This window comes from Verrucomicrobiota bacterium (genome assembly GCA_039192515.1).
Lineage (GTDB): Bacteria > Verrucomicrobiota > Verrucomicrobiia > Methylacidiphilales > JBCCWR01 > JBCCWR01.
In genome coordinates this window covers 1-57,671 of sequence record JBCCXA010000020.1, presented here as the reverse complement: position 1 = coordinate 57,671, position 57,671 = coordinate 1, and the positions used below count along the sequence as shown (strand labels likewise).

Sequence of the window (57,671 nt, the reverse complement as noted above, 5' to 3'; positions counted from 1 at the left end):
GGCAAAGTTTGTTAAAGTAGCAATCTCGGCGCAGCTTGGAGCATCCTGTGGATGATGGTGATATGCAATAGCTTCTCTTAAACGATCTGGTAGTGACCACTCTTTTGCAAGCATCGCGCCTACAATTGCATGAAACTCTACCATGACAGATTTTACTTCTTCACTAGAAAAATTCATTCCCTCTTTTTCTTCAAGGTCTGACATGAATTGATAGAGGACCGGACAACCCACATCATGCATCAACCCACAAAGGAAAGCTTCCTCAACATTACGGCGACTTTGTCTAGCCACCTCTTGAGCATATGCGCCAGCAGCTAAGCAATGCTTAAATAATCCTCTCACTTCCTTTTCATAATTCTTCACCTTAAACACTTTCCCTTCGCAAGAAATGATCATGGTAACTTCTCTAACCTTTTTGAAACCCAAACGGGTAATTGCCTGCTCCAGTGTTTTAATTTCGAAACCAGGCGAATACATGGCAGAATTAACGATACGGAGAAGATTGCCAGCTAATGATTGGTCACGGCGTATTAGATCATTGAGCTGATCAAAACTAGTATCAGGATCACTACAAAGGCGCATCACTTGCGTCGCCACTTCAGGTAGTACTGGCAAATCTAACTTACCTTCGTCTAAATATTCCTGAAGGCGCGAGTATATGGTAGTGGTTGAAGACATAACTTATTGGGCCTTTTCTACTACCTGATGATATCGGCACACTATTCATAAATGTTTAATTAAGAAGCACTTTCATCAGTAATTATGTTCCGCCAGCAAACACGGAAAGAGGTTTTTACCTCGATTGCAAGACTCTGACTATAAAGGAGTTATAAACTTCACGGGGCGACGGGAACCGCTCTGGGAGCATTCAACGACTCAGTATCTGTATCCTCATCCACAGGTAAAGCTACCTCGATTTCCTCTTCATCTATGCTAAGTAACATATCCTGATTCTCACTTACCTCATTTTCGAAATAGTCGTACTGAGGCTCTGTCACTTTAAAAGACTTGCCCATAGCCTCTTGCTGCAACTGCACTTCGTCACTCATTGCCAGCATAGCAGGACTTTGTACAAAATTATCCAAGCGCGCCAGTGCTCTGTAAGCTTGATCCTCTCGTATATATTCCTGTTGCCCATCATCAGGACTATCCATAATTTTCTCTACAACACGGGTACTTTTTTCTCTCCATCCTAGGTTAAAAAATAGAAATCTTGCATTACCCGCAGGCTTTACAATTTTCTCTCTAATCACACGCATGCCACGACTTGCTTTACGAACTCCCCTAGGTGGCTCAAAATCATTCACACCATACATCTCTGTAGCTGCTTTCATGATTCGCCCCCATATCGGGACAGCTATACGGCTAGAGTATCCGCGGCTAATGATCTCCTTAGGCTCATCCATTCCAACCCAAACGCCTGCTGTAATGCTTGAAGAAAATCCCACAAACCAACAGTCCCTGTAGTCATTAGTCGTTCCAGTCTTTCCGCCAAGCTGCCCTTCTACTTTAAACTTGCTTTTTATGGCTGCACCCGTTCCCCTATTGACCACTTCTTGCATCAAATGATTGACTTGAAAACTGACTTGAGGAGAAAGCACTTGTTTCCTCTGGTCTTGGTGCTCATAAATAACACGCCCATTAGCATCCTCAATCCGCTCAATGATATAGGGCTCAATAAGACGTCCATAGTTAGGAAATACAGTGTAAGCACTTACCATATTGAAGGGTGTAATCTCACACGCTCCTAAAAAGCTTGATTGAAATGGTGGCACCTCAGTTTCAGTAAGCTGATTCATCAGAAAAGCAAAGTCCTCTTTACCTGCAGCAAGCCCCGCACGCATCGCACAATAATTATTACTCAACCGCAACGCCTCACGAACGCTTATGTAATTGCCTTGACCCTGCAATTCAGGAGGTAAAGGCCAGTCTGTTTCAATGGTGAGATCAAAGGGCGTCTGATCGATCTCGGTAAAAGCCGTCATGTTTAACATATTGAAAGCATGGGTATAAACGAATGGCTTAATAGACGAACCAACTTGACGACGCGCCAACAATGCTCGGTTAAAGTGAGATTCGTCATAGCTCCTACCGCCTACTACCGATAACACTCCCCCATCATCGTTCTTAATAGCTACAAAGGCCCCTTGCAAATAATTCGTCTGACTCGCACCGCCCTGTTTGGGCATCTTAAAATCAGCACGCTTAGGATGATTGTAATAGTTTAATTTTTCTATATTTAAGCAGCCACGCTCCACCTCTTTCTCTGCAATCTTCTGAAGCCTCAAATCAATAGTTGTGTAGATTTTCAAACCTCCTTGAAAAACTTCCTTATCTGAAAGAAAATCAGGCATTTCCTCACGTATTGCAGATATAACATAGGAACCGGGCAATTTCTTTGAGGGCTGAACAGATATTGGTGAATCGCTTGCTTGCTGGTATTCCTTATGTGTAATGTAACCTTGTTCCAGCATCCTGCTTAGTGCTGTTTGCCGAGCACTTCTTGCTCGCTCCGGATAAAACCATGGCGACGCGCTGTTCGGTGCTGATATTATCCCTGCTAAAAGTGCTGATTCAGCTAAAGTTAAGTCCTTGGGATGTTTTGAAAAGTAGCCATCTGCCGCCGCTCCTATCCCATACATGTTACGACCAAAGTAAATTCTATTAAGATAAAGATTGAGTATCTCTTCTTTCTCATACACTTGTTCTATACGCACAGCAATAACCATCTCTTTCAACTTCCGGTCATACGTCCGTTCAAACATGCTAACTGTATTTCTTGCAAGTTGCTGAGTAATAGTGCTTGCTCCGGACTGGATCCTCGACTTTTGTAAGTTGCCTATTAATGCTCTTGCTATGGCTATCAAATCTACTCCACCATGGGCATAAAATCGTTGATCCTCAGTTGCAATCACAGCATCCCTCATATGTCGCGGTATATCTGAGTCATCAATAGAAAGCCTGTACTCATCAAAAAGCCGCTGTATTAGTTCGCCATTTCGATCATAGACAAGAGTCGTGTATGCCATATCCTTTACTTCATCTAGATGAAACGAACTTGTTTCATCCCAATAATGCTGAATCACAGAATATGCTATAATCAAAAGGCCTGCAGGAATAACTATTAAAACGATCGCGGCTAACTTTAAAAAAAACGGCCCCCTAAATATTCCAAAAACAAGAGAATAGATAATGCTAGTTGTATGGTGCGCCCCATCAACAATCCAATAGGAGATTCTGGTAGCTAGCTCACCCAAAAGAGCCCATGCAGAAATGATGCATTTAACAAAAATTGCAACTACCAGGATTAGCTTAAGCTGATTAGCAATCTCCTTTTTAGGCACCAAAGACTCTAACTGAACCTTAGTGAGGTTTCGTTTTTTATTGACTGACTGACTGGGGCGTTTTGATGGCGAGCTAGACTGCTTTCTAGTGATTACTCTTTTTTCTACAGCTACAGACTTGGGCTGCTTCTTCTTTGAAGCAGTCTTTTTGGCTGGCTGACTTGGTTTCCGCTTTCTTGCCATAAATCTAAAAGGATAAGTATCAAATCTTTAGTAATAGCGTTAAACAATCGCTAACTAACACTTTAACTAATACCATGTTGTCGCTTTACTGTAAGCTAAAATCCTCACAATTAGCCTTTTCAGTCATCGGCAGGAAATAGGAAAGCTGTATAAAAGTGTTTTTATCCTCGTTAGCGCATCCTCTCGTGAAAAGTGTAGCACGAAGTGAAACTTAGTGATAGCATCATAATTCTATGATACACGTGACTCGTTCCATAAATACTGGACTTCTTTCCCTAACTATTCTTGGCTCTCTTACATTTGTAGGATGCAGCTCCAATTCTAACTCTGGCGATCAATCGTCCGACATTTTTGATCCATCTGTAACTGGATATGAATCAACTTATGGCGCAGAAGTGATTGAGCCAACTACTCCTCAAACAACTTTCGAATACACTATCAAACCAGGCGACTCTCTCTGGAAATTATCTCGCGAGTATGGGACTCAAGTTATGACCATCAAGAAACTCAACAATTTAGAAAGCGATATGATCCGAGTAGGAGATAAGCTTCTGATACCCGGCACAGATCCTTCTCTGACAGAATCTGCCGAGTAGACCTCATTTTCGAAGCGAAGACAAAATCAAGGTTCAAATTACAAGTCCCGCCACCCTATGACATGACCACCTTGTAAGATCACCTCAAATTCATCTTCGCTACGAGTAATAAAATGAGGTGAGTAAACACGACTAAGAATCACATCGTTCCTACATCCTAAATGCGCATAGTGATGACTCGGTATCGTATAGGTCACGAGCCGAGAATAGACCCAGTATAATTCCTCACTACCCTTACGGACACCTTTGTTGACTTTGGATGGCTTGCCGAGAGCTATGAGCACGCCATCTGCAGGTAAGCCCTCACGTATTTTACCTTCTAATACTAAAGCCTTATCTCCCTCGCTTAGCCCTGTAAAGGCTTCGGCATATTTTTCGGACCTGCTCAGCGGTGTGGCACAGGCACTCAACAGAAATAGGGCGATTACTGAAACAAAAAGCCCACGCATCATTCCATAAAATTAACACAAATAACCATCAAAGTAAGCTACCAAGATATAAATTTCATTTGCGCCATAGTGACACAATGATTCACGGTCCATTCAATTGCGCCATATTGGCACAATTGAAAATTCTTAAGAATTCATAAGTCATTCATTATCAACACTTTAATTTTGAAAAGTGTTGGCATCCATCCTGCCATATAAAGACCTGATAATTCAACGAAAGGAAATAAAATAATGTATTTAACAAGATGTAACACAAACCCTGTTCAGAAAGATCATGCGAATATTGATGGCTTTTTGGATGCCTTCTTTAATGTAAAATCCACTTGGGATTTGAACCAAAACACCCGCACTAGGCAAAATGACGATGCTTACTCTGTTGAAATAGACTTACCTGGAGTAAGCAAAGAAACCCTAGCTATTCGGGTGGATAACGACCTTATCCATATTAAAGCTACCCGAAGTGGTCTCGGTTCAGCAAAAGATCATAAAGGTCCTGAAGTTAATAAAAGCTTCTATCTTCCTGATGATGTAGATGTGGATAAGATCAATGCGGTGATTCAGCATGGAGTGCTTACGCTAAATTTGCCAAAACGCGAAGAAGCCAAGCCCAAGAGCATCGAAATCAAAGTCAATTGAATATATTGAATATAATTAATATTATTAAAAACGGCTCTCATAATGAGCCGTTTTTTTGTGATGCAATCAACATGTATATAATACCGAATGACCCTGCATAATAATCCATTCGCTAAACTCTATCCAGCAACCGCCGATCTTGAAAGATGAACAAGTTTATTTACTTTGGATGCTCAACAATCACTAGAAAGCAGAAAGGCTATGCCAAGTCAGACAATAGAAGATCCTATTGATCTAAAACAAATCATCAATCCAATCAACGAATATTCCGAAGGGCTTGCAGTCCTTAGCGACATTCTACGATCACGGGAATGGTTTTGTGCTTATTACTGCGGGTATAATAAAAAAAGCCTTATCAGACTTTTAACTGAAGCTCCGCTAACCCACCTCAATGTTTTATCAAAAGTTGAAACATCCACTAATTTTGAGGATGAAATTCCTAGCCGAGACAAGGAATGGAACCAGAAAATTCACTATTGGCGTGCAGGGGGGCTAGTAGATTCTGAAATTTTTATTGCAGATTACCCCTGGTCACGAGACGGTCAGCTCAAAGACATCCTAAGAGAATCTGTACCACGAGTTGTTTTCCTCTTGGGTGAAGCAGCAACTCAAACAGAGCAGAGGCGTTATAGCTGGCGCAGAGGAAAAGATTTTAATGTCGGCTTACTCAAACCTATCTACGAAGCTTCCGTAAATACCGGAGACAGATTCCGCTTACTGTTAAGTTAAAAGCTGCAAATCATTCTCAGCTTGCTAATACTATTAAACTCAGATTAAAGTCTATAGCTGGATAGAACGGATGAGACCAACAATCTGCTTCGCAGTAGCGACAATTTTCTGTTACGCCACAAGTATTGCCTCAAGTTATGCCCGTCTGGGCGAATCTTCTGAAGAAATCAAAAAGCGTTTTGGAGCTCCTATCAAAGAGCAAAAAATTGAAGCGACAAACCTCGAACTCAAAACCTATACAAATAATGACCTTGTGATTGATATCTTTTTTGCCAATAACAAAAGCTTATCTGAGCAATATTTGCGTATTGTCCCCGGAATAGAGAAGACTATTCGACCTTTTCCAAAATCACTTCACAAAGCCATTCTAGAGGCTAATGCCCAAGGGTCAGAATGGAAGCTTGTTAGTAATGCTAGCTCCAACCCAAAACGCTATGTTCGGATAGACCAGAAAGCTATCGCCTCACTTAAGCTTGAAAAAGATCAAGTCATCGAAGTAAGGATTAGTTCTCAAGCCTTTGCTAAGCAATTCCAGAATTTAAAAAAGCCCTAATCATGTAATAACACAATAGTATTTTTCTTGTCCCACCGTACCGAGTCTGCAACCATTTGTGTAGGAAGAAATTAGACCCAGATCATGTCATAGAATTTGAACGAGATGTGTAAAAGCTTGAGTCACAAGAAAAAGAAAGTCCACGAAGATATATCTACAGGTGATACCCCTAGGAGACTGTATGCTTTTCGGGGTCAAAATCTTGGGCAAATCTTTAAGTCTCTATTTCATAGTCAAGGTTAAATTATAAAGAGCAAGCTATATGCAAGAAACTGTTTTATTTGAAGAGATCCAGGCAATCTATGACTTGCCTTTCTTCGACCTTATCCAACGTAGCAGAAACACCTATTTGGAACATTGGACCAACAACGAAATCCAACTATGCAAGCTCCTTAGTATCAAAACAGGAGGCTGCAGTGAAGACTGCTCCTACTGTGCCCAAAGCGCTCATTACAAAACAGCGATCGAAAAGGAAAAATTGATGTGCGCAGAGGAGATTCTCCCTATTGCTGAAGATGCAAAAAAGAATGGAGCCACTCGCTTTTGTATGGGTGCAGCCTGGAAAGGCGTGAAAGAGGACGAAGAGAAATTTGCTAAGGTTATCGAAACAGTTGAAAAGGTAAGTCAGCTAGGATTAGAAGTTTGCGTGACATTGGGTAGCCTGACACAAGGAGCGGCTAATCGCCTAAAAGAAGCTGGATTAACAGCCTATAATCATAACATCGACACCAGCCCCGAATACTACCCTAATGTCGTTTCCACTCACACGTTTCAGGACCGTCTAGACACCATACAACACGCCCAAGATGCAGGTATTTCCGTATGCTGTGGAGGTATTCTAGGCTTAGGTGAGACTATTCATGATCGACTCCGCATGTTAGAAATCCTGGCCAATATGACCCCACAACCTGAAAGTGTTCCTATCAATGCCCTCATGTCAATGCCTGGAACTCCACTGGAAGAGCAACAAACAGTAGACATCTTTGAGGTGGTTCGTATGATCGCTACAACTCGTATTTTTATTCCTCAGGCAAAAGTCAGACTCTCCGCTGGTCGCAGCCGCATGAGCAAAGAAGGACAAGCGCTTTGCTTCTTTGCTGGAGCCAATGCCATTTTCTACGGAGATAAGTTACTTACAGCTGGCAATCCTGAAGAGCACCAAGACATGCAACTACTAAAAAGTTTGGGCCTAGAAGCTCAACCGCCTAGACCCGCTGTAAGTCCCGTAACCTGCCAAACTGCTGCTTAAATCAAGCTACCACGAGCATCGGATATCAAAACGCTTTGCCTTTCTCTACTTTTAAAGAAGGAGACTTCTTTGAAACCTGCTTTCTCTAGGGTATCCAGAGCCACTTCGAAAAGATCTCCTACCCTCTCAGGCACATGAGCATCAGCACCTATGACCATCGGTATGCCCCGAATACGTATCTCATGTAGAATCTCAGGTGCGGGGTTCATTTGCGGAATTGATTTTTTGACGCCCGAGGTATTCAACTCCATAGCCAATCCAGTTTTGGCAATACGGTCTAAGGCAGGTCTTACAAAATCAAGAGCAGATGCCACATTCCAATTCTCAGGGTTTTCGTTCTTAATCAAGTCAGGATGCGCCAAGCAATCATACATGCCTGTTTCAGCTGTCTCAGCAAGTTGGTCAAAATAGTTTTTTACAGTTTCCTGCCAAGTCCCTGAAGAGAAACGTTCTCTGTAATAGTTAATCTGAGGATGCACGGACCCTAAGATATAATTTAAGGGGTATTCCGCATGTAATTCTTCTAAATACTTCTCCAATCCGGGAAAATAATCGCTCTCTAGACCAACTTGAACATCTACTTTGCCTCTCCATTTATCACGAGCCTCTGCCACAAGATCTTGATAGAGCGCGTATTGACTTCTATCCATACGAACATGCTGTGACATACCATCTGGCAAAGGGCAGTGGCAAGTGATTGTCAAGCCTTTCAAGCCGCGTGCATAGGCTTTTTGAGCATAATCACCCACTGTGCCTTGTGCATGCTTACATAGAAATGTGTGACTATGTGTTTCGTACAAAATAGATTCCACACCAAACCCTTAGACTACCAATTTTATACAAACAAAAGCTTTTAAACTTTGTCACGAAATGCCCTAAACACCCAATTTTTAGAAACCCTCTCGATTCTTTCAAAACCAACACGCTTTAATATATCATGACAAGCTCCTATGTCATATTTTTTAGGATGCATGACAAAGACAATTTCTCTCACTTTTGCCAACTGCTCATGATAGGTTTCAAAAAAGACTAATTCAGAACCCTCAGCATTAACTTTTAAGAGATCAACTGTCTCAAGCTCATCAAAGACTGCTCGCAAATCAAGAAACTCTCGCTCTTCTACTTTTCTCTCTTCTGCTATGGCTGTTCCACTTCTCTCATAGAGAGTATTCCACCCAGAGAAATCATAGTCTGTGAAGCGAGCGGTACCTTGTAATTTCCCAACGATGCCAAGGTGTAGTGCAAGTTTGTCCCCTACTTCTAGCTGAGATTCAATTCGATCGCACAGGTCTTTATAGGTTTTAGAGCACCCTTCGACTGCATGCATGCATAGACGTGTGGATGGCTTGATCGCGTCGCGCAACACCATTGCGCGAAGTAAAAAGTACCCTACATTTGCTCCTATATCTAGAAGCTTAATATTGTCTCCAGAGTTTAGCACATCTTTAAGAGCATGGTCATACTCTTGTTCCACAAAAATATCATGATAGCTAATCCAATCTGAGATACTTTTAACATAGGCCCGATGCTTCTCATTAAAATCCCAGTGGAGTTTTAAAGCCTCCAGTGCCTGGTTAGCCGAACGAATGTATTGCAATTGTAAATCTGTAACCTCTGAAGAATCCATTGCCTGTACAATCGGCCTTATTTATTAAAAATGTAGAGGCGCTTTTTCCTTGCCATCTGAGGCACTAGGTCGGAAGCTGCATGTATACATGAATCAAAAGCAATGCATTGGTCTTATTGCGGGGATCTTAGCTTTGTTAATCATTTGCTTTTTCCCTATTCCTGGTCTGCTGATACCTGCACGTATAACGCTAGGAGTCCTGGTAATGGCAGCCATTTTCTGGATTACAGAACCGATCCCAATCTTTGCTACCTCCATGGTGATTATTTTGCTGCAAGTGTTTCTTTTAAGTGACAATGGCCTTCTATCCAAAAAAATCTTTCTCGAGGACTCCATTCACAATCTAGAATCATATGGGACTAAAAAAGGTTTTTATTGGATCCCTTTAGATTCACTTAGCATCCAGGATGATAAAACCGTGGTTTACAAACAAACCGAAACTGGAGGATTTCAGGCTATAGAAATTGGCGCGGTAGATAGTCTTACCTCTAAGAAGAAAAATTATATCATAGGACGCTCAAATGAATTATTCCCGGGTGACATACTTGCCAAGGATATGGAAGGTTGGATTACCAGTTATAATCCAACCTCCTACAAAAAATTCTACAGCACACTAGCAAACCCTATAATTATTCTTTTTCTGGCAGGCTTTGCCCTAGCAGCTGCTGTAGTTAAGTACAACATTGACCAGTCCATCACCAAAGTTCTTCTCTTACCTTTTGGCGACAAGCCCGCCAATATCGCTCTAGGTCTGATGTTAGTGACGGCCCTGCTTTCGGCCTTCATGAGTAACACTGCGACCACTGCCATGATGATGGCTATTGTCTTGCCTATTGCGACTCAACAGGAAAAAGATAACCCCTTCCGTCAGCTTGTGGCATTATGCATTCCAGTTGGAGCTAATATTGGAGGTATTATGACGCCTATAGGAACACCACCCAATGCCATTGTCCTAGCTGCCTTGAGCAATGATGGAGTTAATATCTCTTTTTCGTCGTGGATGCTGATGACAGTCCCTTTAGCCCTTATCATGCTATTTATCTCCTGGCGTATTTTACTTCTACTATTTCCACCAAAGCCTGAGCCTTTCAAATTAAAACTCACAGGAGAATTTAAACGCACCTTTTATTCTACCGGAACCGTTATCATCTTCAGTGTCACGATATTTCTCTGGCTTACCGAGAAGTTACACGGACTCTCCTCAAAAATCATCGCCTTTTTGCCCATTGCCCTTTTACCCGCGATTGGAGCTATCGATGTAAAAGATATTAGAAACTTTTCGTGGGAAGTCTTATGGTTAGTAGCCGGAGGAATTTCCCTGGGCATTTCTATCCAAGAAACTCAACTCGCTTATTGGATCATGTCTTTAGCTGATTTGACTACATTAGGGAGCGTAGGCCTCATTTTAATCTTTGCTTTTTCCAGCTACCTATTCTCTAACTTTGTCTCGAATACTGTTACGGCAACAATTATTGTTCCACTTGCTATAGGGCTTGGCCCTTCTCTAATTGATCGTATCGATTTTAGTATGCCAGCCATTGTCATCACTATTGCACTGGCTACCAGCTTTGCCATGATTCTTCCCATTTCAACACCACCCAATGCCATAGCTATGAGTACGGGGCTTATTAAAAGTCAGGAAATGATCAAGACAGGCATAATTATTGGAATCATAGGATCTAGTTTAGTTATCATAACAGGCTTAGTTTACCTACCCTTATTTTTTTAACCCAAATGATGTAATAGAAATTGAACCAAACACTTAAAAGCTTGAGCCACAGGCCAAAGAAAATCGAGGGAGTACATCCAAAGGTAATACTTCCTGGAGAATCTATCTTTTTTGGACCCAAGGTCTTGTGGAGACCTTTAAGTCTCTACCGCAGCATACGGGTTTCAGTCTGAAAAAGTTATGATTCATAAAAATAAAGTTCATATTCTATGTGTTGAAGATGAAGCCGAAGTGCTGGAAGCCATTCTACGTGATCTGGCACAACTCGAAGATTACTTCCCCATTGAATGCGCTAAGACAGCCAACGAAGCGAAAGAGGTTATTCAAGTACTTTTGCAAAAGCGCCAACATATTGGGCTTATTCTCTGCGACCATATTATGCCAGGTCAAAATGGTGTCGACTTTCTTATAGAAATACATGAACAAGACTCACTCCGCGAGAGCAGAAAAGTTCTTTTGACTGGGCAGGCAGGACAAGAGGCAACCATAGAAGCAGTCAACCAGGCAGAGTTAAATCATTACATTGCCAAACCTTGGCAAAAAGAAAATTTGGTCCAAGTCGCAAAAAGTCAGCTTTCCGAATACATCATTGACAACCACATCAACCCAACTCCTTACATGGCAATGCTAGACCAAGCCCTTATTAGCGAAGCTGTTCGGAAAGGTAATCTTTTATCGGATAATTAAAATCTGCTTTACCATTATGAGATGACTCCATCTGCTAACCAAAGTCCAGTTGAGGCCATACGCTTACTCATGGAGCGTTCACCAGAGCTTCGTTCTACAATCCTTCACTTCTCTCCAGGAGATATTATATTACAAGAGAATCAATCCAACCAAAGATTATACATATTACTTGAAGGCCAGATAGACCTGATTAAAAGGAGTGATTCCGGTAAAGATAATATTATAGATCAATTTCAACCTGGAGCCTTATTAGGCCTCTTATCTTTCTGGAGCCAAGACCCAACTTTTACCTCTAGTCAGGCTCTGACCAAAGTTGAGTGCCTCTGCCTCGAACAAGAAATTTATCAACACCTTTTGGAAACAGACTCCGAATTCAAGAATGTTCTCAATAGCTTAATCATTTCTAACTTAGTCGATCGATACCGCCGCGTGGTTAATCTTAATGTAGAAGTACAGAGCCTTACCCAAGAGCTGCAAGAAGAACGAAACCGCCTTCAGAAAACTGTAGAAGATTTGCACAGAACCCGTGACAAACTCATCAATCAAGAAAAACTCGCCACATTAGGGCAGCTCTTCGCTGGCATCGCCCACGAGATGAATAACCCTTGCGCGGCTCTTAGCCGTTCATCGGGCAACTTAAATTGCGAGCTAACGGCTTTATTTAAAAATGAGGGTCCATTCTACGCATTTCAAGTCGAAGGCCGACTACTCGAGCTAGGCATGGAGAGCCCGTTTTTAGATAGCGAAAAAAATCGTGAACGCATGACTTTACTCTCAGAACGCTACCCTAACCTCAAACGATCACTTATCAGAAAACTTGCCCAGCTTCCTATTGAAGGCATTGAGCTTTTAGAACAAAAGCTTGATCCAAATAAAAATGAAGATGGATCGAAAATTCAACAACTCCTCATCTTTTTTGACATAGGACTCTTCTTGAGAAGTATTTGTTCCTCTACAGAAAGAATACACAAACTCATTACAAGTTTAAAAAATTACAGTAGGCCTCCTACTAACTCTCCTGAGTACGCCGATATCCATAAGGGAATATACGATACTCTTCTCCTCTTAAACAATCGCCTTAAACATTATTCAGTTAAACTAGAGCTTTCTGAATTACCTCAAATCGAGTGCTATCTAGGTGAAATCAATCAAGTATGGACAAATATTCTTACGAACGCCTGCGATGCCATGCCTCCAGAAAAGTCTTCAGAAATCATCATTCTATCCGGATTATGCGAAGACAACTGCTCGGTATGGATAGAGTTTAGAGATAATGGACCTGGTATACCTAGTGAAATACTTTCACGGATCTTTGATCCGAATTTCACCACAAAAAGTAGAGGTCAATCCTTTGGCTTGGGGCTCGGCCTTTCCATTTCTAAAAGTATCATCAAAAAACATCACGGGAAAATGACTGTTAGCAACTTACCTCATGGCGGAGCTGTATTCCAGATCAAAATCCCCATACATTCGAATAAACTAAACTCCTAGGACGACAAATACTTTGAATAGTTCAGATATTTTGCAAAATGCTGGCGAGCACGCCCTAAGGCCATCATCGGGAAATAATGACGATACATGTTGTAATTGATCATAAAAGCCCGCTGTAGTTCTGTTCCTTGGTGAAGATCTCCCGCCTTCTTCAAATCAATTCTTTCTCCCACAGCATACCCAGGGAAACCAGTACCGGTAAATTCTGGTTCCTCCCAAGTGCCATGTATCTGATGTTTCAAAAGATAAGACAAGCCCCGTAGTATGATTTCATCATACTGGTTTCCCTGAACAGCTAGCAAAGCCATAAGAGCCCACCCTGTCTGAGAGGCAGTACTGTTTCCTATACCTCTTAAGGAGTCATCCATATAGGAACCCGGCGTCTCTCCCCATCCTCCATCCTTATTCTGATGGTCTACTATCCAGTCCGCGGCTTTCAAGACATAGTCCTTCGTCATGTCTTCTCCAATAGCCTCCAATGCGGGTAATACTGCAGCCGTTCCATAGATATGGTTCACTCCCCAACGACCAAACCAACTGCCATCATCTTCCTGCTCATCTAGAAGATACTCATAAGCTTTTGCAACGATTGGATCTTCTAAACCTCTACCTAATAGTCCCAAAGCCTCCAGAACATGCGCTGTGACATCAACGCTTGGTGGATCCAATAGTTCACCGAAATCAGCGAAAGGTATTTTTGTTAAAACTTTGTGCGTATTGTCTTTATCAAAAGCTGCCCAGCCACCACATTTGCTTTGCATGCATTCCATCCATCTTACCGCAACATCTATTGCTTGATCTAGTTCTTCGGGAGCCTTAGCTGTATGTTTCCTTAATCTGGTTAGCACAATTACAGCAACGGCCGTGTCATCTACATCCGGATAAAAATCATTGGCTCGTTCAAATGCCCACCCTCCTGCAGGTGCTTCCGGAACGTACACGTCCCAATCTCCTCGCATCCGAACTTGTTCACCCAATACCCAATCCATAGCTTGAGACAGCATGTGGTTATTATCTAAATTTTGCCCGCAATCTAGCATTGCTAACATGGATAGTGTGGTGTCCCACACCACTGACTCACTGGCTTGTAAATGAATACCTCCATTACGTTCATAGGACCAATGTTGATTGAAAGCATCTAAACCCGCTTTGATCACAGGATGTATAAGAGGGTAGCCTTCTGTCTTTAACGCCATGAGCGAATATATCCAAGGAGGCTGGATGCCGCTCCATGCACCATCTTCTTCTTGATGCTTAATCACCCATTCCAAACAAAGCCTGATAGCAGTTTCTCGACCGGGTTTAATTGGAAAATTGACATATCTATTCAAAAACCAATCGGCTCCATGAAAAAGAGAGGCCCAACTAAAAATCTTTTCCGTATCAGGTAGTGAGAAGTCAAATTCGTCACGCCCGTTGGGAAACAGTTCATCTAATTTTTTATCCTTAGGTAAAGGGACAACTGCTCGCCGAGCAGAAAGAATGGCTAAGGGAATGATAGTCCCTCTAGCCCATGATGCGAATTGATAAATATTAAACGGCATAGAGGGCGGTAAATAAATCAATTCTGGAGGTAGTGTCGGTGTATGCTCCCATGGCCATTCTCCTATAAGTGCCAACCAGTACTTGGTAAAATTACGAACCTCTTTTAGGCCTCCATGTCGCAAAATCCACGCTCTAGCCTTCTTGAGAGCATCACAGTCTTTATCATAACCTGCTACTCTCAAAGCAACATAGCATTCAACCGTAGTATTAATGTCTCCCCCTGACGCCCCATAATACACTTCCCAAGAACCGTCGCTACGCTGTTTATTTAGAATACACTTCAGAACTTTTTGATATTTAGGGTCATCCTCAACACCTAGAAAGTGCATGGCCAGCACCCACTCTGCTTCCATACAACAATTCGATTCCAGCATACCCACCCAATAACCTTCGGCGTGTTGATTCTCGGACAGCCATAAAACTGCACTATCAATTGAGGCATCTAATCTCGTTTGACGTCTTTCTAGAGTTTGCAACGGATAGGCTCCCTGGACATCAGCATGTGATAGCTCACTCACCCTAACTTCGCTCTTTGTTTCCGATTCACCCAAGATTTCTTCCGACATATTCAAGTCCTTTTGTATTTTCACTTTCAGTTTGGTTGGAGATACCACTCATAAAAACTTTCAACATCTGTTCAAGGTAATGCTCATTTACTACTGCACGGCCACCGAAATGACGAACGGCGTAGTTATGATCTTCCCACCAAAATAAAACTAGCGCTTGAGCCATGACCGAAATAACCATTGGGTCTATGTCGTCACGGAACAGACCTTCTTCCTGCCCCCCTTTAATGTGCCTATGTAGCGCTCTAACTAGCCTTTCTTCACCCGGCCAAAAATCATCTTTATCTTCTAATCTCGACCATTCAACCAGCCGAATAAAAGTGGGATGTTTTCCAATAAATCGCCAGACCGTTCTAATTCGAGTCTCGAAGGAATCAATACCGTTTTCACCCTCAGAAGCATATTCCCACGCCTCAAATATCCGCTTCATGACATCACTCTTAACTGCCCGATAAAGACTTTCTTTATTGCCAAAATGATGATGAATCAGTGGCTGAGATACACCAGAGGCCTCTGCTATCTGGCTCATGGAGGTGCCCGCAAAGCCTTTCCTGGCAAAAAGGCGTTCAGCAGATCTCAAGATCGAGCTATAGGTCTTTTCGGGATTACGCTCCCTCTGCTGCTTTTTTACAATTTCCATGACATTTACCTAGTCATATGCGCTAGACTCGAGATTTCGAACCCGAAATCTTGCATTGTCGGACCTCACAGGCCGCCTAGCACTATCAACCTTTATTTACTGATCGATCAGTAAATAATCCACCTCGCCTCGGAAGTCAACCCGTTTTTAGGCTTTTCGAAGGAACAGAGACCTTCTTCGACATCAAAAGAAGACAGAGAATATACCATAATGTAAGCAGTGGAGCCACAATAGAGGCGCCGATGAACCTACAAAACAAAGCTAAAAAGCCACTCGTCCAGAAGAGGCCATGCAAAGTATCTACCTTTAGAGCCTCATCCTTTTTGTAGAACGAAGATTGAAGGCTAAGCATTAAAAACCAACAGGGTAAAGCGAGACTCAGCTCATAGACTTTAACATGAGGAGAAAACAATGCCCAAAAAGCAACTCCCCAATACAAGCTATACCATTCCTTCCAAGCACCTTCTTTTCTTTGATGCCAAATCATCCACTGTGACCAAATGAATACCGCAAACATAATTACTTGCCCGCCTATTAAGCCAGCTTGATGCCAAGCCTCAGGGAATACCGTAAGCACAAATCCTTTCCAAGGAATGTTAGTTTGCATCTCGTCGCCTTGAATACCTCTCATTACTTCTGACAAACTTTGAAACCAATAAAGATGGGCATCCAGTCCACATACTGCCAATGATATCAGCATAAATAGTGTTGAGCTTAACCCTGCTCCCAACACAAAGCGAATGTTCCCTGTAAATAAAACGAATGCCGTCACGTAAACCAGTATCTGGGGTTTATAAAAAATCACCCCAAATAGTAGCCCCGCAAGAAAGCTCTTTTTTTTGCACACGAGATACCCAGCGCTACACACAATCGCAAGTGAGACAAAGCTATTCTGGTAAAGTGAGATAAGATAAACGGATGATGGATAGCCCAATACGACCAACAGCCCTGAGATAGGATTTATGCGAAGATCTAAACTTTTATCTAAGAAAAAATAACTTACCCCTGCTAGAAGAATAGATAAACCAAACCATAGCGCAGGCCAATATTTGTATGGCAGGATCAAGGCCCATTCTGATATCTTGGCGACGATGGGCCCATATCTATAATTATGGTCACGCTGATAATTTTTCGCCTCATACATGTCATAATGAAATAAGCGGATTAACCAGTCCATATAGATATAGTCTCTATAGATCAATTGATAACCATTTTCTGGGTTCTCCTTCAGCATGACCCCACAACATAATGTTGCTTGACATCACCACCTGCTTCTTGGCCCCGTTGCCAAACCGTTAGTATTCTATGAATATCACTCAAAGTTAGCACAAGCCACAGACCCAGCCAGATTGACAAAAAGGACAGTAGTAGAAATTTTAGTATGTTGGCCTTACTCACAAGTCACTTAGTCTCAACCCACAACATTTCTCAGATGGAGGGCTAAGGTCTCACACCGACCGAAGCGCAATCTCGCAAAACTTATAATGCCGCAAATTAAACACTTCTCCTTAGACATTTAAGCCTAATTCACGAACTTGAACGCTCCAAATTACCTTGGATTCCACAAATAGCTCAGAAAGAACAACTACTTTACTACCCTCAGGCAGGATTTTGCGCTCCAATAAGAGCTTCTCAGCTTCTGGCAAATTCTTTTGCGGAATCTCATCGAACTGCAAGAACAAGGGTATGACACCATAATACAAAGAGAGACGCCGAGTGAGTTGCTCGTCAGGAGTAAAGGCAAAAATAGAAGTTACCTCAGGTCGTAACCCAGCACAAACACGCGCCATTCTGCCGGAGCGGGTAAATACCACTAGGCCCTCTGCTTTCATCTCATTTGCTAAATGCACAGCAGAAGCTCCTACATTTTCTCTTGTGTCCCGCAAAACAACTTTTTCATGGTACCTAATATTGCCAGTCCTCTCAATACGCTGGGCAACTCGATCCAGCACTTGAATACATTTTACTGGGTATTTACCCACTGCCGTCTCACCTGAAAGCATAATAGCGTCTGCCTCCTCATATACAGCATTCGCCACGTCTGTAATCTCAGCACGCGTCGGCAAAGGTTTCTCAATCATACTCTCCAACATGTGGGTTGCGACAATGACGGGTTTCACACTTGCCACACATTTTTTGATAATCCTACGCTGGATAATAGGTAATTCCTCATATGGGCACTCCACACCTAAATCTCCTCTGGCCACCATTATCCCATCAGCTGCTTCCACAATCTGCTCTATCTCTTTAACCGCAGACTGATCTTCTATCTTTGCAATGACACTTATATGGGCTGCCCCTTTAGATTTGAGCAATTCTTTTAGCTGTAATACATCCTTTGATTCCCTGGCGAAAGACAACGCTATAAGATCAACATCACACTCTATTCCTACTTGAATATCCGCTAGATCTTTTTCTGTGAGTGCTGGCAGATTTACCCGAGCTCCAGGCAAATTAATATGCCTACGGCTCCCTAAAGCTCCCGGAGTCAAAACTTCACACTTCAATTCGTTTTCATTCTTGTCTCTAACCACCATCTGGATGACACCATTGTCAACCATTACGACATCGCCCACCTTAATATCACTTACAAGGTCATCATAATTAGTATCTACCGAATAAGCCTCTTCAGAAACATGACCGCGGACTGTAAATGTAAAAGTATCGCCCTCTTTTAGGTCTAGATTGGTGGGCAAATCGCCCGTCCGAATTGCCGGTCCTTGAGTATCTAGTAATATACCTACTGTTTGATTAAGCCCTGCCGCCTGAGCTCGAATCTGTTTAACAATATCTTTAACCCACTCATGCTTTGCATGAGACATATTTAGCCGAAATATACTTACCCCTGCTTGAATCAACTGTTTTAATTCCTCACCTGACTCAATTGCAGGTCCCAGAGTTGCAATAATTTTTGTCTTACGCACGAGCTGTGTTTGACAAAGAAATTGCTATTTTGCAATACACAAATGACCACTAATAACTTTTATTTTCCATTTACAGGCTTGGCAAAGGCTATTGAGGCCTAAATGAGGAGAATACTAGTCTAAAGAATTAAAGATTGTATTAACACCAACCTCTAAGAGGAGGCGAGCTGCCGATGACGGATATCTTCCGCCATGTACAAATAATAAACTTCTTGGGCAATATGTTTAGCATAATCCCCGACACGCTCAAGCGCCCTTGAAATGAGCATGTAATGGATGCATTGCTGCACATAATCGGGATGCTCACTCATAATTTCACAAAGAACTCTTTCATTTTCTCTATTTTTGCTATCTACCTTTTTATCGAGTGCTACAATATCTAGAACCTTATCCGGGGCTACATCTACAAAACAATCAATGCCTTCCCTCATCATACGCAGACTTAGTTGCGCCATAGGCATAATTTCAAGATCCAATGGAAGTTCAGGCAGTTCACACAACTTTTGAGATCGGCGGGCAATGGTCACAGCTTGGTCAGCGATACTTTCTAACGCTTCAGAAATTTTTGAGGTAGCTAGAACAAGTCTACAAGCGGTTGCCGCAGCACCGTGGGTAGACAAATAAACCACCACCATGGCATCAATATCCACTTCTAGCTTATCGACAATGGTATCTTCTGCCTCAACTAGTGTTCCTTTGCTAGCATCTCTCTCTGTCAGACTATTCATGGCTACCGTAAAATTGCGGTCTGTAAGACTTGCCATCATCAAGAGCGTCTCCCTAAGCTTAAGAAGAGGTCCTTTAAAGATACCTCGCATGTGTTCTTTGTCTTTTTCCGTCATTACTGAAGATTGACCATAAGCTAAAAATGCATGGGAAGCAATTCTGCATTACATTCGCACTCATTTCCTTGCACTGCTGCAGCCATCATCTCTACTTATCCAAATCTACCTGTGATATAGTCCTCCGTTTGTTTTTTACTGGGATTAGTGAAGATCTTCGCTGTCTCGTCCACCTCGATTAGCTTACCAAGATAAAAAAAGGCTGTGCGATCGGAGCATCTTCCAGCCTGTTGCATGTTATGAGTCACTATCACAATCGTAAACTTACCCTTCAAGCCAGTAATGAGCTCCTCCACTTTTGCCGTAGCAATGGGATCGAGAGCAGAACAAGGTTCGTCCATAAGAATGATTTCGGGTTCAACTGCAATAGCTCTGGCAATGCAAAGGCGCTGCATCTGGCCTCCGGAAAGGCCCGTTGCGATATCATCTAAACGATCCTTCACTTCCTCCCATAGAGCAGCCCCCATCAGACTCTTTTCTACCGCTTCATCTAAGAGTTTCTTATCGTGAACGCCTTGTATTCGCAGTCCATAAACAACATTCTCATATATAGACTTGGGAAAAGGATTAGACTTCTGGAAGACCATGCCCACTCGCTTACGAAGTTCAATAACATCCACGCTAGGATCGTTAATATTTATCCCATCGATACGAATTTCTCCTCCGCCGATCTTCGCTACATCCACCAGATCATTCATACGATTGAGACATCTGAGCAAGGTAGATTTTCCACAACCAGAAGGCCCAATAAATGCGGTGACTTCACCCTTAGGAATTTCAAGGCTGATATCATGGAGGGCTTTAAATGCTCCATAATAAAAGTCTAGCCGATCAATCTCAATAATGACCTCAGGCTTCTTAGCCCGCTCCTTAACAAGATTAACAGTTGCTTGTTCCACCATATCGTTCTTTTCCTTTACCCTATTCATCGTATACACCTTTAGTTTATTACCCCATTATTAAGTCGCTATCGACTAACTTTCACTCCTAAAATGACCCTAACGAGCACCTAGCTTACAAGGTAAGATTCATTTTTTCTAAAAGACAGCTCATCTCACCATTTTAAGTTTTTCCGAATATGTGCCCTCAACAATATTGAGGCCAGCGATATTGTTAACACAACTACCAAAAAGACAAAGCACGTTCCATATTGAGTTCCACTTGTATACTCACTCTGAGGAATTTTAGCAGCTAAAACATATATGTGATAAGGTAACGCCATGACCCCTTGAAAGAAAAAATCACTTAATCTTTCTACCTGCCACGGCAATTCATCCCTCACCACATAGGCTGCGGTAAACATAATAGGGGCCGTTTCCCCCGCTATGCGAGTAATCCCTAAAATAGAAGATGTCAAAATACCCGGTGTAGCGTAGGGTAAAACCACCGAGCGAATACTTTGCCATTTTGTGGCACCTAAAGCCAATGAAGCTTCCCGGAATCCCATAGGAACCGCACGAAGAGACTCCTCACTGGCTGTAATGACAATAGGCAAAACCATAAAAGCCAACGTAAACCAGCCAGCCATTAATGATACATTCCAACCAAAGAATTGAACAAATAGTGCATAGCCAAACAATCCAAAAACAATAGAGGGAACGCCGGATAAATTAACAATTCCCAACCTAATAGAATCAATAAATGCTCCTTGCTTGCTATATTCACTCAAATAAATAGCCGACATAATCCCCAGAAATAAAGCAATCACTATGGCCCCGACCACTAACAGAATAGTGCCTACAATGCATGGGAAAATCCCACCTGCGGAATAGACGTAAGTGCTATGATTGCTTATTGGATTCGACTTATCCGACTGAATAAAAACTTGATACTCTGAATTCCCTAAACGATGTTCCTCTCCTTCATGCTCGAAGACGTGCAGGGTTTCAGGTGCTTCGATTAAAAAATCTACCTCAACAAAAGGGGGAGTTGTTTTAAATACCTGCTTACCACCTTTTATAAAAATTTCCCCAAAAATAAGCACTGCAAATAGAATGATGAGATAGGTAGTGAGACGGAATGCCCAGCCAAGACATTTCTCCCATTGACCGGCCTTCGTCGTCCGCTTTAAAAAAATATTCTCTATCCGATTCATATGAACGACTCGACTGTGTTTATATTCTGACTCTGAATCTTCTTACTATTTGCTGAGCTGCTATATTCAACATTAATGAGATAAAAAATAAGACCAGGCCAACCATAAATAAGGCCCGGTAGTGCAAACTTCCGTTGGCAACTTCACCCATCTCTTGAGCAATAATCCCAGTCATGGTATGCACAGGCTGCAGGTAAGCTCCAAGGCCAAGAGAAAACTCAGGAATTTGTATTCTATTTCCCGCGCAAAGCAAGACCACCATTGTTTCTCCAATAACGCGCCCTAGCCCTAATAAAATCGCTGCGATAATACCAGAAAGAGCAGATGGAATCAGAATTTTAAATACAGTCTGAATTTTGTTAGCCCCTAATGCATAAGAAGCTTCCACAAATTGATTTGGAACATTGTTAATAGCATCCTCCACCAAGGTGAAAATGGTTGGTATGGCCATAAAAGCTAAAAGCAAACCAGCTGTTAGTATGGTTAACCTTTCAGACATTGGAAACCCAGGGACCCAGGAAAGCAACTCTATTTGTGACACTGATCTCAATGCTTCCCCCAATACCACTACCCCGAAAAAACCCAACACAACCGAAGGTATCGCACCAATAAACTCTATAAATGGCTTTATAAAATTTAGCTCGGACTGTGAGGCTAGCTGGTTGACATAAATCGCCGCTGCCACGGAGAATGGTACAGCTACTATCAAAGCCAATGAAGAAATCATCATAGAACCTGTAAAAAGTGGTATCACCCCAAACCAATCCTGCCAAAAACTTTGCGTCACCCAACTAGATCCAAAAACAAATCCCAAAATAGATGAAATCAAGGTTACTGGCTCTCCAAAGTTGTAATTCTCTATCTTTTTATTGGTTTCAATAATATTTTCTTTGATCTCACCAATTCCAGAGGCGATTGCTTTGACCTTTTTCCTGCCCACGGGGGATTGCACTCGAGGTAGACCAGCAGATAAGTTTCTCAAATCATACTCGAGGGCACTGTTACATTCCAAAATGTCGCTTTCTTGACTGCGCAATGCCTCAGTCTCTTCGTCAAAATCAATTATTTCAACCTCAAGTGACTCTCCAAAGGCACGCCCCTCTGGGTCACTAGATTGCAAAAAACGTTTTTTGGCCACCGCTGTATCTCTTGCCACAATCGCTCGGTCTTTTACATCCGTTACTCTTGCTGACAGTGAGCTCACTAGCCCAGATAGCTTGATACGGCTACCATCGTACTTTTTTAAAAATTCGTCAAACGCTATCAGTTCTTCGTTAGCCTGAGAAATAGACAATCCTTTTTCACTAGTTAGGTATTTGAATTCCTGAAGTCTCACTTGATTTAAAGCACGAGTCACAGCCTTATGCTCATCCTCAACTTGTCGTATTAAATCAACGTATTCTAAGCCAGCCTTGCGGTAAAGAGCAATATGACTTCTATAATCAGGCACAAACCCTGCCCCCTCCCTGAATAGAAATGTAATGATCAAGAGTAAAATCACGATTGCAATGGATGCGGCAATCATGAAAAACTTCTCTATATATCCATCTAATGTAAAGCCCAGAAATTTGCGCCGAGATTTACTTGAAAGAGCCTGACCAAAGCTCATAGGCTCCTTCTTTTTCTCTATGGTATGTGCCCCCATTTTTTAGCAGTTTTAATGCAAATGTTATATTCCCAGTGACCGCAAGTATACGGGTGAGAAGCAGATTCTCACCCCGCACAAGATAATAAATTTCAGAAAAGTTAAAAGCCTATATCTAGTAAAGTCCCTATTTATTTTGACGGGACAAAGCCCACTTGCTTAACAATCTCGCTACCCTTGGAAGAAAAGAGGAAATCGACAAACTTCTGAGCCTTAGCCGAAGGCGCTCCATTTGAATAGAAGAATGTAGGACGGGCAATAGGATACTGCTGTTCACGCACGGTCTCCATACTAGGCAAAACGCCATCAATTTTAACCACTTTGATTCCTGGCGTCTTCAAATAAGCCATACCCACATAGCCTATACCTAAAGGATTTTTTGCCACTTCAGAAGCGATCTGCTCATTACCGGCCATTTTTTGGGCCGCACCAGCATAATCTCGCTTACTCATTGCCATCTTTTTGAAATCCGAGTAAGTTCCCGATGATGTATTTCTAGTATACATAGAGATGGTGCCTGAGTTACCCCCTACAGTGTTCCAATCCGTAACATCTCCAGTGAAAATTTCTTCCACTTGCTTCAATGATAGACTGCTTATGGGATTATCCTTATTGACTATGATACCAATACCATCAAATGCCACAATGGTTGGCTTCATTTTAACACCTTTAGCCAAGGCCGCAGACACCTCTTTGGGTTTTGCAGGGCGGCTAGACATGCCCAAGTCGGCAGTTCCATCAATCACCGCAGCTATCCCTGTGGATGAACCTTCAGCTGCAATTTCAAATGTCGTTTCTGGATTACTTACCTTATAGGCTTCAGCAAGCTGAGGAACTAATTTAGCACCCAGAGTATCAGAACCCTTGATGACCACTTTCTCCGCATAGGAAACATTAACGAGAGCTAATGCTGTTAGTAGAACAAATAATTTCTTCTTCATCTTTTGATTTTTATATGTTGATTTGTTTATGGTTAATAATTAATACTTCCAATTTAAATCTATCTGGAGCAAGTCGACCTGGGAAAACTCACTACCTGCGAATTCATTGAACCCGTTGGCACCGGCGGTTCCGTCAATAGCATTTGAGTGGAAATAAGTTCCCGCAAGATAGAGGTAATCCGTCATCGCGTATTTCACTTTAAAGACGATCCCATGCTGATTTGTGGCATTCTTGGCAAAATCTGAATCGCTTAAATTGGGAGAATAGGCAAAAGCACCATAGTATCGATATTCTGCGCCAATCTGCCATGACCCCTTTTTCTTGGCTTTACCCCATTGGTAGCCAATGTTGAAAAATTGGTTGTGTCCCTCACTCTGAGCGTTTGCCCCAAAGTTTGTTGCCGTCGTTTCGTCCTGAAAATTAACTCCATAAGTGCCATAAAGCATTTGAGGATAACCCAGCATATTCCAAGTTAACTCTACTGGCATAAAAAAGACATAATAGTCGCCTACCGATGCATAAGCGTTTTCGTTATCTGGCGTCCCAGCATCCTCAGGATTTGTAAAATGCCCGTTAGACTCAAACATAAATGAAGGAGCAAACTTGATGCCTGTCTTAGGTTGCCACGAATAAGCAAACTCTGCTTGCTCCACAAATAAGAAACCATCACCATCCTCACTGCCCCTTACTCGGTCATCTTCATCAGAAACTACATAAGCACCAGATCGTAGCGTGAGGTTCAGTCCATCGATATAGACATCCTCCCACCCTAACTGTGCACTCAAACCTTCTGGATTAATGTCGCCATCCCACCACGCCTTTTGCATCATGAAGCGCTTGATAAAAGTTTGCTTGCCAACCGTAAAATTGAAATAATCCACCAAACCAAGATCAAAAATATCTTCGTTTTCGTATTCTAGGTACGCCAATCCGATGTATACATCATCTCCTGTCTTGTCAAAATAACCACCGAAGTCAACATTTGTAGAATCAGATGACTCAGAAGTCTCTAACCTAACTCCTGCTTTAAAATCATCTAGAAACTGATACTCTGCACCTAGTCTCAGTCTGTAACGGTAGCGGAACCGATTCTCATCCTCACCATTGGCATCAAAGGTCGGCCCTTCCTCTTGAGCATTTTCCCACTGAAATCTCAGTCGTGCATCCCCATAAAGCGTAAATTTTGTAATATAACTATCTCCTTTTAAAGTAATCTTCTCTTCGGGTGGACCCATTGCTTCGCTTAATAAATCAGCCCTAACTTCTTCCGCTTCTTGTTTAGTCAGAACACCTTTTTTCACTAAAATATCGATTAAGGCATCCGAAGAAGTTGCATTTAATACACTCGTTTCTAAGGCGAATACAACTAACAGTCCCATCACTTGGGCAGTCACTTTATTCAAACTCACTATTGACCCTTCTATATATTGTTTAGTTCCTAATACTGAGACAATTCGCATCACCCACTAAGCATAGAATGAATCCGAGGTCCCATTTGAGACCCTGAGGGTGAGAGCTAATTATTACAATTGTGTGACATAAAAGTGACAATCGCGTGTCAAATTCAGAAGGCTCTTAGGACGCTGCGCCAGGAGGCCGTTGATTCTTTACTTAGGACCTCTGAGGCTATTGCTTCTTGGAGATACGTTGACTCATATCAAAAGTGATGGGTAACTAGGCGCTCAACAGAGGTCACAGATCCATTAGACTTTGAATGCAAATCTAACAGCATGAGTTTGCTAGAGCTCCTTCATCAAATCCTTTTCATTTGTATCACATCCACCTAGCCTAGTTCTGATGTTAGCTAAAGTAACAGCAGCCACTATAGTTGGCATTGAAGCTCTTTCCGTTGAAGTAGAAGTAGATGTTGGCTTAGGCCTTTCACACGTGGTAGTTGTAGGACTGCCGGATGCAGCTGTCAAAGAATCACGAGACCGAGTCAAAAGTGCTATTACCAACAGCGGCTTTTTCCACCCTGAAAGACGTATCACTGTTAACCTAGCTCCAGCAACTATCAAAAAAGAAGGCCCTTTATTTGATCTCCCTATTGCTTTGGGAATGCTTGCCGCATCAGAGCAACTTAGCTCTCAGTGCTTGAGAGACTTTCTCATCGTAGGTGAGCTCGCCCTTGATGGTTCACTGCGACCTGTTCGCGGCATATTACCTTTGGCCGAAGCAGCAAAATCACAAAAAGCCCGCGGCATACTAGTTCCGCAAGAAAATGCTAAGGAGGCCTCAGTCATCAGCAAAACGAAGGTTTATGGCATAAGGACATTGCAAGACGCCGTTAACTTTCTTGAGGGTAAGCTCTCATTGGCACCTACGCAGCCTCAATCCCAAGCCATATCCGATTCCGATGACTTAGAATTGGACATAGATTTCTCAGATGTTAAAGGCCAAGAGGCTGCAAAAAGAGCTTTAGAAATCGCCGCTGCCGGTGGCCATAATATCTTAATGCTTGGAGATCCCGGTTCCGGCAAAAGCATGCTGGCCAAGCGTATACCTACCATCCTTCCTCCCTTGACTCATGAGGAATCGATTGAAACCACAAAAATCCACAGCATTTGTGGCCTTATCAAAACTGATGCACCTTTAATCAAGCAGCGTCCCTTTCGATCACCCCACCATACTATCTCAGATATAGGATTAATAGGGGGCTCAGTAAACCCCTCTCCAGGGGAAGTATCTCTAGCGCATCATGGCGTTCTTTTTATGGATGAACTTCCAGAATTTAAGCGATCTACATTAGAAGTTCTGCGCCAACCACTCGAAGACGGGCAAGTCACTATCTCCAGAGCCTCAGGCACGCTTACTTTTCCCTCACGATTCATGTTTGTTGCAGCTATGAACCCGACTCCAACTGGCTCCAAGCATGACACTTCACTAGGCCGTATCTCTCACCAAGTCGTTCAAAAATACCTGAGTAAAATTTCTGGCCCACTATTGGATCGTATTGATATCCACTTAGAAGTACCTTCCCTGAAACTTAACCAGTTGCTTGACGCTAAACCTAGTGAGCCTTCTCGTGTAATACGACAGAGAGTCATCCAAGCTCGAGAAAGGCAGCTTAAGAGACTAGCAAGCAAAAAGAGCCATCAGAAGAGCAGCTGGTGTAATGCTCAAATGTCTTCGAAAGATATCAAGAAATGGATTCATCTCGATCGAGAGTGCCAAGAATTACTTAAATTTGCCATGAAAGACCTGCAGCTCAGCGCACGTGCCTATGACCGAATCCTAAAAGTATCCCTGACTATCGCAGATTTAGAGGCCTGCGATTCTATCTCTCCTGACCACCTCAGCGAAGCGATACAATACCGCACCTTGGACCGACAGTTGTGGGGCCAAGAATAAAATCAGAGCAATAAACTTCTATCTCTATTTTTTGACATGCGACTTACAGAGATTGCTCATTCAAAAGTAGCAGAACATCTCCAATCTGGTGATTGTGCCATCGATTGTACAATGGGTAATGGCTACGATACGCTTTTCTTAGCCAGGCAAATAGGTCCTCAAGGGACAGTAATAGCCTTCGATATTCAAAGAGAAGCGCTGCACTCCACCAAAGCTTTGTTAAACCAAAATGCGACTACTTGTAACATTGATTTACACGCTGAGAATCACAAAAACATTGAGGCTTTCATTCCCCATAACTGGCACCAAAACGTAAATGCCATCATGTTCAACCTCGGATATAGACCAAGAGGGGATAAATCTATTTGCACACTCCCTGAAACAACAATACCTGCTTTGAACTCTTCTCTAGAAATTCTATCACTAAAAGGCATACTTTCGGTACTAGTTTATCCCGGACATAGCGAAGGTCAGAAAGAACAAAAAGCTATACAAGACTGGCAAGCAACACTTACCAAAGAATCAGTAGAAGTCATAAGACCAAGCGACCAAAAGAGCCACCCCTATCTTCTGCTAGTAAGAAAAGCCACCTGTAGCAAAGCGAACCGCAGCAGGCCCTAAAATGATAATGAACAAACAAGGAAATATAAAAAGAACCAGAGGTATCATGATCTTGACAGGGGCCTGGTTAGCCTTTTTCTCAGCACGTTGCCTTCTCTTGACACGCATGGCCTCTGTCTGAATACGAATGACATCCACCAGACTGCCTCCTAGCTTACTAATATAATTAACAGCCGTAATAAAAGATTTTAGATCATCCAGCCCAATACGTTTTGACATATTAGCTAATGCATCAGTCCTAGAAATCCCTAGATTTATCTCTCTCAAGGTGCGTCTCATCTCTTCACTCAACGCTCCGTTTGTTCGTTCTGCTACCACTTGCATCGCCCCATCAAATGCCATCCCAGACTCCACACTGATACTGATGAGGTCCATAGTGAATGGTAATGATAGTTGTATTTCATGCTTCCTCTTGGACGCCTTACTTGTGATAAGGCCTATAGGTAAGCGATACCCAAGAACAGCGGAGACTAAGCATATCAATCCTAAAATATGAAGTTCTATATTTCCTTGAGACAAAGCTGGCATAAAAATCAAAAAGAGAAATGCGGGCAAACCGATAGTTAGCATCCAAGAAATTGTCGTAACCTGTACTCCCGTAACTTTACCTGTCAATCCCGCCTCTGCTATCACTTGGTCACTTTGCTCCACCATTTTCTTGGGAGTGACTCCGGCAAATTTGCCACTCAACTTTTCAGCTGTAGGCAATATAACTCGCGCAAGAAGACTTTTATCCATTTGATCTTGATCTCGAAAGCCTGGTGCATCAGCCCCAGCTCCTCCCACTTGAGCACTTTGCAAACGCTCTGTTAAACTAGCTGGCTTTTGACGTTTAGAAACAAAAGCAGCAGCCAAGACCATCCAAAACAAAAAGAACAATAAACAAATTAAAATAAACATTTACATCAAACTTCTATGGTTACTATTCGACTAATAGCAAAAGCCCCTATAATCTGCATCAACAAAGCAACCGCTATGAGCACTTTCCCTAACCCCTCAACAAGCAAAGGACTTAGATACGCTGGGTTGATAGCATTAATAGCAAACCCAATCAAAAAGGGTAACCCTGCAACAATGAATCCAGAGAGCTTTCCTTGCGTGGTTAATGTATCAATCATGCCCTGTATCTTTATTCTCTCACGTATTGTATCAGCCGTCGTTTCTAAAATTTCAGCCAAATTTCCTCCAACCTTCTTTTGAATGACATAGCCACTCACCACAATTTTTAGATCTTCACTTGGTACACGAACTAAAAGGTTCTCCATGGCCTGTGTTTCTTGCATACCCAAGTTAACTTCTTTGATCATCTGTTTAAATTCTGTCGAAATAGGATGAGGGGACTCTCCTGCGGCAATAATGCACCCCTGAACAAATGTTTGACCTGCTCTAAGTGAATTAACTATCAGAATCAAAAATTCAGCTAACTGATCTGTAAACTTCTTTAAACGAGCTTTTTTGCGAAAGGGAATGATAATTTTTTCTAACGCCCAAAAGGTCAAAGCACCCAAGATGCCCAACAAGTTAAAGTTTGCCAACACAAGTCCAAGAAGCCCTCCAAGCCCAGTCATCATAATTCTCAAGGTCATATACTCTGATACCCGTAAAGGGATATCAGCCTGCGCCAGATTTCTTTCCAAACTTGTAAAATAAGACTCCCCAGTAAACTTGGTGATAATGGGCGTAAAATCAACAGCAGATAACAAAGACTTCTTCTGATCTTGCAGGTCAGGTATACCCGCATTTAGCTCATCCTTGAGATCTTCCGAAACTTTTGCCAGCTTCTCTACTCGAGACTGAACAACCGATTTCTCGCTTTTTGTCAGAAAAGACGCTGCCGCGCCAGCTATTGCCAGGAAAAAGAAGAGAATCGATATTAATATGACAATTAGTAGTGGATCTATATCCATAATTAAGTCTCTAAAGTTGTTTGAAATACTTCAACTGGCAAATTTTCCCCATGCGCCCTTAACTTATCCATACACTTCGGTATAATTCCCAATCCTTTTAGCGTTCCCTTCACTTTACCCTCATTAGTTAGCCCTGCTTGTTCAAAACGGAAAAGATCTTGTAAGGTTACGGTATTTCCCTCCATCCCTTGAACCTCTGTTATGTGAGTACACTTACGTGATCCATCTTGAAGTCTGGAAATCTGAACAAATAAGTGGACGGCCCCTGCTATTTGTTCTCTAATTGCTTTTTCCGGAAGGTCCATCCCCGCCATGAGCACTAAGGTGGAAATTCGGGCTAAAGCATCTCGGGGCGTATTAGCATGTGTGGTCGTAAGTGATCCATCGTGCCCAGTATTCATTGCCTGGATCATATCCAAAGCCTCGCCACCCCGACACTCACCTATCACGATTCGGTCAGGCCGCATCCGCAACGAACTTTTTACCAAATCCCTGATCGTTACAGCTCCTTTGCCTTCAATATTAGGAGGCTTAGACTCCAAGCGTACAACATGATCCTGTAGCAACGCTAGTTCAGCGGCATCCTCAATGGTTATAATACGTTCACCCTCAGGGATATAACCCGACAATGCATTTAGCATAGTGGTTTTGCCTGATCCAGTACCACCCGAAATCACTATATTTAAGGTGCCACGAACAGCGGCTTGTAAAAACATGGCCATGCCGCGAGAAATCGATTTGAACTCGATAATTCGCTCCATGGTCAACTTGTTTTTGCTAAACTTTCGAATAGTAATGGTAGGACCATTCAGGGCACAAGGAGGCACTACTACATTCACACGAGATCCATCAGGTAGTCGCGCATCGCAAATTGGACTAGATTCATCGACTCGCCGACCCAAGGGAGAGAGAATCTTATCAATAACTCTTCGGCAACTCGCATCATCAACAAATCTGACAGGAGAAAGTGTAAGTTTACCGGATTGCTCAATATAAATCGTGTGTGACCCACAGACCATTATTTCCGTAACAGTCTCTTCCTTCAGCAATTCCTCAAGTGGGCCGAACCCTATCATCTCATTAATGACATCCACCATGAGCTTCTCGCGAAGCTGCCTACCAATTGGTATCTTATCTGCGGCTAACTTTTCATCGATCAATCTCTCAATCGTCTGTCTTAGAATCTTCTCATTTCCACTATTAAGCAACTGAGGATCAATCCGTTGAATCAGGTAGGGAAGTAGCTGTTTCTTAAACTGTAAGATAAAATCTGTGGCAGCGTTCCCACCACCACTTGCGGGGGCCGTCGTGGGCCTTGCCGGGGCTGCTGGAACCGGTGCAACTACTTGCTGCTTAGGCGCAGCCGCCGCAGGGGCACTAGGTCTTACAGGAGGCCTGTTAAATCCAGGTGGCCGCCCTCCTCCAGGGCGCATACCGGCGGGGGGAGTTGGTCTCATAGTGATAGGTTAAGCAATTTCGCCTGCGATTCAACAAAAATTGCGAAGTCCTTTATAATCAAAAACTAAGACAATATTTTATTGAAATTGCCTTATCGAGAGCCAACTTGACTATTTTAACAGCTGGAGGGGTTCTTAAATAGAGCTCTTAAAGCTCGATTTGCGTCAGAAAAGTCTTTTTTTTTGGCAGAATGGAGGATCCACCCCTATCCTAGCTCGATGTCCAACAAGCCTCAGCTCATGCATCAAGGAAAAGTTCGCAATGTTTACTTATACAATGATCAAATTCTTCTAGTTGCTAGCGATCGTATCTCTGCCTTTGATGTTATTTTGCCTAATCCTATACCAGAAAAAGGGATAGTTCTGACACAGATGTCACGCTACTGGTTTGATAACCTACCCAAACACATAGCCCACCATGTCATCTCTTATGAACTCCCTGGGTCACTCCATCAGCCAAGCTGGGAAAATCGCACTACCTTGTGTCACCAAACAACACCCTTATCCATTGAGTGCATTGTCCGCGGTTATCTCGCAGGATCCGCTTGGAAAGCGTTTCAAAGGCACCCAAGGGTCCAGGGTTATTATCTGCCTGATCATTTATCAGAATCATCTCAATTGCCAGAGCCTATTTTCACACCTTCTACTAAGGCCCAAGAAGGACATGATCTACCGCTGGATGAGTCACATGCAGCAGAGATGGTAGGAGAAGAAATTTACCAACAAGTTAAACAAACTTCTTTAGAAATTTACCATTGGGCTCATGCTCACGCCAAGTCACAAGGCATTCTACTAGCCGATACTAAATTCGAATTCGGCACAACAGACGATGGGAAATTACTACTTATAGACGAAATCCTAACACCTGACAGCTCCCGCTTCTGGCCCTTGGATGGTTACCAGACCGGCAAATCACAGCCCAGCTTCGATAAACAATTCGTACGTGATTATCTCCTCTCGTTATCCAATTGGAATCAACAGCCACCTGGACCTGAATTACCCTTAGAAATCATTCAAAAAACACAGGAGAAATATCTTGAAGCATATAAGCGCATTACAAATCAAAAACCCCATTGGTAAGGCCACTTGAATACGCCTGAAATCTGGCAGACTCTTGAAGATTGTCTCGCTTACCTAGCCATGGAAAAAGGGCATTCTACAAATACTCAGCTCCTTAACCGTGCAGTGCTCGAGCGCTTTGGCAAATGGGTTTCGACAGAGCTAAACTGCAACCGAGTTTGGGATCAATTATCCCTAAGGGATATTCAAAACTACCTTGCCATTCAAAAGAAATCTCGAAAACTTTCTCCCGCATCCCTAAAGAACGAAGTCGTTACCCTAAGAAATTTTTTTCGCTTTTTACACCAAGAAAAAATAATCTCCCGAGACATTGCCATCTGTCTGGACATACCAAAACTCTATCGTTACTTACCTGAAATCCTTTCCGAAGAGGAAGTTTCCACTATTCTTTCTTTCCCATTCTCAGACACAATTCTAGGAAACCGTGATCGCGCTATTCTAGAAACACTCTATGCCTGTGGGTTGCGAATTAGTGAGCTAGCTAATATGCGAACGGAATGTCTAAACCTAACAGAAAACACTCTTCAAGTGATAGGAAAAGGAAATAAGGAGCGTCTCGTCTTAATCGGACAAAAGGCCTCCGAAGCCATAGACTATTATCTCACACACTCAAGACCTAAGCTTCTCACCTCTAAATCAGGTAGTGAGGTTTTTCTTTCTCGTCTTGGCTCAAGGCTCACCAACGCAAGAATCTGGCAAGTCGTCAAAACCATCGTCCAGAATGCAGGCATTCAAAAAAATGTATATCCTCATTTACTTAGACACTCCTTTGCCACCCATATGCTGAGCCATGGAGCAGACCTCAGGGTTATCCAAGAATTGCTAGGCCATGCAAATATAAGTACCACGGAAATCTATACGCAGATAGAACACACTAGGCTCCGCCAAGTGCATCAAAACTTTCATCCCAGAGCTAATCTTAAGAAAAACCGCTATGACTCTTAGGATACTGACCTTATGAAGGTATTTTGGCTGTGCCAAAATCCTATGTTATACTTGTATTATGAGTAATGAACTTACCTTAGCAACTCTTGGAGCGGGATGCTTCTGGTGCACAGAGGCTGTTTTCCAGCGCATACCAGGTGTACATAAAGTCACCTCTGGTTATACAGGCGGAAAAACTGAAAATCCAACTTACGATGATATTTGCACTGGTAAAACTCAACACGCCGAAGTTGCAAAATTAATTTTTGACTCTCGAGTTATTTCGTATGAGGAGTTATTAGATCATTTCTGGCAAATGCACGACCCCACGACCCTAAACAGACAGGGTGCTGACACGGGCACTCAATATAGATCAGCCATTTTCACTCATTCTAATGAACAACTTGAGCAAGCTAGACAGTCTAAAGAAAAGTGGGATCGTTCAGGTCATTTTAACTCACCAATCGTGACCGAGATCACACCAGCTGAGCATTTTTATCCTGCTGAAGGCTATCACCAAAACTACTTCGATACAAATCCTCAAGTAGGATATTGCCAGTTTGTAATTCAGCCCAAGATAGAAAAAATAGATAGGCTATTAAAAAGTAATAAATGTTAGAAAACTAGTATTCCAGTATTGAAAATACGGGTTGATCCCCCAGCTTTTTTCGTCCATTCAAAAAGCCTAACTCCATCAAGAACGCGCACTCGACCACTTTTCCTCCCAAGCGCTGAACCAAATCGATAGAAGCTCCCATCGTTCCGCCTGTAGCCAACACATCATCTATAATCAAGACCCGCTGACCCTCTTCAATCGAGTCCTCATGCATTTCCACAGTTGCCTCTCCATACTCTAATGAATAAGAAGCTGATATTGTCCTATGAGGCAATTTACCTTTCTTGCGCACTATTGCCACTCCCACTCCAAGAACATAGGCTAAAGCGCTCCCAATCAAAAAGCCTCTAGCATCAATCGCTACTACGCGCTCGATACTTTTGCTCTTATAACGTTCGGATAGCAGTGAGATAATCAGCCGAAATAAATCAGCGTTTTCAAGTATGGGTGTAATATCTTTAAAAACAACGCCCTCTATTGGAAAATCAGGAATATCCCTAACCGCTGACTTTATTCTTTCTTTAGCACCATTTAAGATTGCAAATGTCATAATACGCCTTTTTGATTATCCTTCTTTTCTATAGCATCCCGCATCTTACGTAAAGCTTGGTTCTGCAATTGACGAATCCTTTCCCTGGTAACTTTTAACTTAACCCCAATCTCTTCTAGAGTCATTTCTTTACTTCCGTCCATCGGAAAGCGTAACGATAAGATAGTTTTCTCCCGTTTATCTAGCACATCCCAAACCTGACTCATGGCATGCTGCATGTTTTTGCTGAGCAATGCTGTAGAAGGGTCTGGGGCATTATCATCAGGAATAATTTCACCAAGCTCTGTTGCATCTTCGTCTCCTATAAGCGTATTGAGAGAAGAAGGTTTCATGGAAACTCTCTTCAGCTTAGCCAACTTCTTTTTACTAACATCAAGCTCCTCCGCCAACTCATCATCATTTGGTTCACGACCAAGCTCTTCTGTTAGCTGCATGGTTAAACGACGCATTTTCGCAAGTTTGTCCACCAGATGCACTGGCAACCGAATTGTCTTGCTTTGATTGGCTAAAGCACGCTTGATACCTTGTTTGATCCACCACGCTGCATAAGTGCTAAATTTATTTCCCATAGTAGGATCAAATCGCTCTACCGCCTTCATCAAACCAATGTTTCCCTCGGAAATAAGATCCAAAGTAGGCAACCCAAAGCCTGAATACTCATTAGCAATTTTAACAACTAGACGAAGGTTAGCTTGAATCATCTCCTCACGCGCTTTCGTATCTCCGCTCTGGATCTTTTTCGCAATACGCACCTCGTCCTTCTGACTTAACAAAGGTATTTTACTAATCTCTTCGAGATAAGTTGCTAGCGCGCCTTCTTTACGATCTGATGCCATGTCTGATAATTAAGCCCATTGAGAACCCAAGTGATAACCCGTGGCTAAAAACACGAGTCTTGAGTTTCATTATACAATAATCCCAGAAGCTGCAAGGCTATTCGGCATATAAACCAATTTCTAGTCTCAAGTTCCATAAAGATACTACATTTATAAAGAGTGATAGATTTACAATGGCAAAAAGGCGGAAGTGTAACCTCCGCCTTTATATTTTCTAGTTCAATAAACCTAGCTCATGCCAATGCTGCCTGAGCAGCCGCCAGTCTTGCAATCGGCACCCTAAATGGAGAGCAGCTTACATAGTCTAAGCCAATGTGGTGACAGAACTTAACTGAACTGGGCTCACCCCCATGCTCACCACAAATGCCAAGTTTAATATTGGGCTTGGTTTTATGCGCACGCTCAATACCAATTTTCATAAGTTCACCGACACCCTCTTGATCAAGAGCAGCAAATGGATTCTGTTTGACTATCTCTGCATTTTGATAATGCGGTAAGAACGAACCAGAATCATCACGACTCATACCTAGACCAGTTTGTGTTAGATCGTTAGTTCCAAAGCTAAAGAACTCGGCAACAGATGCGATCTGATCCGCAGCCATGCAAGCCCTAGGAATTTCAATCATTGTTCCTACTAGGTAATTGATCTTCTTACCTTCAGCCTTAAAGACCTCTTTGGCCACTCGGTCAATAACAACCTTCTGTGACTCAAGCTCTTTATCAAAGCCCACAAGAGGTACCATAATTTCGGGCACCACTTTAATACCCTTTTTGGCAACCGCTACAGCAGCTTCAAAAATCGCTCGGGACTGCATCTCCGTTATTTCTGGGTAAACCATGCCCAAACGACAGCCGCGATGCCCTAGCATAGGATTCATCTCATGAAGATCATTAACACGCTTTGCGACAAGCTCAACCTCAACACCCAATTTTCTTGCTAAGTCTACCTGTGAAGCCTCGTCATGAGGCAGGAACTCATGCAAGGGAGGATCTAGTAGCCGTATAGTACCAGGCAGCCCCTTGAGCGCTGTAAAAATACCCTCAAAGTCTGAGCGTTGAAATGGCAGCAATTTATCTAAAGCAACACGTCTATCTTCTTCACTTTGCGCTAGAATCATTTCACGAACTGCATCGATACGGTCGCCTTCAAAGAACATATGTTCTGTGCGACACAACCCAATTCCTTTAGCGCCAAAGGCTACTGCATTCTCAACTTGTCCGGGCTGATCAGCATTGGTGCGTATATTTAACTTGCGATACTTATCTGCCCACTTCATAAGCTGATCATAAAGCTTGAAAGTATAGCTCTCTTTGGAATCTAGACTTTTCTGTATGAGGACTTGGACAATCTCCGATGGGGCTGTTTCCAATTTACCCGCAAAAACTTCACCCGAAGAGCCATCAATTGAGAGGTAGTCTCCCTTCTCATAGATCACTCCTTCTACCGTCAACGTTTGATGATCGTAATTGACTTGTAGAGCTCCAGCGCCGCAGACACACACTTTACCCATTTGGCGAGCTACTAGCGCTGCATGAGAACTTACCCCACCACGTGCAGTCAAAATACCTTCGGCGGCTAACATTCCTCGGATATCTTCAGGGGAAGTTTCGACGCGCACCAGAAGCACCTTTTCACCATGCTGTTCGACTGCTTCGGCTGCCTCATTGGCATTAAAATAAATTTTACCCGTTGCAGCACCTGGACCAGCAGGAAGGCCTTTCGCTATGATTCGAGCATTTGCTACGCCTTCACGGTCAAAGATCGGAGTCAACATCTGGGAAAGCGAATCTGCATCAATGCGCTTGACTGCCATATCTTGAGTAATCAAGCGTTCCTTGACCATCTCACAGGCAATACGAACCGCAGCCATACCGGTACGCTTTCCATTACGAGTTTGCAACATGTAAAGCGTTTTCTCCTGAACTGTAAATTCAAAGTCCTGCATGTCCTTGAAGTGATTTTCCAACACTTTTTGGACTTTTAAGAGACCTTTATATGCTTCAGGAAGCTTTGTTTCCATTTCTTTTACTGGATGCGGAGTACGAACGCCTGCCACCACATCTTCACCTTGCGCGTTTACTAGGAATTCACCATAGAGAACTTTTTCACCAGTAGCCGGATCACGTGTGAAAGCAACCCCTGAACCGCTAGTTTCACCCATATTTCCAAAGACCATAGCCTGAACATTTACAGCAGTTCCCCATGAAGCGGGGATACCATACTTCTGGCGGTAAATGATCGCGCGCTCATTGTTCCACGAACCAAAGACTGCTGTGACAGCACCCATCAATTGATCCATTGGATTATGAGGAAAACTCTTGCCAGTTCTTTCTAGGACCAAATTTTTAAACCTTGACACTAGTTCCTTAAGAGAGGTTGCATCTAAATCTGTATCTTCTGCATGCGGATCATTTAGCACCTCATATTTAAGCGCTTCGATAACTTGCTCAAATGGCTCATGCTCTTCTCCTTCACGCTTTTGCACACCCATGACAACATCTCCATACATTTGGATGAAGCGACGGTAACAGTCCCAAGCAAAACGTTCATTCCCACTCTTGGCCGCTAGACCTTCAACAGTGTCATCGTTCAAGCCCAAGTTTAAAATAGTATCCATCATCCCGGGCATCGACTCGCGTGCCCCAGAACGAACGGCTAGCAGTAGTGGGTCACTTAGATCGCCAAATTTTTTACCCATGACTTTCTCAAGCTTACGAATGACGTCGTCTATTTGTTTGCTGAGCTCTTTGGGATATTTCAAGCCGTTGTCGTAGTAATAGGTGCAAACATCTGTTGTAATTGTAAACCCACCAGGAACTGGCAGACCTATGCGACACATTTCGGCAAGATTTGCTCCCTTACCGCCAAGGAGCTCCTTCATTTTGCCATGGCCATCTGCATTATTACCACCAAAGAAGTAAACATATTTACCCTTATTTAGTTTCTTAGTAGGAGCCTTGCTCGCGGCTTTCTTGGCCTTACCTACTGCCTTCTTGGGCTTAGTTACTACCTTCTTAGATTTTGTTACGGCTTTTTTATTAACAGCCTTTTTCTGCGCCTTTTTAAGGGCTACCTTCTTCTTACTAGAAGCCTTCTTCGTTGCCTTTTTAACAACTTTTTTCGAAGCGACTTTCTTCGCTCTCGTTGCAGCCTTTTTAGCAGCTTTCTTTTTAGTTACTCTTTTTGCCATAATTTTTCCAATTTATTAATCACAGACCTAGATCTTGCTGAAAAATATCTTCCCAGAAATCAGTCCATCATCATTGCTTTATTACTTATTATCCGCTGAAGGGGGCACTCTTTGCATCTACTAAGAGTGCATTCAACTTGCGAAGCCTTTTACTTAGAATGTGATTCAACTCTACCATTAAAAATACTCCAGCCCCTTGATTATCAGTTAAAAATGAATTGAGGTTCTCGCGACTAATACGCCAGATTTGGGAAAACTCATATGCTCTCACGCTTGCACTTGCTTCGCCAGGATCAAAGATACTGATCTCGCCTATCGATTCTCCTTCCTTAATACTTCCCACAATAATGTCCCTATCAATACCCTCTCGCCTAACCTCTAAAGAACCTGCAATCACTAAATAGAGATTATCCTGTTGGTCGCCTTGTCTAATAAGGTCATGGTCAGGCTCTACGGATATAAACTCACCGTAGGTAGCCAGTAGCTCCCTATCATCACCTTTTAGACTCTTCACCCAACCAACTGCGGGCAATGTAGGACGGTCAAAACTTTGATTCACGGCAGTTTGAAACTAAACTTCAATCGTTTGCGGCAGTCAACGCTAAAGCACTCATTCGCTAGAAAATTCTTATCATTAAGCTTCATCAAGGGCTTTCCATGCCTTTTTTTGGAAATGAAAAGCCTTTCTGATACCGGCTTGCGCAAGCTCTAGCATCTCTTTTAAATGTTCCGCGCTAAAGGTTGCTTCCTCGCCGGTGGCTCCAATTTCTACAAACTCCCCCTTATGAGTCATCACCACATTCATATCGACTGAAGCATCACGATCTTCCTCATAGCATAAATCAAGAATTGGTATATCCGCCCAAACTCCCACACTTGTAGCAGCCACCGCATACTTGAGTGGATTTTTTGCTAATTCGCCCTTCTCCATCAAATGATGCACAGCCTGTTTTAATGCTAAATAGGCACCAGTGATCGCAGTCGTGCGTGTTCCTCCATCTGCAGCTAACACATCACAGTCTAACCATACTGTCCTTCGTCCTAGAGAGCTTAGATCTGTAACTGCTCTGAGTGATCTCCCAATTAGCCTCTGAATTTCTTGACCCCTGCCATCAATCCTTCCTTTTGCTATTTCCCTTTGTTTTCGCGAGAGTGTAGAGGCAGGCATCATAGAATATTCTGCCGTCAACCACCCCCCGTCCACGTTTTGAGCATCCATCCAGCGAGGAACGTGATTTTCAATGGTAGCCGTGCAAATAACCTGTGTCTTACCACACTTGATCAACACGGAGCCAGATGCATTAGGAGCTATATTCCATTTGATTTCATAAGGACGCAATTGATTGGGGCGTCTCCCATCTATTCGCTTCACGCTTAACCTCTTACAACCAAAAGCATTCTTAGGCAAAAAAGATTTAGAGTCATGTCAGTCAGCCTTGTCACTCTATTTAAGGCTTACTACCTATTTCTTTGGTGCGTTCCTCCAGTCCGGCTTGGTCCAACTCATCAAATGGCAATGCTGCAAAAAGCTCCACCCTCCTTCGGATTTGCCAAGAAACCTCCCTAAACACTTTCATAATCTCTTCTTCACTGCCTTCCACTGCAGCCGGATCCTCAGAGCCCCAATGAGCAACAATGGTATCAGCAGGCCAAACGGGGCAACTTTCTTTGGCATGACCACAAACAGTAATAACAAAGTCAAAATCAACATCTTTATACACTTCCCAGGATTCACTGTTGGCGCTTCCTGCATCAATCTCATGCTCCTCCTCTAAAACACGAATCGTGTAGGGATTAACAACTCCCTTAGGATGAGAACCTGCACTATATGTTTTAAATCTTCCCCCACCTAATCGTTCCATCAACAGTTCCCCCATCACACTTCGGGCCGTATTCCCTGTGCACAAAAATAATACCTTGTACTTTTTCTTGTCACTCATCTTGCCGTTTCCATTCATATCGGGTGTCAGCATATTGCGTCATGAGCTGTTATTGCTAAGTCATGCTTGTGGCTTTCTGTGTAACCACTTACCTCAGCATGTCAAACTGAATGTTTTGCGATACTTTTTGATATGATTAATTAGTTGAATTATCATTAGTGGTATTCTCTAGATTCTACTTTTGCCCTAAAACATGTCTCAACAAGATTCATCATCAAATGACTCCACTCAACTAGCTAAGCTTAAAGCCAATGAAATCCATGCTTATTTCGAGAAAATTGCCTCTCCCTATGATTTCTTCAATCACTTCTTTAGCCTAGGCATAGACTACTATTGGAGACACTTTCTCCTACAAAAGGTTCAAGATGCGAAACCACTTAATGTTTTAGACCTCGCCACTGGAAGTGGGGATGTTGCCCTTGGGCTTCAGAGTAAGAACATACAAACTGTCGGAGCAGACTTTTGTTACCCTATGCTTGCGCAGGCACAAAAAAAGAAATGCCATCATTTGCTCCTAGCAGATGCCCATCAATTACCTTTCAAAGAGAATTGCTTTGACTGCATTACGGTTGCTTTTGGATTTCGTAATTTCACCAGAAAACCGCAAGCACTCCGAGAAATGCTCCGCGTGCTCCGGCCTAACGGGCAAGCTTTCATCCTAGAGTTTTCTCAACCTAACAAATGGATACGTCCTTTATACTTTTTTTACTTGTCGCGGATCATGCCTGGGATCACATCTCTTCTATACAGAGAAAAATCCGCCTATGAACATCTATCAAATAGTGTACAAGCTTTTCCCGAGGCTCAAAACCTACAACAACAAATTGAGAAAAGCGGATTTTCCAGAGTAATCTACCATCGCCTAACTTTGGGAACTGTCGCGCTTCACATTGCCTCTAAAAATTAGGAAAGCTAGAAATCAATTTTTGCAAAAGTTGGATCCGTCATGTAACTATCAAACTTCTCTTGCATCTGGCGAGCTCTCAACCTACTAAGATAATCTATCGCTTGGTCCTGGTTCCCATTTTTAATGGAATAAGCCGCCCCCAAAATTAGATCCGTGTTAGTTAAATCATAATCTCTTTCAAGCTTATACTTAAGCCCGTATGCTACATCATCAAAAACCCCAGCTTGAATGCTAGACAAGTAGTACTTCATCTCAAAAGTTGAATCATTCCTCTTTAGCTCGTAAGCCTGCTTAGCCCAAGTAACTCCCTCTTGCTCATTACCTAGGAAACGATGCAAATCACTTATCATGATCATAATGAATTCGTTATTTGGCACCCTTTGCAAGGCTCCCATAGCAGCAGCCAGTGCATCATCATATTTCTTAAAGTATCTATAGACTTGAGCTAACCGAAAATAACTAAGTCCAGCCATTTGTTGCTTCTCAATGGAGTCGATCAAAGCGTACTCAGCATCGGCCCACTCTTCCCTATCCATAAACAAGGTGGCTTCGACTAACGCCAATCCATATAGATTGGGATCTATTTCCCTTGCCTCCTTGATCAATACTTGAGCTTCGTCAAATAACCCGACTCGGCTTGATTCCAGGGCTAGGGATGCCTTTTGAGCCGCCACTTCATCACCTTTTAAATCAAGGTTAAATAATTTTTCACCATTTGAGGACACGTAAGCCTCTTCATTTTCAGGCAGCGCCGCTTCTTCATTTATTTCACCCTTATCTTTAGAACCAATTAGCGAGGCAATGGAATCTTCCTTGAATGAGGATTTTACCTCCTTCACGACATAATAAAGCGCCACTACCGCCAATAGAAAACCTATAAATCCAAAGTATAAATTCGCATACTTCAGAATATGCTCTTTGAAACCAGGCTTCGAAACATCCAACCTAGCAGCATTTTTATCTAAATCTGGAGGCCCCTTTGAGGCTACGAGGCGGCGTGGAGGCCTTGCCTTTTTCACCTCAGTATTCTGGGTAGCTTTTTTCTTTCTACGTATTAACCCTTTTTTTTCTAGCTCCTGGTTGCTAGACCTTTTTCTCCGAATAGGGTGCTCATACTCAAAATCAGACATATCAAACGTAGGCTTGTGGCTTGTAGATACTATAGTTAAGTACTAATATTTTTCCAGTGCTAATAATGAACGTTTACAGCCAAATTTACTTATCGACTTGATAGCACCAAGTATGAAATCAAAAACGACGCTCTACACCTAGAGCATCGTTTTAATCTGCAGTAAGAGAGGAAATCTGACCTTAAAGCCTTGAAACAAGCAAATCGCGTTCAAAAAGGACTTCTTTGGGAAGTGTTGCTCCAAGCTTTACAAAAAGCTCACTTTGAGAAGCAACAATTGATTTCCAAGCTTCTGCGTCAATCTCCATGACCTCTTCCCATTTTTCTTTAGGAAAATCTATCCCCTCCCATTCCAAATCCTCATAGAATGGAATCCACCCGATTGGAGATTCCGAAGCATGTGCGTCACCATGAATACGGTCTACAATCCACTTGAGAACACGCATATTATCCCCAAATCCGGGCCACAAAAACTCTCCCTCACTATTTTTACGAAACCAGTTCACATGGAAGAAACGAGGTTTATGTCCAAGCTTTCTACCCATCGCCACCCAGTGTTTACAATAGTCTCCCATATTGTATCCACAGAACGGCAACATCGCAAAAGGATCACTCCGCAACTTGCCGACTTGCCCTGCAGCAGCGGCCGTCATCTCGGAACCCATCGTCGCTCCTAAATAAACGCCATGGGTCCAGTTAAATGCTTGAAAGATAACCGGTACATCATTCATGCGACGTCCGCCAAAGATAAAGGCATCAATTGGAACGCCTTCCGGATCTTCCCAAGCAGGATCTATGGTTGGGCATTGACTTGCCGGGGCTGTAAAACGAGCGTTGGGATGCGCAGCTTTGTTTCCGCAACCTGGCGTCCACTCATTCCCCTTCCAGTCAGTAAGCTTAGCTGGCGGTTCATCTGTCATATCTTCCCACCATACATCGCCATCTTCCGTTAACCCACAATTCGTAAAAATGGTATTTTTCTCGCAGGAAATCATGGCATTGGGATTTGTGTGCATCGAGGTTCCTGGTGCCACCCCAAAGTAACCATACTCAGGATTAATGGCACGTAATTGACCATCTTTTGATGGCTTGATCCAGGCAATATCGTCTCCTACAGTCCATATTTTCCATCCTTGATCACTAAATACTTTAGGTGGAATAAGCATGGCAAAATTTGTCTTCCCGCATGCGCTAGGAAAGGCAGCCGCTACATAAGTCTTTTTTCCGTCAGGTGATTCAACACCCAGTATAAGCATATGCTCTGCTAGCCAGCCCTCATCACGAGCCATGCATGAGGCAATCCGTAGTGCGAAGCACTTCTTACCGAGTAACGCATTACCGCCATAACCAGAACCAAATGACCATATTTCACGAGTTTGAGGGAAGTGCGTAATATACTTGTTATCCTTATTGCATGGCCATTTAGCATCATCTTGCCCTTTCTCTAAAGGCACACCAACACTGTGGACACAAGGTACATAGAACTTTTCCTCATCAGCATTTAACAGATCCCATACTTTCTGGCCCATCCGCGTCATTATTCTCTGATTGACTACAACATAAGGTGAATCAGAAATCTCCACTCCGATATGAGATATAGAAGAACCTACCGGTCCCATACTAAAGGGAATCACATACATCGTCCTCCCTTTCATGCAACCCTTGAAAAGCGTCTTAAGTTTTGCTTTCATCTTCACCGGGTCATACCAGTTATTCATGGGACCTGCATCATCCTTACTCAGTGAACAAATATATGTTCGATCCTCTACCCGGGCTACATCCTCAGGATCCGATCGAAATAAAAAGCTATTGGGTCTCTTCTCTTCGTTTAGCTTGATGGCCATACCCATCTCCACCATTTGCTTCATAAGTGAGTCATATTCTTCTTGCGACCCATCACACAAGTGAATGCGGTCGGGCGTGGTTAGCTCAGCGACCTGCGCTATCCACTCTATCACCTTTTTGTTGGTAACTTTTCCGTTGTCTACTGTTCCTACTTTCATCTTCAAACCCCTTTCTGGCGCATTTTCTTAAACTTCACGCCGTTAAGAATAAATTAGATTAATTAATAAATCAACATTTATTTGATAAGTTATATTAATATTTAAATTCGATCACTTTGCTTCTCTTGAATTAGTATCTTATAAAATGCTACAAGGTGCAATGGAAGTTCTCCTTATTGCATTGCTTAGTGCAGGCGGCTATCTAATCGCCTACCACACCTATGGTCGTTGGCTAGGTAGAAAAATTTTTCGCCTCTCTGCAAGTGCGATATGCCCGTCAGAAAAGCTACGCGATGACCAAGATTATGTCCCAACACCTAAATTCGTTGTATTCGGTCATCACTTTACCTCCATTGCCGGGACAGGTCCCATTGTTGGTCCAGCCATTGCTATTATGTGGGGCTGGTTACCCGCACTCCTATGGGTTTTCTTCGGATCCATCTTCATAGGAGGCGTTCATGACTTTGGTGCTTTAGTCGTTAGCCTAAGGAATAATGGACAAACCGTAGGAGACATCGCAGGAAAAGTTATCAACCGCCGCGTCAATTTGATTTTTCTCATCGTGCTTTTCTTGGCGCTAACCATAGTTCTGGCAATATTTGGGCTGGTTATTGCCTCTGTCTTTCGTCAATACCCATCCTCGATTTTTCCGTGCCTCGTACAAATCCCTTTAGCTATCGCCATAGGTTGCTGGTTGCACCGGAAAAGCAGTAGCATCGGCAACCTGACTACTGCCAGCGCCGCCGCACTTATTATCATGTATCTCACTGTTATCTTTGGAAATGCCGGCCCACTAGCATGGTTGAATGAAAGTCTTGCCGCGTGGCCTCTTTGGAAATGGTTCTTTTTCTTGCTCGTTTATTCCTATGTAGCCTCCATTTTACCCGTCTGGACTTTGCTTCAACCCCGTGACTTTATTAATTCACTTCAACTTGTGTCTGCCATAGGACTTGTCATCATTGGATTGATTGTTGCTTCAATGGTTGGAGGATCACCTTTGGTAACGGATCCTACCACTCGACCAGGTCTTTCCCTAGCAGCACCCATGATACAGCTCCAACCTGATGGAGCCCCTATGCTCATTCCTTTCTTGTTTATAACCATTGCATGTGGAGCTATCAGCGGGTTCCATTGTTTGGTAAGTAGTGGAACCAGCAGCAAGCAGATACGCTCCGAGACAGATGCGCGCTTTGTAGGTTATGGCGCTATGATTACTGAGGGTTTCTTTGCAATCCTTGTTCTCTTAGCCTGTGGCGCAGGTATTGGGCTAGGCGTCCAAAACAAGAGTGGAGAGCTCCTAACCGGGCAAGCTGCTTGGCTCAATCATTACGACTCTTGGGGCGCCGCAGGTGGCCTCGCCTCAAAAATCGGCGGTTTTGTCGAGGGCTCATCGAACTTTCTCAAAGCCATAGGCATATCCGCATCCGCTGCTACTGCGCTCATGGGGGTCTTAGTGGCCAGTTTTGCTGGTACTACCTTGGATACCGCTTGTCGGCTTCAGCGTTATGTCATCCAAGAACTTGCCAAAACCTTATCTTTTAAAGATCAACCAAATCCTAACAACTCTAAACCCTATTGCCCCTTTACTCTTCTCCAAAACAAACATATTGCGACACTCTTTGCTATCAGCATTGCCATGCTGCTCGCTGCGGTTCCGCCGGTTGGCCAAGAATGGTCCCTTGCCAAGACAGGGAAAGGAGGCTTGCTATTATGGCCGCTATTCGGAGCAACCAACCAACTACTTGGAGGACTTTCTTTCATTGTCATAACCTTTTACCTGTGGCGTCGCAATATCCCCGTCTGGTTCCTAACTATTCCTGCAATCTTTATGCTTATCATGCCTTTCTGGGCACTTTGGTCACAAATTTTCAGTGGAGATCCATCTTCTTGGTGGGCTCAAAAAAACTGGACCCTCATTGGAGTTGGCATGGTCACCCTCATCCTAGAAGTCTGGATCATTGTCGAATCACTACTCCTATTCCCTAAGGTTAGAGGTATTCTTGAGCCTACAGCATCAGAAATAAATCAGATTAATGTGAATACTGTTAGTAACTAGTTCACCCCACAATGAACTACGGTTTCGGATTTACTAAACACTCATCCACAAGTTATTGATAACTTCTTTACCATTTTGATTTTCGTCGAGAAAAAATAGGCTAATGATAACATATATTGCATGATTGCTCACAGCTCTGAAACCTTCCCGAAATCTAAATCTGAAAAAAAAGGAATCCAGCTGGATGGCCTCAATCCCATTCAAAGCATGGAGGCTGAGCGTGCTGTGCTTGGGGCTATGCTTTCACAACCAGATGAAATCATCGACCTAGCTTCCGAAAAACTCACCTCTACTAGTTTCTTTAGCCCCGCTCATCAATCTCTTTTCGAATGCTTATGCGATATGCGAAACAAGAGTATCGAAATCGATCCTTCAACCGTTTTACAATACCTGAAGGACCGAAAATTAGACGAGGCTATCGGCGGTGCTGCAACGCTTGGAGAGTTAGCGGGGGGTGTTATGTCTATTCTGACTGCTCCCACTCAAATCCGAACTGTCTGGGAAAAAAGCATCCTTCGCAAGCTTCAATCGGCTTGCACTGACATTGTCTTCTCGACCCAGGAACGCGAACACGCGGTAGAAGAAGTATTGGATGAAGCAGAAAAACTCATCTTCGAGATTGCAGACCAAGGCACCTCAAACACAACCTCTGCCTCTAAGGACGTAGTCATTAAAACCCTGGAAATGATTGAGCGCACCATGCAAATGCGCGGTCGCTATGATGGACTTCCCACTGGCTTCGACCCTCTTGATCAGTTGACCACTGGATTTAAACCAGGCGAAATGATCGTTATTGCGGCTCGCCCTGGTATGGGAAAAACAGCACTCGCCCTTAGCATTGCTAAAAACATGCTCAAAAGCCGCTACGACGTAGAGAGCGACCGCATTGTTTCCCCCGGTTACCCCATCGGCATGTTCTCCTTAGAAATGACTTGCCAACAACTCATGCTCCGTTTGCTCGCGGCCACCGCTGAAGTTAGCTTGCAAAACATCCGAAAAGGAAACCTTAGCCAAAACGAACTAGATAAACTTGCTATTATCTCGGAAGAAGTTTCCGGATGGCCTCTCTACATGGATGAGTCTTCTATGCTCTCCATCTCACAACTGCGAGCCAAAGCGCGTAGAATGAAGAAAATGTATGGCATTGAAATTATCATCATCGACTACCTCCAGCTTCTTACCTCCTCCAGCGCCAAAGCGCGTGATAACCGGCAAGTAGAGGTTGCAGAAATCTCAAGAGGACTGAAGGCACTGGCCTTAGAACTCAACATCCCCATCATCGTTCTCGCCCAGTTGAACCGAAAACCAGATGAATCCAAAGATGGCGAGCCAGCCCTACATCACCTTCGTGAATCCGGTTCTATCGAACAAGATGCTGACATCGTCATGCTCCTATCCAGAAATATGAAGGGAAGTGATGATGGCGATGGAGCACCCATCGATTTCATTCCCGCTAAGCTCAACATCGCCAAACAAAGAAACGGACCCGTAGACTCCGTCAACTTTATCTTCAAAGGACGCTACGCTAAATTTGAAGTGGCTCCACGCGAAGCTAAATGAGCTTTTCTTACCTTGGGTCTTGCTCGAGTCGCCCTACTTTGCAACCTCACTACATCATTACCGCAAAGCGCTATTCTTCCCTTTCAATCTTGGCACCTAACGAACGCAAACGCTCATCCAAATGAGAAAATCCACGATCTATCTGAACAATGTTTTGGATAGTCGACTCTCCATGCGCACACAAAGCGGCAATAAGCATGGCCATGCCTGCGCGTATATCCGGACTTACGAGTCGAGCACCTTTGAGTCTTTCAGGCCCTATGACCACTGCGCGGTGCGGGTCACATAAAACAATCCTTGCCCCCATTGAAATCAGTGGATCTGTAAAATAAAGCCGTGACTCAAACATCTTTTCGTGAATCAAGATGGTGCCCCCGCACTGCGTGGCTGTTACCAATGCTACAGAAGTCATATCCGCGGGAAAGCCAGGCCACGGAGCGTCTTCAATCTTGGGGATCGCGCCGCCTAAATCAGAAATAATCTTCATATCCTGTTTTGCAGGCACTCGTAAATTCCCCTTCTCCTCTAGCGTTTCAATTCCCAACCTATGAAAAATCAAACGAATCATCCGCAAGTTCGAAGTATCCACCTGCTCAATTACTAACTCACCTCCTGTCACCGCTGCCAATGAAATAAAGCTACCCACCTCTAGATAATCCGGACCGATCTTGTGCTTCGCCCCGCCCAAGGATTTGACGCCTTCCACTTCCAAGATGTTGGAGCCTATACCTAAGATTTTTGCCCCCATCTTCACCAGCATCTGACACAGCCCTTGAACATGAGGTTCACTCGCAGCATTGCGAATGATCGTTTTTCCTTTTGCTAGCGTCGCCGCACAAACTGCATTTTCTGTTGCCGTAACAGAAGTCTCATCCAATAAAATATCAGCCCCCTTAAGCTGCTTAGCTTTGAGCTCGTAGCCCTTTGGATGTTTCACAACCTCAGCCCCTAATTGCTGCAGTGCCAGTATGTGTGTATCTAAGCGCCTTCGGCCTATGCGATCTCCACCCGGCTTGGGAACAACCACATGCCCATGCTTAGCTAACAGAGGTCCCGCAAATGTTACCGAACCCCTTGACTTTGCACAGAGCTCTCTAGGCAACTTGTCATGAGAGACATTCTTTGCACAAACTTGCGCACGGGTGAGATCACTCTCTTTCGGAAAAGTAATATCTGCACCAAGCTCATCTAGAATTTCAAATTGATTCGAGACATCCTCAATAGCAGGCAAGTTACTTAACTCGATGGGTTCATCAGACAAACAACAAGCAGCCAGTAGTGGCAAAGCTTCGTTCTTATTTCCCTGCGGCTTGATTGTTCCAGATAGGGGCTGATTCCCTTCAATGCGGAAAGAAGCTCTATGTTGAAGATCAATCATCTAAAAATTCATTCCCTTCCAACACTACCTTACCCCGCCTAGCATAGAGGCTCCTCGGAAATTTTGATACGCCATAAAACCTAATATAGCAGCAGCAAATACTGCCCCATAACCCATAAACAGAATAAGTCCGACAGCACCCAAGCTTGCTGTCCAGCCTCCTATCAAACAAGAAAGCTTTGCATTCTTTGGTCCAAGCACCGTGGCTAAAATTTGCCCTCCATCCATCGGTAGAATCGGCAACATATTAAATACTGTCCAGATGAAATTGACCCAAACTGCAGTCCCTAAAAAAAAGCCAAAATATTCATTGAACAAGGCCACAGGTGTCAGCAACAACGCTAACACTCCTATAGCGATGCTTACCAGAGGCCCCATAGCTGTAATCATGATATTTTCCCTCCTGGTAAAACCAGACCCTCCCAACATCGTGACACCACCCAGGCTATGAAGAGCAATCCGGGGATTACCCCCATAACGTTTTGCCATAAATGCATGTCCCAGCTCATGCCCGAGGATGGATACAAAAATGGCTGCCATACCAAATGGAACCGCTATCCAGTCTTCGGGGGCTCTCGTACTGAAAGCGCCACCAAAGATTGCGCAAATCAACCAAAAAAAGGGCTGCACCTCAATGGGAAATCCCATCAACCTAAAACGAAGCATCTTAAGAACCTGCGAAAAAAAGCACGTTTCGTCCATCTTGAAGTGACTCATAGCACTGAAAATAAAATCCTTGGCAGACACCACCCTCTATGCTTTCATTTTCAGTTCAGATTTAGTCAAGAACCGCAAAACAAATCTCTAATCCGGCGTAGCTCAGCGGTAGAGCCATCGGCTGTTAACCGATTGGTCGTAGGTTCGAATCCTACCGCCGGAGCACTTGCATCTAGCAAATTGTGTGGAAGCTGGATCGGTTAGGTCGCATGGAGCGATGAGGCGCAAGCGATGGTTTTCAACTCCCAGACTGGTTAACCTCATTTTCTTTTCAGGGTTTTCTGGCCTATGAACACGTAAAAATGTCCACTCAGCTATCTCGCCACTGGTGTACTTCTTTTTCTTCGTATCGCTCGTAGCAACACGACCAGTAGTGGCGCACGTAACAATACCTCTAAACATGTATCCCTTACCTCCATATTTAAACGGCTTTTTATTCCACCCTTTACTAACGCATTCCAAAGCTCTTTGGAGATCAATGGAGGGTATCTATGCGGAAAAAGCTGGTTACGTTTTTATAAAGCATTTCTCCGCAGTAAAAAGGATTCTGCATTGTGCTTTGTATCTGTGACTTAGATAAGAAATTCTTATTGCTGCGAGGACTTTTTAATCCCCATTCTTTAGCTTTGCGTGTCATATCGCTCAAGGTATATGCACCGGTTGAATATTCCTCAAACAAACGCTTCACTATTGGAGCGCGCTCTTCATCAATTATAATATCTCCTCTAATACGCTCTTTAGGATTAGATTTAATATGCTTGTACCCAATAGGTGCAGAGCTTACCGTTGCCGTATTGCCAGAGCAGTTCACCGGTTGAAAGCCTAAAGGCGCGAACCATGTGCCGCCATTCCATGCAGATGAATACACGATCATTTTCTTCATCCACTTCAAAACTGCGAACATAACAATAGCTATCCGTTTCTTTGTTTGGGTCAGCATGTTTGCCGACCCAATAGCCGAGAAATGAAAAGTTGCTGTCAAACCGTGCGATAGGTTTGCTGTATGATCCTATCCAAAACTCACCGTTTACAATGCGAATGCACGAAGGCCGGTTTATCAGCCCATCACGATACGTATATAAGGGATCACCTTATCGGTGCTATCATCTGTATTTTCATCTTTTACTCCTAATATGTCGATAACTCTTGACGAATTAAAACATGTCCATTATTATGGACGAATGGATTTAGAACACGCTATTAGTGCCTTTGCCGCGCTGTCTCAGAAGACGCGGCTCAAGGTCTTTAAAATTCTTATTGAGTATGGAAAAAGCGGTACGTCTGCCGGAACGATCAGTGATCGCCTTGGCATTCCGCACAATACGCTATCTTTCCATTTATCCCACCTTACCCAGGCAGGCTTAATTTCTGCCCGTAAAGACGGGCGATCCATGATTTATGAAGCCAAAGTCAGCTCCATAGAGGCGCTGATAAGTTATCTGCGCGAAAACTGCTGCATCCTTGAAGAAGGATGCAAAACCGACTGCAACACAACCAAGCGAGGCAAAAAATGACACGACTGCATATTCACGTTTCGGTGGATGATCTGGAACAATCCACCAAATTCTATTCCGCTCTGTTCGGTGCAGAACCAACGAAGCAAAAAACCGATTACGCTAAATGGATGCTGGACGATCCAGGCATCAATTTTGCCATTTCCGCCCGTGGCGCAAAAGCTGGACTGGATCACTTAGGCATTCAGGCCAAAGATAAATCCGAAATGACCACTTTGCGTGAAGGTATAAAACAAGCCGGTTTATCAACCTTCGATGAAGGCGAGACGACTTGCTGCTACGCCAAATCCGATAAAACATGGGTGCAAGACCCAAGCGGTATCGCATGGGAAACGTATCACACCATGAAGGAAGCCGAATTCTTCAATGATGCTCCCATCCCAGAAAAAGAAGGTGGATGCTGGTGATAAAACACATTCTTGTTCTTTGTACTGGCAATTCCTGCCGTTCCATTATGGCAGAAGCCTTAATCAATGCGCTCGGCAAAGGGCGTTATGAAGCCGTAAGTGCCGGAAGCGATCCAACTGGCTATGTGCATCCCAAATTTATCGAGACACTGAAACGCCACGATATCAACATCCATGATCTACAAAGCAAATCATGGGATGTGTTTGCAGACCTCCATTTTGATCTTGTGATCACGGTTTGCGCTGCCGCTGAAAGCTGTCCGGTTTTCTTAGGCCAGGATGAAAAACTGCATTGGAGTACGCCAGATCCCGCCGCTGCCACAGGCACGCAGGAGGATATTAATGCGGCTTTTGATGAAGGCTTTAATCTATTGAAACACAGAATTGAAAGTGAATTGCTATGACTGAACAATCTCGGCTTGGTTTTTTTGAACGCTATTTATCCTTATGGGTCGGACTTTGTATCGCCGCAGGGGTTGGGCTGGGCATTGCTGTTCCATCCGTCTTTCAGACTGTTGCAGAGCTAGAATACGCTCAGGTTAATCTGGTCGTGGCAGTTTTCATCTGGATTATGATCTACCCAATGATGGTCAATGTCGATTTTGCCAGCATCAAAGATGTTGGCCGTAAACCCAAAGGGCTTTGCATTACCCTTGTGATTAACTGGCTTATCAAACCCTTTACAATGGCTGCGCTCGGTGTGCTGTTCTTTGAGTATGTCTTTGCCGGATTGGTCGCACCCGAAACCGCCAAGGAATATATCGCCGGAATGATTTTGCTTGGCGTTGCGCCATGCACAGCGATGGTCTTCGTATGGAGCCAACTGGTGCGCGGGGATGCCAATTACACATTGGTACAGGTATCAATCAACGATATTATCATGATCTTCGCCTTTGCGCCGCTTGCCGCGTTTTTACTCGGTGTGACCGATGTTGTTGTGCCGTGGAAAACATTACTCCTTTCTGTTGTTTTATATGTTGTGACGCCATTAGCGGCTGGTTATATCACCCGCCGTAAACTAGATAAAAACCATAGTGATGAACGCATTGAGCGTTTCACCGCTAAAATAAAACCGTTTTCGATCATGGGGCTACTCGCCACCGTTGTTCTTCTATTCGGTTTTCAGGCGCAAACCATCATCGACAAACCGATGGTGATTGTCCTGATTGCCATACCGCTGCTGATCCAAAGTTACGGCATCTTCTTTGTCGCTTATGGCTGGGCATATCTCTGGCGCGTACCATTTACCACCGCTGCACCAGCCGCGCTTATCGGTACGTCCAATTTCTTTGAACTGGCTGTTGCCGTTGCCATTAGCTTGTTTGGACTACATTCAGGCGCGGCACTTGCCACAGTCGTTGGTGTATTGGTCGAGGTTCCAGTGATGCTATCGCTTGTCGCCTTCGCCAACAAAACAAGGCATAAATTTTCTACGGCCTAATTTCAGGCATTAAAAAACCGGCTCTAAAACCAGCTTATTTATAACTGTAGCTCCAAGTTTGAGTCGTGAACAATATGAACACTTTTCCAAATGTGCATTCCAACACCAGTGGTAGGGGGTTGGTAATGTATGAAAACCATGCCAAGCTTCGCCATCTGTTGGTTAGCGACAGTGTCGTTAATAACGGCTCTCAGGTATTTGTCTGATCACAAATAGTCCGCTACGGGGAGCACTTGCATCTAGCAAACGCGAAAAAAGGGGTCAATAGATGTCTCAGGATCATGCCGTGGTGTTGGCACCCTTTAGAATCACCAATCTAGAATCTAGTAAACTTCGATACACTTACCAGGAAACGCACGCTCGATTGTGTCAGCTTCTATTTTTACGAGAGCGCGAAAAACTCGGTAGATCTCATAATATTTGGCATGGATAGCAGATTTTTGAACGGCGACTTCCACCTCTTCGGTATAGCCCATATTATTCCCGTTTCGATCTTCCAGGTCTTTTAGCTTGGGGAGATTTGCATAGGTTTTGCTACGTCCATACAACACTCTGTATAGCACTTCAACCTCGAATGTTCCTCTCCCGCCTTTGACTTCTTTAGTGGCCTTCTTTCCTTTAACAGGTAAACAGAGACAGCGGTCTTGGCAAAACTTCCACTTCTCGATCTTATACGGTTTCTTAGTCGAGTCGAAAATGGCTTCTAAAGCGATTTTTTTTATGTCCTGCTTCTCAAAATACTTTCCCTTGAGTCCATCTTCTTCCGTGCCCGGAACAATGTCTTTGCCCTGTATCCTATCAGAGCCCTTAAACTTAGGCATTTTTTTAGGGCGGTGCTTTGGCTTCAAGACGAGAGCTTGGGTAATCTCAACGATTTTTGCGTTCTTTTTTTTCAATGTGATCTGAACGTGCTCGCAGGGATCTCCGCAGGGCGCCAATTGTTCGATCATCATGTGTTGGGAAGCCTCCTCTGATTGGCTAGGCTCTCCGCCTTCGCAAAAACTTATATTTGGCAAACAAAACAGTCCCGCAACCACCCACTCAAACAATCTCAGCCTATTCATAAATAATATCTATATCTCCTAATGCTTCGTTTTCAATTGTTCATGGAAACATGGAAGATTTATTCACAGATTACGCAGTTTGCCCAGATTTTTTATAGTCGTGATGGTTGGGGGAAAAGGATTCTGTTGGAATCGAAGTGATAAGACAGTTGCAACAAGATCATTAAGGATATATGAGAATCTTTTCTATGAGTGTTTTGTTTATGCGATCATGAAATATAATCTAACCCAAGCAAAACATACTTGTGAGTGCTTTTGTGAAATAGATTAAACCTCATGATTGCTAACAAGTTTAATATCCTCCTCGTTTCATTGGGAGCAAAGTAACCGTCATGGTTCTAGGGGAAAAGAAGAAAAAAGGATCTGTCCTGAATGGCACTTAGATAAGAACCTTTTGGGATGATTTTTGGATATTAAAAAAATACAAGGATGAAAAGGGGTCAAAAAGGGGTCCTGAATTCCTGAATTCAATCAATAAGTGCAATTATTTAAGATGGCAGGAGAGGAATAAATTGATGATTAAAAAATTCATTAGGGGATTTATTGTTTCTGGTCTTTCTTGGGCGATTATTAATTAAGGATAAAACATTCTTTACCTCCTTGTAGGTGACATGGTTGAAATTTGTTCTCTTAGGAAAAAACTGTCTGATCAAGCCATTAGTGTTTTCATTACAGTTGATGATTTAAGACCTGCTTTAGGTTGTTATGGAGATACTCAAGTTGTGTCTCCTAACATTGACCGTATGGCCAATGCAGGTGTGGTTTTTGATAAAGCCTTTTGCGGCGTAGCAATTTGCGGGGTATCTAGAGCTAGTATGTTTAGTTGAATTTTACCGACTTCATCGCGTTTCGTAGGTTACAAAGCTCGTATTCATCAAGACGCGCTTAATGCCAAGACACTTCCGCAAGTGTTTAAAGAAAATGGATACACAACCAAAGCCTTCGGCAAAATTTTTCATTATGCGGATGACCGAGAAGCTGATAGTTAGTCTGGACCAGCCTGGAGACCCGGTAATATGTATAAGAAGTCTTTTGCTCCAACCAATACAAATAAGCGTGTCTATGAGGTTTCAGCTGACAACACAAAGTCCTACAACAAGTACCCTGATGGACAAATCAAAACAAAAGTAATACAGGAGTTACAAAATTTAAAGAATACAGAAAACCCATTTTTTATAGCTTGTGGCTTTGTCAGACCTCACCTTCCCTTTTATGCTCCTAAAAAGTATTGGGATTTATATGATAGAGCTTCTATTACGATTGCGGACAATCAATACAAACCGATTAATGCACCAGATGAGTTAGTAGGTTCTAATGAATTTTGGGCTTATGACCATGATGGTATTGAGGTGAATTCATCTGAATGGCACCGTATGATGCGTCATGGCTACTATGCTTGTGTAAGTTATGTTGACGACCTAGTCGGAGAAATTTTAGAAGAATTAGATACCCTTGGTTTGGCAAACAATACACTTATTGTATTATGGGGTGATCACGGGTTTCACTTAGGGGAGCATAATTATTGGAGCAAACATAACACGCTTTATCACTCTACACGTATCCCACTCATTTTTAAAGGACCTGGTGTGGCCTCCGGAACAGCAAATGGCATGATCGAAAGTGTTGATATTTTTCCTACGCTATGTGACTTAGCAGGGATTGCAAAGCCTTCGCAGCTACATGGAAAAAGTTTCACAAGCGTTTCAACAAACCCTGCAGTGAATATTAGGGACCATGTCTATGTCCGCTATGATGATTTAATTGACGGAGTGGTAACCTTAGAAGGTGCTTCTATTATCACAGAAATTATAGCTACACACGTTATAACTCAAACGATAATACCGTGATGCTTTATGATCTAACCATTGATGCTGATGAAGATCAAAACGTGGAGAATGACATCAGCTACTCGCAAACCTAAGCGAACTCCGAGCAATGCTCCTTGCTCGCGAAGCAGAAGCAGAACTTATTAATTATTAATTCTGAAGAGCTGACTTAATAATATCCCAAGACGATTTGATAAAGCCAAATGATCTATGAACTATCGAAGATTTCCTTCTTATATCCGTCACCGCCAGAGCATTCCTAATCCTCTAAGCTCAGTCGACACTGCGGCCCTTAACAATCTATTCTGGGATACTACTTGCAACAAATTCGATGGCATCCATATCGAAGTAGCCTCCGATAATCTCGAGCCTGAGGTAACGATTGTTTCCACCTTCAAGTGTAACATTCTCTAGAGTGAAAGCCTGCAAATTGTTCCAGGTGCCGGTATTTGTAATATCGAGCACCCCTAATGAGTGACCATTTATCTTCAGGGCAAGATTTCCGGGATTGGGATCACCGCTAGCAGCATAAAGGATCACATCATAGACCCCGGCTTGTACATCTACTGAATATTCGAGAAACTCGCCGTTTCGAGTTTTGCTCACCCGATATTCTCCAGGGGCACTTTCTAGGATATCCACATCACCTTCAGTTCCGGGACGATAGTTTGTTCCGGTATCGGTATTGCCTTGGTCTTGATCAGCGTAAGCCCAATACTGGAGT

General features: G+C 43.2%; 54 protein-coding genes, 1 tRNA gene and 1 pseudogene (1 of these 56 running past the window's edge). 24 read left to right on the top strand and 32 right to left on the bottom strand.

The genetic code is table 11. The annotated features are described in order from the left end of the window. Together AAGA18_10215 and AAGA18_10210 are read right to left on the bottom strand one after the other, a co-directional pair. On the bottom strand, positions 1 to 678 hold the 5' portion of the coding sequence (locus tag AAGA18_10215) for an HDOD domain-containing protein (protein MEM9445713.1). 159 nt of this gene lie to the left of the window's left edge; only the first 678 of its 837 coding nucleotides appear in the window; its start codon is at positions 676 to 678; its stop codon lies off the left edge, out of view. 158 nt (positions 679 to 836) lie between these two features. Then, positions 837 to 3,527, bottom strand: a complete 2,691-nt coding sequence (locus AAGA18_10210; protein ID MEM9445712.1) for a transglycosylase domain-containing protein — start codon at positions 3,525 to 3,527, stop codon at positions 837 to 839. A gap of 233 nt (positions 3,528 to 3,760) precedes the next feature. Here AAGA18_10210 and AAGA18_10205 point away from each other — a divergent pair, with 233 nt between their 5' ends. Beyond that, positions 3,761 to 4,123 carry a LysM peptidoglycan-binding domain-containing protein gene (locus AAGA18_10205; protein ID MEM9445711.1) on the top strand — a complete coding sequence of 121 codons (363 nt, stop codon included), beginning with the start codon at positions 3,761 to 3,763 and terminating at the stop codon, positions 4,121 to 4,123. Positions 4,124 to 4,161: 38 nt separating this feature from the next. Here AAGA18_10205 and AAGA18_10200 read toward each other — a convergent pair whose 3' ends face one another. Then, positions 4,162 to 4,575, bottom strand: a complete 414-nt coding sequence (locus AAGA18_10200) for a hypothetical protein (GenBank protein MEM9445710.1) — start codon at positions 4,573 to 4,575, stop codon at positions 4,162 to 4,164. A 228-nt stretch (positions 4,576 to 4,803) separates the two neighbouring features. Here AAGA18_10200 and AAGA18_10195 point away from each other — a divergent pair, with 228 nt between their 5' ends. The 4 genes from AAGA18_10195 to bioB all read left to right on the top strand — a co-directional run bounded on the left by AAGA18_10195 (position 4,804) and on the right by bioB (position 7,739). Next, the gene (locus AAGA18_10195; protein ID MEM9445709.1) at positions 4,804 to 5,208 is read left to right on the top strand and encodes an Hsp20/alpha crystallin family protein; all 405 of its coding nucleotides are present in this window, start codon (positions 4,804 to 4,806) and stop codon (positions 5,206 to 5,208) included. A 201-nt stretch (positions 5,209 to 5,409) separates the two neighbouring features. Further along, positions 5,410 to 5,937: a hypothetical protein gene (locus AAGA18_10190; GenBank protein ID MEM9445708.1), complete on the top strand. Its 528-nt coding sequence runs from the start codon at positions 5,410 to 5,412 to the stop codon at positions 5,935 to 5,937. A gap of 70 nt (positions 5,938 to 6,007) precedes the next feature. Next, entirely contained in the window at positions 6,008 to 6,490 is a 483-nt protein-coding gene (locus AAGA18_10185; protein MEM9445707.1) for a hypothetical protein, read from the top strand. A 262-nt stretch (positions 6,491 to 6,752) separates the two neighbouring features. After that, the gene (bioB, locus tag AAGA18_10180; GenBank protein ID MEM9445706.1) at positions 6,753 to 7,739 is read left to right on the top strand and encodes a biotin synthase BioB; all 987 of its coding nucleotides are present in this window, start codon (positions 6,753 to 6,755) and stop codon (positions 7,737 to 7,739) included. Here bioB and AAGA18_10175 read toward each other — a convergent pair. Together AAGA18_10175 and AAGA18_10170 are read right to left on the bottom strand one after the other, a co-directional pair. Further along, positions 7,736 to 8,551: a histidinol-phosphatase gene (locus AAGA18_10175; protein MEM9445705.1), complete on the bottom strand. Its 816-nt coding sequence runs from the start codon at positions 8,549 to 8,551 to the stop codon at positions 7,736 to 7,738. The two genes, bioB and AAGA18_10175, sit on opposite strands and share 4 nt — an antisense overlap. 41 nt (positions 8,552 to 8,592) lie before the next feature. After that, positions 8,593 to 9,366 carry an FkbM family methyltransferase gene (locus tag AAGA18_10170; GenBank protein MEM9445704.1) on the bottom strand — a complete coding sequence of 258 codons (774 nt, stop codon included), beginning with the start codon at positions 9,364 to 9,366 and terminating at the stop codon, positions 8,593 to 8,595. A gap of 88 nt (positions 9,367 to 9,454) precedes the next feature. Here AAGA18_10170 and AAGA18_10165 point away from each other — a divergent pair, with 88 nt between their 5' ends. The 3 genes from AAGA18_10165 (at position 9,455) to AAGA18_10155 (ending at position 13,273) form a co-directional block, all read left to right on the top strand. Continuing rightward, positions 9,455 to 11,095, top strand: coding sequence for a DASS family sodium-coupled anion symporter (locus tag AAGA18_10165; GenBank protein ID MEM9445703.1), 1,641 nt, complete (start codon positions 9,455 to 9,457; stop codon positions 11,093 to 11,095). A 180-nt stretch (positions 11,096 to 11,275) separates the two neighbouring features. Beyond that, positions 11,276 to 11,782 carry a response regulator gene (locus AAGA18_10160; GenBank protein ID MEM9445702.1) on the top strand — a complete coding sequence of 169 codons (507 nt, stop codon included), beginning with the start codon at positions 11,276 to 11,278 and terminating at the stop codon, positions 11,780 to 11,782. Between the two features lie 21 nt (positions 11,783 to 11,803). Continuing rightward, positions 11,804 to 13,273: an ATP-binding protein gene (locus AAGA18_10155; GenBank protein MEM9445701.1), complete on the top strand. Its 1,470-nt coding sequence runs from the start codon at positions 11,804 to 11,806 to the stop codon at positions 13,271 to 13,273. Here AAGA18_10155 and shc read toward each other — a convergent pair. The 10 genes from shc to AAGA18_10105 form a co-directional block, all read right to left on the bottom strand. Continuing rightward, the gene (gene shc, locus AAGA18_10150) at positions 13,270 to 15,384 is read right to left on the bottom strand and encodes a squalene--hopene cyclase (GenBank protein ID MEM9445700.1); all 2,115 of its coding nucleotides are present in this window, start codon (positions 15,382 to 15,384) and stop codon (positions 13,270 to 13,272) included. The genes AAGA18_10155 and shc overlap by 4 nt on opposite strands. After that, the gene (locus AAGA18_10145) at positions 15,362 to 16,024 is read right to left on the bottom strand and encodes a TetR/AcrR family transcriptional regulator (GenBank protein MEM9445699.1); all 663 of its coding nucleotides are present in this window, start codon (positions 16,022 to 16,024) and stop codon (positions 15,362 to 15,364) included. Before AAGA18_10145 ends, shc begins: the two co-directional genes overlap by 23 nt. A 136-nt stretch (positions 16,025 to 16,160) precedes the next feature. Next, a complete protein-coding gene (locus tag AAGA18_10140; protein MEM9445698.1) occupies positions 16,161 to 17,258 on the bottom strand; it encodes a glycosyltransferase family 87 protein in 1,098 nt (365 codons plus the stop codon). Between the two features lie 274 nt (positions 17,259 to 17,532). After that, on the bottom strand, positions 17,533 to 18,948 hold the full coding sequence (pyk, locus tag AAGA18_10135) for a pyruvate kinase (protein ID MEM9445697.1): 1,416 nt from the start codon (positions 18,946 to 18,948) through the stop codon (positions 17,533 to 17,535). Between the two features lie 152 nt (positions 18,949 to 19,100). Further along, a complete protein-coding gene (locus AAGA18_10130) occupies positions 19,101 to 19,790 on the bottom strand; it encodes a PhoU domain-containing protein (protein MEM9445696.1) in 690 nt (229 codons plus the stop codon). Positions 19,791 to 19,885: 95 nt separating this feature from the next. After that, positions 19,886 to 20,692, bottom strand: coding sequence for a phosphate ABC transporter ATP-binding protein PstB (gene pstB, locus AAGA18_10125; GenBank protein MEM9445695.1), 807 nt, complete (start codon positions 20,690 to 20,692; stop codon positions 19,886 to 19,888). 152 nt (positions 20,693 to 20,844) lie between these two features. Next, the gene (pstA, locus tag AAGA18_10120; GenBank protein MEM9445694.1) at positions 20,845 to 21,885 is read right to left on the bottom strand and encodes a phosphate ABC transporter permease PstA; all 1,041 of its coding nucleotides are present in this window, start codon (positions 21,883 to 21,885) and stop codon (positions 20,845 to 20,847) included. Positions 21,886 to 21,904: 19 nt separating this feature from the next. Next, positions 21,905 to 23,530, bottom strand: coding sequence for a phosphate ABC transporter permease subunit PstC (gene pstC, locus AAGA18_10115; protein ID MEM9445693.1), 1,626 nt, complete (start codon positions 23,528 to 23,530; stop codon positions 21,905 to 21,907). A gap of 131 nt (positions 23,531 to 23,661) precedes the next feature. Beyond that, positions 23,662 to 24,471 (bottom strand): phosphate ABC transporter substrate-binding protein, encoded by an 810-nt coding sequence (locus tag AAGA18_10110; GenBank protein MEM9445692.1) that lies wholly within the window; start codon positions 24,469 to 24,471, stop codon positions 23,662 to 23,664. Positions 24,472 to 24,510: 39 nt separating this feature from the next. Next, a complete protein-coding gene (locus AAGA18_10105) occupies positions 24,511 to 25,881 on the bottom strand; it encodes a putative porin (GenBank protein MEM9445691.1) in 1,371 nt (456 codons plus the stop codon). A gap of 388 nt (positions 25,882 to 26,269) precedes the next feature. On the opposite strand from AAGA18_10105, the gene AAGA18_10100 reads away from it, so the two are divergent. Continuing rightward, positions 26,270 to 27,823, top strand: coding sequence for a YifB family Mg chelatase-like AAA ATPase (locus AAGA18_10100; protein ID MEM9445690.1), 1,554 nt, complete (start codon positions 26,270 to 26,272; stop codon positions 27,821 to 27,823). Positions 27,824 to 27,859: 36 nt separating this feature from the next. Beyond that, the gene (locus AAGA18_10095; protein MEM9445689.1) at positions 27,860 to 28,444 is read left to right on the top strand and encodes a class I SAM-dependent methyltransferase; all 585 of its coding nucleotides are present in this window, start codon (positions 27,860 to 27,862) and stop codon (positions 28,442 to 28,444) included. On the opposite strand, the gene AAGA18_10090 is transcribed toward AAGA18_10095, so the two are convergent. From AAGA18_10090 to AAGA18_10080, 3 genes are read right to left on the bottom strand one after another with little or no spacing between them, the layout of a single operon-like run. Continuing rightward, positions 28,397 to 29,344, bottom strand: coding sequence for a type II secretion system F family protein (locus AAGA18_10090; protein MEM9445688.1), 948 nt, complete (start codon positions 29,342 to 29,344; stop codon positions 28,397 to 28,399). The genes AAGA18_10095 and AAGA18_10090 overlap by 48 nt on opposite strands. 5 nt (positions 29,345 to 29,349) lie before the next feature. Continuing rightward, on the bottom strand, positions 29,350 to 30,351 hold the full coding sequence (locus AAGA18_10085) for a type II secretion system F family protein (protein ID MEM9445687.1): 1,002 nt from the start codon (positions 30,349 to 30,351) through the stop codon (positions 29,350 to 29,352). Positions 30,352 to 30,353: 2 nt separating this feature from the next. After that, positions 30,354 to 31,808, bottom strand: a complete 1,455-nt coding sequence (locus AAGA18_10080; GenBank protein MEM9445686.1) for a CpaF family protein — start codon at positions 31,806 to 31,808, stop codon at positions 30,354 to 30,356. A 219-nt stretch (positions 31,809 to 32,027) separates the two neighbouring features. Between AAGA18_10080 and AAGA18_10075 the strand changes: the two genes are divergently transcribed. The 3 genes from AAGA18_10075 to msrA are packed head-to-tail and all read left to right on the top strand — an operon-like array spanning position 32,028 to position 34,431. Further along, the gene (locus AAGA18_10075) at positions 32,028 to 32,888 is read left to right on the top strand and encodes a phosphoribosylaminoimidazolesuccinocarboxamide synthase (protein ID MEM9445685.1); all 861 of its coding nucleotides are present in this window, start codon (positions 32,028 to 32,030) and stop codon (positions 32,886 to 32,888) included. A 6-nt stretch (positions 32,889 to 32,894) separates the two neighbouring features. Further along, complete coding sequence (locus tag AAGA18_10070; protein MEM9445684.1) at positions 32,895 to 33,833, top strand: tyrosine recombinase; 939 nt, start codon at positions 32,895 to 32,897, stop codon at positions 33,831 to 33,833. Between the two features lie 58 nt (positions 33,834 to 33,891). After that, positions 33,892 to 34,431, top strand: a complete 540-nt coding sequence (gene msrA, locus AAGA18_10065) for a peptide-methionine (S)-S-oxide reductase MsrA (protein MEM9445683.1) — start codon at positions 33,892 to 33,894, stop codon at positions 34,429 to 34,431. Between the two features lie 4 nt (positions 34,432 to 34,435). Here msrA and AAGA18_10060 read toward each other — a convergent pair whose 3' ends face one another. The 6 genes from AAGA18_10060 to AAGA18_10035 form a co-directional block, all read right to left on the bottom strand. Continuing rightward, a complete protein-coding gene (locus AAGA18_10060) occupies positions 34,436 to 34,978 on the bottom strand; it encodes an adenine phosphoribosyltransferase (protein ID MEM9445682.1) in 543 nt (180 codons plus the stop codon). Beyond that, positions 34,975 to 35,814, bottom strand: a complete 840-nt coding sequence (locus tag AAGA18_10055; protein MEM9445681.1) for a sigma-70 family RNA polymerase sigma factor — start codon at positions 35,812 to 35,814, stop codon at positions 34,975 to 34,977. The genes AAGA18_10060 and AAGA18_10055 overlap by 4 nt, the downstream gene beginning before the upstream one ends. Positions 35,815 to 36,047: 233 nt before the next feature. Further along, positions 36,048 to 39,005, bottom strand: a complete 2,958-nt coding sequence (gene ppdK, locus AAGA18_10050) for a pyruvate, phosphate dikinase (protein ID MEM9445680.1) — start codon at positions 39,003 to 39,005, stop codon at positions 36,048 to 36,050. 88 nt (positions 39,006 to 39,093) lie between these two features. Then, the gene (locus AAGA18_10045; GenBank protein MEM9445679.1) at positions 39,094 to 39,564 is read right to left on the bottom strand and encodes a cyclic nucleotide-binding domain-containing protein; all 471 of its coding nucleotides are present in this window, start codon (positions 39,562 to 39,564) and stop codon (positions 39,094 to 39,096) included. Positions 39,565 to 39,639: 75 nt separating this feature from the next. Next, complete coding sequence (rph, locus tag AAGA18_10040) at positions 39,640 to 40,377, bottom strand: ribonuclease PH (GenBank protein ID MEM9445678.1); 738 nt, start codon at positions 40,375 to 40,377, stop codon at positions 39,640 to 39,642. Positions 40,378 to 40,453: 76 nt separating this feature from the next. Then, positions 40,454 to 40,945 carry an arsenate reductase ArsC gene (locus AAGA18_10035; GenBank protein ID MEM9445677.1) on the bottom strand — a complete coding sequence of 164 codons (492 nt, stop codon included), beginning with the start codon at positions 40,943 to 40,945 and terminating at the stop codon, positions 40,454 to 40,456. A 193-nt stretch (positions 40,946 to 41,138) separates the two neighbouring features. Here AAGA18_10035 and AAGA18_10030 point away from each other — a divergent pair, with 193 nt between their 5' ends. Continuing rightward, a complete protein-coding gene (locus tag AAGA18_10030; GenBank protein MEM9445676.1) occupies positions 41,139 to 41,852 on the top strand; it encodes a ubiquinone/menaquinone biosynthesis methyltransferase in 714 nt (237 codons plus the stop codon). A gap of 5 nt (positions 41,853 to 41,857) precedes the next feature. Here the strand turns inward: AAGA18_10030 and AAGA18_10025 are convergent, their stop codons facing one another. Both AAGA18_10025 and AAGA18_10020 read right to left on the bottom strand, forming a co-directional pair. Continuing rightward, positions 41,858 to 42,982: a hypothetical protein gene (locus tag AAGA18_10025; protein MEM9445675.1), complete on the bottom strand. Its 1,125-nt coding sequence runs from the start codon at positions 42,980 to 42,982 to the stop codon at positions 41,858 to 41,860. 181 nt (positions 42,983 to 43,163) lie between these two features. Further along, entirely contained in the window at positions 43,164 to 44,984 is a 1,821-nt protein-coding gene (locus AAGA18_10020; protein ID MEM9445674.1) for a phosphoenolpyruvate carboxykinase (GTP), read from the bottom strand. A gap of 145 nt (positions 44,985 to 45,129) precedes the next feature. On the opposite strand from AAGA18_10020, the gene AAGA18_10015 reads away from it, so the two are divergent. Both AAGA18_10015 and dnaB read left to right on the top strand, forming a co-directional pair. Continuing rightward, complete coding sequence (locus tag AAGA18_10015) at positions 45,130 to 47,040, top strand: carbon starvation protein A (protein ID MEM9445673.1); 1,911 nt, start codon at positions 45,130 to 45,132, stop codon at positions 47,038 to 47,040. A gap of 120 nt (positions 47,041 to 47,160) precedes the next feature. Next, positions 47,161 to 48,600, top strand: coding sequence for a replicative DNA helicase (dnaB, locus tag AAGA18_10010; GenBank protein MEM9445672.1), 1,440 nt, complete (start codon positions 47,161 to 47,163; stop codon positions 48,598 to 48,600). Between the two features lie 70 nt (positions 48,601 to 48,670). Here dnaB and murA read toward each other — a convergent pair whose 3' ends face one another. Continuing rightward, positions 48,671 to 49,978 (bottom strand): UDP-N-acetylglucosamine 1-carboxyvinyltransferase, encoded by a 1,308-nt coding sequence (murA, locus tag AAGA18_10005; GenBank protein MEM9445671.1) that lies wholly within the window; start codon positions 49,976 to 49,978, stop codon positions 48,671 to 48,673. Positions 49,979 to 50,002: 24 nt separating this feature from the next. Next, positions 50,003 to 50,695 (bottom strand): site-2 protease family protein, encoded by a 693-nt coding sequence (locus tag AAGA18_10000; GenBank protein ID MEM9445670.1) that lies wholly within the window; start codon positions 50,693 to 50,695, stop codon positions 50,003 to 50,005. Positions 50,696 to 50,786: 91 nt separating this feature from the next. On the opposite strand from AAGA18_10000, the gene AAGA18_09995 reads away from it, so the two are divergent. Beyond that, positions 50,787 to 50,858: transfer RNA gene (locus tag AAGA18_09995), tRNA-Asn, on the top strand. Between the two features lie 312 nt (positions 50,859 to 51,170). Here the strand turns inward: AAGA18_09995 and AAGA18_09990 are convergent. Continuing rightward, the gene (locus AAGA18_09990) at positions 51,171 to 51,677 is read right to left on the bottom strand and encodes a recombinase family protein (protein ID MEM9445669.1); all 507 of its coding nucleotides are present in this window, start codon (positions 51,675 to 51,677) and stop codon (positions 51,171 to 51,173) included. A 199-nt stretch (positions 51,678 to 51,876) separates the two neighbouring features. On the opposite strand from AAGA18_09990, the gene AAGA18_09985 reads away from it, so the two are divergent. The 5 genes from AAGA18_09985 (at position 51,877) to AAGA18_09965 (ending at position 54,263) form a co-directional block, all read left to right on the top strand. Then, entirely contained in the window at positions 51,877 to 52,209 is a 333-nt protein-coding gene (locus tag AAGA18_09985) for a metalloregulator ArsR/SmtB family transcription factor (protein MEM9445668.1), read from the top strand. Next, on the top strand, positions 52,206 to 52,616 hold the full coding sequence (locus AAGA18_09980) for an ArsI/CadI family heavy metal resistance metalloenzyme (protein ID MEM9445667.1): 411 nt from the start codon (positions 52,206 to 52,208) through the stop codon (positions 52,614 to 52,616). Before AAGA18_09985 ends, AAGA18_09980 begins: the two co-directional genes overlap by 4 nt. Further along, positions 52,607 to 53,020, top strand: a complete 414-nt coding sequence (locus AAGA18_09975) for an arsenate reductase ArsC (protein ID MEM9445666.1) — start codon at positions 52,607 to 52,609, stop codon at positions 53,018 to 53,020. Before AAGA18_09980 ends, AAGA18_09975 begins: the two co-directional genes overlap by 10 nt. Continuing rightward, the gene (arsB, locus tag AAGA18_09970; GenBank protein ID MEM9445665.1) at positions 53,017 to 54,057 is read left to right on the top strand and encodes an ACR3 family arsenite efflux transporter; all 1,041 of its coding nucleotides are present in this window, start codon (positions 53,017 to 53,019) and stop codon (positions 54,055 to 54,057) included. Before AAGA18_09975 ends, arsB begins: the two co-directional genes overlap by 4 nt. Before the next feature lie 74 nt (positions 54,058 to 54,131). Beyond that, positions 54,132 to 54,263, top strand: coding sequence for a hypothetical protein (locus AAGA18_09965; protein MEM9445664.1), 132 nt, complete (start codon positions 54,132 to 54,134; stop codon positions 54,261 to 54,263). A gap of 117 nt (positions 54,264 to 54,380) precedes the next feature. Here the strand turns inward: AAGA18_09965 and AAGA18_09960 are convergent, their stop codons facing one another. Both AAGA18_09960 and AAGA18_09955 read right to left on the bottom strand, forming a co-directional pair. Then, positions 54,381 to 55,121: a hypothetical protein gene (locus AAGA18_09960; protein ID MEM9445663.1), complete on the bottom strand. Its 741-nt coding sequence runs from the start codon at positions 55,119 to 55,121 to the stop codon at positions 54,381 to 54,383. A 488-nt stretch (positions 55,122 to 55,609) separates the two neighbouring features. Continuing rightward, a pseudogene (locus AAGA18_09955) lies at positions 55,610 to 55,792 on the bottom strand (IS30 family transposase). On the opposite strand from AAGA18_09955, the gene AAGA18_09950 reads away from it, so the two are divergent. Both AAGA18_09950 and AAGA18_09945 read left to right on the top strand, forming a co-directional pair. Beyond that, on the top strand, positions 55,733 to 55,948 hold the full coding sequence (locus AAGA18_09950) for a sulfatase-like hydrolase/transferase (GenBank protein MEM9445662.1): 216 nt from the start codon (positions 55,733 to 55,735) through the stop codon (positions 55,946 to 55,948). The pseudogene AAGA18_09955 and the gene AAGA18_09950 overlap by 60 nt on opposite strands. Positions 55,949 to 56,137: 189 nt before the next feature. Then, positions 56,138 to 56,968, top strand: coding sequence for a sulfatase-like hydrolase/transferase (locus AAGA18_09945; protein MEM9445661.1), 831 nt, complete (start codon positions 56,138 to 56,140; stop codon positions 56,966 to 56,968). 279 nt (positions 56,969 to 57,247) lie between these two features. On the opposite strand, the gene AAGA18_09940 is transcribed toward AAGA18_09945, so the two are convergent. Further along, positions 57,248 to 57,671, bottom strand: a 424-nt coding sequence (locus tag AAGA18_09940) for a carbohydrate-binding domain-containing protein (protein MEM9445660.1), incomplete at its 5' end; no start/stop codon positions are given.

Coding starts and splice junctions, on each gene's coding strand:
- AAGA18_10140 (MEM9445698.1), bottom strand. CDS start 17,258: ATGCTGAAGGAGAACCCAGAAAATGGTTATCAATTGATCTATAGAGAC.
- pstA (MEM9445694.1), bottom strand. CDS start 21,885: ATGAATCGGATAGAGAATATTTTTTTAAAGCGGACGACGAAGGCCGGT.
- AAGA18_10165 (MEM9445703.1), top strand. CDS start 9,455: ATGAATCAAAAGCAATGCATTGGTCTTATTGCGGGGATCTTAGCTTTG.
- AAGA18_10160 (MEM9445702.1), top strand. CDS start 11,276: ATGATTCATAAAAATAAAGTTCATATTCTATGTGTTGAAGATGAAGCC.
- AAGA18_10085 (MEM9445687.1), bottom strand. CDS start 30,351: ATGGATATAGATCCACTACTAATTGTCATATTAATATCGATTCTCTTC.
- shc (MEM9445700.1), bottom strand. CDS start 15,384: ATGTCGGAAGAAATCTTGGGTGAATCGGAAACAAAGAGCGAAGTTAGG.
- AAGA18_09945 (MEM9445661.1), top strand. CDS start 56,138: ATGTATAAGAAGTCTTTTGCTCCAACCAATACAAATAAGCGTGTCTAT.
- ppdK (MEM9445680.1), bottom strand. CDS start 39,005: ATGGCAAAAAGAGTAACTAAAAAGAAAGCTGCTAAAAAGGCTGCAACG.
- pstB (MEM9445695.1), bottom strand. CDS start 20,692: ATGGTGGAACAAGCAACTGTTAATCTTGTTAAGGAGCGGGCTAAGAAG.
- AAGA18_09985 (MEM9445668.1), top strand. CDS start 51,877: ATGGATTTAGAACACGCTATTAGTGCCTTTGCCGCGCTGTCTCAGAAG.
- AAGA18_10145 (MEM9445699.1), bottom strand. CDS start 16,024: ATGGAAATTGTAAAAAAGCAGCAGAGGGAGCGTAATCCCGAAAAGACC.
- AAGA18_10110 (MEM9445692.1), bottom strand. CDS start 24,471: ATGAAGAAGAAATTATTTGTTCTACTAACAGCATTAGCTCTCGTTAAT.
- AAGA18_10190 (MEM9445708.1), top strand. CDS start 5,410: ATGCCAAGTCAGACAATAGAAGATCCTATTGATCTAAAACAAATCATC.
- AAGA18_10080 (MEM9445686.1), bottom strand. CDS start 31,808: ATGAGACCAACTCCCCCCGCCGGTATGCGCCCTGGAGGAGGGCGGCCA.
- AAGA18_09965 (MEM9445664.1), top strand. CDS start 54,132: ATGAACACTTTTCCAAATGTGCATTCCAACACCAGTGGTAGGGGGTTG.
- AAGA18_10185 (MEM9445707.1), top strand. CDS start 6,008: ATGAGACCAACAATCTGCTTCGCAGTAGCGACAATTTTCTGTTACGCC.
- AAGA18_10170 (MEM9445704.1), bottom strand. CDS start 9,366: ATGGATTCTTCAGAGGTTACAGATTTACAATTGCAATACATTCGTTCG.
- AAGA18_10155 (MEM9445701.1), top strand. CDS start 11,804: ATGACTCCATCTGCTAACCAAAGTCCAGTTGAGGCCATACGCTTACTC.
- AAGA18_10075 (MEM9445685.1), top strand. CDS start 32,028: ATGTCCAACAAGCCTCAGCTCATGCATCAAGGAAAAGTTCGCAATGTT.
- AAGA18_10095 (MEM9445689.1), top strand. CDS start 27,860: ATGCGACTTACAGAGATTGCTCATTCAAAAGTAGCAGAACATCTCCAA.
- AAGA18_10090 (MEM9445688.1), bottom strand. CDS start 29,344: ATGTTTATTTTAATTTGTTTATTGTTCTTTTTGTTTTGGATGGTCTTG.
- murA (MEM9445671.1), bottom strand. CDS start 49,978: ATGATTGATCTTCAACATAGAGCTTCTTTCCGCATTGAAGGGAATCAG.
- AAGA18_09975 (MEM9445666.1), top strand. CDS start 52,607: ATGCTGGTGATAAAACACATTCTTGTTCTTTGTACTGGCAATTCCTGC.
- AAGA18_09960 (MEM9445663.1), bottom strand. CDS start 55,121: ATGAATAGGCTGAGATTGTTTGAGTGGGTGGTTGCGGGACTGTTTTGT.
- AAGA18_10015 (MEM9445673.1), top strand. CDS start 45,130: ATGCTACAAGGTGCAATGGAAGTTCTCCTTATTGCATTGCTTAGTGCA.
- AAGA18_10200 (MEM9445710.1), bottom strand. CDS start 4,575: ATGATGCGTGGGCTTTTTGTTTCAGTAATCGCCCTATTTCTGTTGAGT.
- pstC (MEM9445693.1), bottom strand. CDS start 23,530: ATGGGGGCACATACCATAGAGAAAAAGAAGGAGCCTATGAGCTTTGGT.
- AAGA18_10000 (MEM9445670.1), bottom strand. CDS start 50,695: ATGAGTCACTTCAAGATGGACGAAACGTGCTTTTTTTCGCAGGTTCTT.
- msrA (MEM9445683.1), top strand. CDS start 33,892: ATGAGTAATGAACTTACCTTAGCAACTCTTGGAGCGGGATGCTTCTGG.
- dnaB (MEM9445672.1), top strand. CDS start 47,161: ATGATTGCTCACAGCTCTGAAACCTTCCCGAAATCTAAATCTGAAAAA.
- AAGA18_10210 (MEM9445712.1), bottom strand. CDS start 3,527: ATGGCAAGAAAGCGGAAACCAAGTCAGCCAGCCAAAAAGACTGCTTCA.
- AAGA18_10030 (MEM9445676.1), top strand. CDS start 41,139: ATGTCTCAACAAGATTCATCATCAAATGACTCCACTCAACTAGCTAAG.
- AAGA18_10195 (MEM9445709.1), top strand. CDS start 4,804: ATGTATTTAACAAGATGTAACACAAACCCTGTTCAGAAAGATCATGCG.
- AAGA18_10100 (MEM9445690.1), top strand. CDS start 26,270: ATGTTAGCTAAAGTAACAGCAGCCACTATAGTTGGCATTGAAGCTCTT.
- bioB (MEM9445706.1), top strand. CDS start 6,753: ATGCAAGAAACTGTTTTATTTGAAGAGATCCAGGCAATCTATGACTTG.
- AAGA18_10055 (MEM9445681.1), bottom strand. CDS start 35,814: ATGGCATCAGATCGTAAAGAAGGCGCGCTAGCAACTTATCTCGAAGAG.
- AAGA18_10025 (MEM9445675.1), bottom strand. CDS start 42,982: ATGTCTGATTTTGAGTATGAGCACCCTATTCGGAGAAAAAGGTCTAGC.
- AAGA18_09980 (MEM9445667.1), top strand. CDS start 52,206: ATGACACGACTGCATATTCACGTTTCGGTGGATGATCTGGAACAATCC.
- AAGA18_10060 (MEM9445682.1), bottom strand. CDS start 34,978: ATGACATTTGCAATCTTAAATGGTGCTAAAGAAAGAATAAAGTCAGCG.
- AAGA18_10035 (MEM9445677.1), bottom strand. CDS start 40,945: ATGAGTGACAAGAAAAAGTACAAGGTATTATTTTTGTGCACAGGGAAT.
- AAGA18_10130 (MEM9445696.1), bottom strand. CDS start 19,790: ATGACGGAAAAAGACAAAGAACACATGCGAGGTATCTTTAAAGGACCT.
- AAGA18_10020 (MEM9445674.1), bottom strand. CDS start 44,984: ATGAAAGTAGGAACAGTAGACAACGGAAAAGTTACCAACAAAAAGGTG.
- AAGA18_09950 (MEM9445662.1), top strand. CDS start 55,733: ATGGTTGAAATTTGTTCTCTTAGGAAAAAACTGTCTGATCAAGCCATT.
- arsB (MEM9445665.1), top strand. CDS start 53,017: ATGACTGAACAATCTCGGCTTGGTTTTTTTGAACGCTATTTATCCTTA.
- AAGA18_10205 (MEM9445711.1), top strand. CDS start 3,761: ATGATACACGTGACTCGTTCCATAAATACTGGACTTCTTTCCCTAACT.